General features: G+C 70.4%; 57 protein-coding genes, 1 tRNA gene and 1 other RNA gene (2 of these 59 cut by a window edge). 51 read left to right on the forward strand and 8 right to left on the reverse strand.

Going from position 1 to position 56594, the window contains the following annotated elements; all coding sequences use genetic code 11:
• The 3 genes from K7G59_RS08020 to K7G59_RS08030 form a co-directional block, all read left to right on the forward strand.
• On the forward strand, positions 1-931 hold the 3' portion of the coding sequence (locus tag K7G59_RS08020) for a serine/threonine-protein kinase (protein WP_225831607.1). 305 nt of this gene lie to the left of the window's left edge; only the last 931 of its 1236 coding nucleotides appear in the window; its start codon lies beyond the left edge, outside the window; it ends in the stop codon at positions 929-931.
• Positions 932-1000: 69 nt separating this feature from the next.
• Positions 1001-2107 carry a peptide chain release factor 2 gene (gene prfB, locus K7G59_RS08025; protein ID WP_225831608.1) on the forward strand — a complete coding sequence of 369 codons (1107 nt, stop codon included), beginning with the start codon at positions 1001-1003 and terminating at the stop codon, positions 2105-2107.
• A 308-nt stretch (positions 2108-2415) separates the two neighbouring features.
• A complete protein-coding gene (locus K7G59_RS08030) occupies positions 2416-3384 on the forward strand; it encodes a hypothetical protein (protein WP_225831610.1) in 969 nt (322 codons plus the stop codon).
• 102 nt (positions 3385-3486) lie between these two features.
• Here K7G59_RS08030 and K7G59_RS08035 read toward each other — a convergent pair whose 3' ends face one another.
• A complete protein-coding gene (locus tag K7G59_RS08035; protein ID WP_225831611.1) occupies positions 3487-3678 on the reverse strand; it encodes a hypothetical protein in 192 nt (63 codons plus the stop codon).
• Positions 3679-3911: 233 nt separating this feature from the next.
• On the opposite strand from K7G59_RS08035, the gene ftsE reads away from it, so the two are divergent.
• The 7 genes from ftsE to K7G59_RS08070 all read left to right on the forward strand — a co-directional run bounded on the left by ftsE (position 3912) and on the right by K7G59_RS08070 (position 10733).
• On the forward strand, positions 3912-4601 hold the full coding sequence (ftsE, locus tag K7G59_RS08040) for a cell division ATP-binding protein FtsE (RefSeq protein WP_031159396.1): 690 nt from the start codon (positions 3912-3914) through the stop codon (positions 4599-4601).
• Between the two features lie 52 nt (positions 4602-4653).
• On the forward strand, positions 4654-5571 hold the full coding sequence (gene ftsX / locus K7G59_RS08045) for a permease-like cell division protein FtsX (RefSeq protein WP_225831613.1): 918 nt from the start codon (positions 4654-4656) through the stop codon (positions 5569-5571).
• Positions 5572-5638: 67 nt separating this feature from the next.
• On the forward strand, positions 5639-6805 hold the full coding sequence (locus K7G59_RS08050; protein ID WP_225831615.1) for a S41 family peptidase: 1167 nt from the start codon (positions 5639-5641) through the stop codon (positions 6803-6805).
• Between the two features lie 68 nt (positions 6806-6873).
• Positions 6874-7353 carry an SsrA-binding protein SmpB gene (gene smpB / locus K7G59_RS08055; RefSeq protein ID WP_225831616.1) on the forward strand — a complete coding sequence of 160 codons (480 nt, stop codon included), beginning with the start codon at positions 6874-6876 and terminating at the stop codon, positions 7351-7353.
• 94 nt (positions 7354-7447) lie between these two features.
• Positions 7448-7816, forward strand: a transfer-messenger RNA (tmRNA) gene (ssrA, locus tag K7G59_RS08060).
• Positions 7817-8080: 264 nt separating this feature from the next.
• Positions 8081-9451: a NarK/NasA family nitrate transporter gene (locus K7G59_RS08065; protein ID WP_225831618.1), complete on the forward strand. Its 1371-nt coding sequence runs from the start codon at positions 8081-8083 to the stop codon at positions 9449-9451.
• A gap of 130 nt (positions 9452-9581) precedes the next feature.
• Positions 9582-10733 carry a uroporphyrinogen-III synthase gene (locus K7G59_RS08070; RefSeq protein WP_225831620.1) on the forward strand — a complete coding sequence of 384 codons (1152 nt, stop codon included), beginning with the start codon at positions 9582-9584 and terminating at the stop codon, positions 10731-10733.
• A 2-nt stretch (positions 10734-10735) separates the two neighbouring features.
• On the opposite strand, the gene K7G59_RS08075 is transcribed toward K7G59_RS08070, so the two are convergent.
• On the reverse strand, positions 10736-11212 hold the full coding sequence (locus K7G59_RS08075) for an ATP-binding protein (protein ID WP_225831622.1): 477 nt from the start codon (positions 11210-11212) through the stop codon (positions 10736-10738).
• Positions 11213-11430: 218 nt separating this feature from the next.
• Between K7G59_RS08075 and K7G59_RS08080 the strand changes: the two genes are divergently transcribed.
• From K7G59_RS08080 to K7G59_RS08130, 11 genes are all read left to right on the forward strand, one after another.
• On the forward strand, positions 11431-12285 hold the full coding sequence (locus K7G59_RS08080; protein WP_225831624.1) for a helix-turn-helix transcriptional regulator: 855 nt from the start codon (positions 11431-11433) through the stop codon (positions 12283-12285).
• A 9-nt stretch (positions 12286-12294) separates the two neighbouring features.
• Positions 12295-12486 (forward strand): DUF397 domain-containing protein, encoded by a 192-nt coding sequence (locus K7G59_RS08085; RefSeq protein ID WP_225831627.1) that lies wholly within the window; start codon positions 12295-12297, stop codon positions 12484-12486.
• A gap of 185 nt (positions 12487-12671) precedes the next feature.
• The gene (locus K7G59_RS08090; protein WP_225831628.1) at positions 12672-13130 is read left to right on the forward strand and encodes a hypothetical protein; all 459 of its coding nucleotides are present in this window, start codon (positions 12672-12674) and stop codon (positions 13128-13130) included.
• 2 nt (positions 13131-13132) lie between these two features.
• Positions 13133-15379, forward strand: coding sequence for a hypothetical protein (locus K7G59_RS08095; protein WP_225831630.1), 2247 nt, complete (start codon positions 13133-13135; stop codon positions 15377-15379).
• A gap of 136 nt (positions 15380-15515) precedes the next feature.
• A complete protein-coding gene (locus tag K7G59_RS08100; RefSeq protein ID WP_225831632.1) occupies positions 15516-16037 on the forward strand; it encodes a hypothetical protein in 522 nt (173 codons plus the stop codon).
• A gap of 103 nt (positions 16038-16140) precedes the next feature.
• Entirely contained in the window at positions 16141-16743 is a 603-nt protein-coding gene (locus tag K7G59_RS08105) for an ABATE domain-containing protein (RefSeq protein WP_225831634.1), read from the forward strand.
• A 186-nt stretch (positions 16744-16929) separates the two neighbouring features.
• Positions 16930-17514: a sigma-70 family RNA polymerase sigma factor gene (locus K7G59_RS08110; RefSeq protein WP_225831636.1), complete on the forward strand. Its 585-nt coding sequence runs from the start codon at positions 16930-16932 to the stop codon at positions 17512-17514.
• The gene (locus K7G59_RS08115; RefSeq protein ID WP_374114197.1) at positions 17514-18341 is read left to right on the forward strand and encodes an anti-sigma factor; all 828 of its coding nucleotides are present in this window, start codon (positions 17514-17516) and stop codon (positions 18339-18341) included. Before K7G59_RS08110 ends, K7G59_RS08115 begins: the two co-directional genes overlap by 1 nt.
• Positions 18342-18423: 82 nt before the next feature.
• Positions 18424-20727 carry a UvrD-helicase domain-containing protein gene (locus K7G59_RS08120; protein WP_225831640.1) on the forward strand — a complete coding sequence of 768 codons (2304 nt, stop codon included), beginning with the start codon at positions 18424-18426 and terminating at the stop codon, positions 20725-20727.
• Between the two features lie 365 nt (positions 20728-21092).
• A complete protein-coding gene (locus tag K7G59_RS08125) occupies positions 21093-22508 on the forward strand; it encodes an NAD-dependent malic enzyme (RefSeq protein ID WP_225831643.1) in 1416 nt (471 codons plus the stop codon).
• Positions 22509-22803: 295 nt separating this feature from the next.
• Positions 22804-23085 carry an HU family DNA-binding protein gene (locus K7G59_RS08130; RefSeq protein WP_225831645.1) on the forward strand — a complete coding sequence of 94 codons (282 nt, stop codon included), beginning with the start codon at positions 22804-22806 and terminating at the stop codon, positions 23083-23085.
• A 118-nt stretch (positions 23086-23203) separates the two neighbouring features.
• Here K7G59_RS08130 and murA read toward each other — a convergent pair whose 3' ends face one another.
• Positions 23204-24544 (reverse strand): UDP-N-acetylglucosamine 1-carboxyvinyltransferase, encoded by a 1341-nt coding sequence (murA, locus tag K7G59_RS08135; RefSeq protein ID WP_225831647.1) that lies wholly within the window; start codon positions 24542-24544, stop codon positions 23204-23206.
• 232 nt (positions 24545-24776) lie between these two features.
• On the opposite strand from murA, the gene K7G59_RS08140 reads away from it, so the two are divergent.
• The 8 genes from K7G59_RS08140 (at position 24777) to K7G59_RS08175 (ending at position 34129) form a co-directional block, all read left to right on the forward strand.
• The gene (locus K7G59_RS08140; protein WP_225831648.1) at positions 24777-25349 is read left to right on the forward strand and encodes a YqgE/AlgH family protein; all 573 of its coding nucleotides are present in this window, start codon (positions 24777-24779) and stop codon (positions 25347-25349) included.
• 29 nt (positions 25350-25378) lie between these two features.
• Complete coding sequence (locus K7G59_RS08145) at positions 25379-25663, forward strand: DUF3039 domain-containing protein (RefSeq protein ID WP_225831650.1); 285 nt, start codon at positions 25379-25381, stop codon at positions 25661-25663.
• A gap of 168 nt (positions 25664-25831) precedes the next feature.
• Positions 25832-27451: a beta-N-acetylhexosaminidase gene (locus K7G59_RS08150; protein WP_225831654.1), complete on the forward strand. Its 1620-nt coding sequence runs from the start codon at positions 25832-25834 to the stop codon at positions 27449-27451.
• A 251-nt stretch (positions 27452-27702) separates the two neighbouring features.
• The gene (locus K7G59_RS08155) at positions 27703-28596 is read left to right on the forward strand and encodes a xanthine dehydrogenase family protein subunit M (protein WP_225831657.1); all 894 of its coding nucleotides are present in this window, start codon (positions 27703-27705) and stop codon (positions 28594-28596) included.
• Positions 28593-30383 carry a 2Fe-2S iron-sulfur cluster-binding protein gene (locus K7G59_RS08160; RefSeq protein WP_225831658.1) on the forward strand — a complete coding sequence of 597 codons (1791 nt, stop codon included), beginning with the start codon at positions 28593-28595 and terminating at the stop codon, positions 30381-30383. The genes K7G59_RS08155 and K7G59_RS08160 overlap by 4 nt, the downstream gene beginning before the upstream one ends.
• Complete coding sequence (locus K7G59_RS08165) at positions 30380-32686, forward strand: molybdopterin cofactor-binding domain-containing protein (protein WP_225831660.1); 2307 nt, start codon at positions 30380-30382, stop codon at positions 32684-32686. Before K7G59_RS08160 ends, K7G59_RS08165 begins: the two co-directional genes overlap by 4 nt.
• A complete protein-coding gene (locus K7G59_RS08170; RefSeq protein ID WP_225831662.1) occupies positions 32683-32823 on the forward strand; it encodes a hypothetical protein in 141 nt (46 codons plus the stop codon). Before K7G59_RS08165 ends, K7G59_RS08170 begins: the two co-directional genes overlap by 4 nt.
• 142 nt (positions 32824-32965) lie before the next feature.
• Positions 32966-34129 carry an SUKH-4 family immunity protein gene (locus K7G59_RS08175; RefSeq protein WP_225831664.1) on the forward strand — a complete coding sequence of 388 codons (1164 nt, stop codon included), beginning with the start codon at positions 32966-32968 and terminating at the stop codon, positions 34127-34129.
• A gap of 314 nt (positions 34130-34443) precedes the next feature.
• Here K7G59_RS08175 and K7G59_RS08180 read toward each other — a convergent pair whose 3' ends face one another.
• Positions 34444-35109 carry a YdcF family protein gene (locus K7G59_RS08180; RefSeq protein ID WP_225831666.1) on the reverse strand — a complete coding sequence of 222 codons (666 nt, stop codon included), beginning with the start codon at positions 35107-35109 and terminating at the stop codon, positions 34444-34446.
• Positions 35110-35907, reverse strand: coding sequence for a GntR family transcriptional regulator (locus tag K7G59_RS08185; protein ID WP_225831669.1), 798 nt, complete (start codon positions 35905-35907; stop codon positions 35110-35112).
• 918 nt (positions 35908-36825) lie between these two features.
• On the opposite strand from K7G59_RS08185, the gene K7G59_RS08190 reads away from it, so the two are divergent.
• The 16 genes from K7G59_RS08190 (at position 36826) to K7G59_RS08265 (ending at position 48443) form a co-directional block, all read left to right on the forward strand.
• Positions 36826-37095: a DUF6284 family protein gene (locus tag K7G59_RS08190; protein ID WP_225831671.1), complete on the forward strand. Its 270-nt coding sequence runs from the start codon at positions 36826-36828 to the stop codon at positions 37093-37095.
• Complete coding sequence (locus tag K7G59_RS08195; protein ID WP_225831673.1) at positions 37092-37358, forward strand: hypothetical protein; 267 nt, start codon at positions 37092-37094, stop codon at positions 37356-37358. Before K7G59_RS08190 ends, K7G59_RS08195 begins: the two co-directional genes overlap by 4 nt.
• 56 nt (positions 37359-37414) lie before the next feature.
• Positions 37415-38488 (forward strand): conjugal transfer protein, encoded by a 1074-nt coding sequence (locus K7G59_RS08200; protein WP_225832238.1) that lies wholly within the window; start codon positions 37415-37417, stop codon positions 38486-38488.
• Positions 38488-38835 carry an RRQRL motif-containing zinc-binding protein gene (locus K7G59_RS08205; protein ID WP_225831676.1) on the forward strand — a complete coding sequence of 116 codons (348 nt, stop codon included), beginning with the start codon at positions 38488-38490 and terminating at the stop codon, positions 38833-38835. The genes K7G59_RS08200 and K7G59_RS08205 overlap by 1 nt, the downstream gene beginning before the upstream one ends.
• Before the next feature lies 1 nt (position 38836).
• A complete protein-coding gene (locus K7G59_RS08210) occupies positions 38837-39154 on the forward strand; it encodes a hypothetical protein (protein WP_225831679.1) in 318 nt (105 codons plus the stop codon).
• A complete protein-coding gene (locus K7G59_RS08215; RefSeq protein WP_225831681.1) occupies positions 39154-39324 on the forward strand; it encodes a pRL2-8 in 171 nt (56 codons plus the stop codon). The genes K7G59_RS08210 and K7G59_RS08215 overlap by 1 nt, the downstream gene beginning before the upstream one ends.
• A 141-nt stretch (positions 39325-39465) precedes the next feature.
• Positions 39466-41643 carry an FtsK/SpoIIIE domain-containing protein gene (locus K7G59_RS08220; RefSeq protein WP_225831684.1) on the forward strand — a complete coding sequence of 726 codons (2178 nt, stop codon included), beginning with the start codon at positions 39466-39468 and terminating at the stop codon, positions 41641-41643.
• 239 nt (positions 41644-41882) lie between these two features.
• A complete protein-coding gene (locus K7G59_RS08225; RefSeq protein WP_225831686.1) occupies positions 41883-42383 on the forward strand; it encodes a hypothetical protein in 501 nt (166 codons plus the stop codon).
• An 18-nt stretch (positions 42384-42401) separates the two neighbouring features.
• The gene (locus tag K7G59_RS08230; protein ID WP_225831688.1) at positions 42402-42677 is read left to right on the forward strand and encodes a hypothetical protein; all 276 of its coding nucleotides are present in this window, start codon (positions 42402-42404) and stop codon (positions 42675-42677) included.
• Between the two features lie 87 nt (positions 42678-42764).
• Positions 42765-43493 carry a DNA methylase gene (locus K7G59_RS08235; protein ID WP_225831690.1) on the forward strand — a complete coding sequence of 243 codons (729 nt, stop codon included), beginning with the start codon at positions 42765-42767 and terminating at the stop codon, positions 43491-43493.
• On the forward strand, positions 43490-44407 hold the full coding sequence (locus tag K7G59_RS08240; RefSeq protein WP_225831693.1) for a bifunctional DNA primase/polymerase: 918 nt from the start codon (positions 43490-43492) through the stop codon (positions 44405-44407). Before K7G59_RS08235 ends, K7G59_RS08240 begins: the two co-directional genes overlap by 4 nt.
• Before the next feature lie 86 nt (positions 44408-44493).
• On the forward strand, positions 44494-44832 hold the full coding sequence (locus tag K7G59_RS08245; RefSeq protein ID WP_225831696.1) for a hypothetical protein: 339 nt from the start codon (positions 44494-44496) through the stop codon (positions 44830-44832).
• Complete coding sequence (locus K7G59_RS08250) at positions 44829-45992, forward strand: DUF3631 domain-containing protein (protein ID WP_225831697.1); 1164 nt, start codon at positions 44829-44831, stop codon at positions 45990-45992. The genes K7G59_RS08245 and K7G59_RS08250 overlap by 4 nt, the downstream gene beginning before the upstream one ends.
• Positions 45993-46172: 180 nt before the next feature.
• Complete coding sequence (locus tag K7G59_RS08255) at positions 46173-46391, forward strand: helix-turn-helix domain-containing protein (RefSeq protein WP_225831699.1); 219 nt, start codon at positions 46173-46175, stop codon at positions 46389-46391.
• Between the two features lie 80 nt (positions 46392-46471).
• A complete protein-coding gene (locus K7G59_RS08260; protein ID WP_225831701.1) occupies positions 46472-47752 on the forward strand; it encodes a tyrosine-type recombinase/integrase in 1281 nt (426 codons plus the stop codon).
• 97 nt (positions 47753-47849) lie between these two features.
• Complete coding sequence (locus K7G59_RS08265; RefSeq protein ID WP_225831704.1) at positions 47850-48443, forward strand: hypothetical protein; 594 nt, start codon at positions 47850-47852, stop codon at positions 48441-48443.
• A 77-nt stretch (positions 48444-48520) separates the two neighbouring features.
• On the opposite strand, the gene K7G59_RS08270 is transcribed toward K7G59_RS08265, so the two are convergent.
• A tRNA-Cys gene (locus K7G59_RS08270) sits at positions 48521-48595 on the reverse strand.
• Between the two features lie 192 nt (positions 48596-48787).
• Between K7G59_RS08270 and K7G59_RS08275 the strand changes: the two genes are divergently transcribed.
• The 6 genes from K7G59_RS08275 to K7G59_RS08300 all read left to right on the forward strand — a co-directional run bounded on the left by K7G59_RS08275 (position 48788) and on the right by K7G59_RS08300 (position 54610).
• Positions 48788-50239 (forward strand): MFS transporter, encoded by a 1452-nt coding sequence (locus K7G59_RS08275; protein ID WP_225831706.1) that lies wholly within the window; start codon positions 48788-48790, stop codon positions 50237-50239.
• 22 nt (positions 50240-50261) lie between these two features.
• The gene (locus tag K7G59_RS08280; protein ID WP_225832241.1) at positions 50262-50459 is read left to right on the forward strand and encodes an Arc family DNA-binding protein; all 198 of its coding nucleotides are present in this window, start codon (positions 50262-50264) and stop codon (positions 50457-50459) included.
• A gap of 3 nt (positions 50460-50462) precedes the next feature.
• On the forward strand, positions 50463-50843 hold the full coding sequence (locus K7G59_RS08285; RefSeq protein WP_225831708.1) for a type II toxin-antitoxin system death-on-curing family toxin: 381 nt from the start codon (positions 50463-50465) through the stop codon (positions 50841-50843).
• 111 nt (positions 50844-50954) lie between these two features.
• Positions 50955-52745 (forward strand): DEAD/DEAH box helicase, encoded by a 1791-nt coding sequence (locus K7G59_RS08290; RefSeq protein ID WP_225831710.1) that lies wholly within the window; start codon positions 50955-50957, stop codon positions 52743-52745.
• 302 nt (positions 52746-53047) lie between these two features.
• A complete protein-coding gene (locus K7G59_RS08295) occupies positions 53048-53689 on the forward strand; it encodes an IclR family transcriptional regulator (protein WP_225831713.1) in 642 nt (213 codons plus the stop codon).
• A gap of 129 nt (positions 53690-53818) precedes the next feature.
• Complete coding sequence (locus K7G59_RS08300; protein WP_225831715.1) at positions 53819-54610, forward strand: S16 family serine protease; 792 nt, start codon at positions 53819-53821, stop codon at positions 54608-54610.
• A 147-nt stretch (positions 54611-54757) separates the two neighbouring features.
• On the opposite strand, the gene K7G59_RS08305 is transcribed toward K7G59_RS08300, so the two are convergent.
• Positions 54758-55729 carry a glycine betaine ABC transporter substrate-binding protein gene (locus K7G59_RS08305; protein ID WP_225831717.1) on the reverse strand — a complete coding sequence of 324 codons (972 nt, stop codon included), beginning with the start codon at positions 55727-55729 and terminating at the stop codon, positions 54758-54760.
• Positions 55726-56594: the 3' portion of an ABC transporter permease gene (locus tag K7G59_RS08310; protein ID WP_225831719.1), read on the reverse strand. 202 nt of this gene lie beyond the right edge of the window; only the last 869 of its 1071 coding nucleotides appear in the window; the start codon falls outside the window, past its right edge — the gene reads right to left on this strand; it ends in the stop codon at positions 55726-55728. The genes K7G59_RS08305 and K7G59_RS08310 overlap by 4 nt, the downstream gene beginning before the upstream one ends.

Raw genomic sequence — 56594 nt, forward strand, 5'->3', positions numbered from 1 at the left:
CGCCCCCGAGGCGGCCGTGGCGATCGTCGCCGACGTCGCCGACGGGCTGGCGGCGGCCCACGCCGCCGGGGTCGTCCACCGCGACGTCAAGCCCGAGAACGTGCTGCTCGACATGCAGGGACCGCTCGGACCGGGCGGTGCACACCCCGCGCTGCTGACGGACTTCGGCGTCGCCAAGCTGATCGACTCGCCGAAGCGGACCCGCGCCACGAAGATCATCGGCACGCCCGACTACCTGGCCCCGGAGATCGTGGAGGGCCTGCCGCCGCGGGCCGCCGTGGACATCTACGCCCTGGCCACGGTCCTCTACGAGCTGCTCGCCGGCTTCACCCCCTTCGGCGGCGGCCACCCCGGCGCGGTGCTGCGCCGCCATGTCACCGAGACCGTCGTACCGCTGCCGGGCATCCCCGATGAGCTGTGGCAGCTGATCGTGCAGTGCCTGGCCAAGGCCCCGGCCTCCCGGCTGCGTGCCTCGGAGCTGGCGGCGCGGCTGCGTGAGCAGCTGCCCCTGCTGGCCGGGATGCCCCCGCTGGACGTGGACGAGCCGGACGCGGAGACCTCCGAGGACGCGGCGCAGGAGGCTCCGCAGCCGTCGGCTCCCGCCGGGGGCGAGCCGGTACGGCGGCGCGGCGCGGTGTCCCTCGTCCCCGGCGCCAAGCCGGACTCCAACCGGGACACGCACACCTCGATGAGGGTGCCGGCGGCGGACGAGCTGGCCGGCGGGGCCCACGGCACGGCCCGCGCGCCCCGCGCCTCCGGCGCGCCCCGGCCGGGGTCGGCGCGGCACCGGGCGGCGGTACGCCGGCGGCGGCTGACGCTCGGGGTGGCCGGGGTGGCCGTGGCGGCGGTCGTGGGCGTCGGCGCCTGGTGGGTCTCCGCCTCCGGCGACGACCAGCCGTCCCCGAACACTCACAGCACGTCGACGCCCTGAGCTGCCCCGCATCCGCCCGTTCAAACATGACCGGCCTTCGATGCCCGGCGGAGCCGTTACGCTGGATGCGTGGCAGTCGTCGATGTATCCGAAGAGCTGAAGTCCCTCTCCTCGACCATGGAGTCGATCGAGGCCGTCCTGGACCTCGATGCGATGAGGGCAGATGTCGCCGTGCTCGAGGAGCAGGCGGCGGCGCCGTCCCTGTGGGACAACCCGGACGAGGCGCAGAAGATCACCAGCAAGCTCTCCCACCTCCAGGCGGAGGTGCGGAAGGCGGAGGCACTGCGCGGCCGGATCGACGATCTCGCCGTGCTCTTCGAGATGGCCGAGGAGGAGGACGACCCGGACACCCGTGCCGAGGCCGAGTCCGAGCTGGCCTCTGTGCGCAAGGCGCTGGACGAGATGGAGGTCCGGACGCTGCTCAGCGGTGAGTACGACTCCCGTGAGGCGCTCGTGAACATCCGCGCCGAGGCCGGTGGCGTCGACGCCGCCGACTTCGCCGAGAAGCTCCAGCGCATGTACCTGCGCTGGGCCGAGCAGCGCGGCTACAAGACCGAGCTGATCGAGACGTCGTACGCCGAAGAGGCCGGCATCAAGTCGACCACCTTCTCCGTCCAGGCGCCGTACGCCTACGGCACCCTCTCCGTCGAGCAGGGCACCCACCGCCTCGTGCGCATCTCGCCCTACGACAACCAGGGGCGCCGGCAGACCTCGTTCGCCGGTGTCGAGGTGCTCCCCGTCGTCGAGCAGTCCGACCACGTCGAGATCGACGAGTCCGAGCTGCGGATCGACGTCTACCGGTCCTCCGGTCCCGGTGGCCAGGGCGTCAACACGACCGACTCCGCGGTCCGCATCACCCACCTGCCCACCGGCATCGTGGTCTCCTGTCAGAACGAGCGGTCGCAGATCCAGAACAAGGCCACCGCGATGAACGTCCTCCAGGCCAAGCTGCTGGAGCGGCGCCGGCAGGAGGAGCAGGCCAAGATGGACGCCCTCAAGGGCGACGGCGGCAACTCCTGGGGCAACCAGATGCGTTCGTACGTGCTGCACCCCTACCAGATGGTCAAGGACCTGCGCACCGAGTACGAGGTGGGCAACCCGGAGGCCGTGTTCAACGGCGAGATCGACGGGTTCCTGGAGGCCGGTATTCGCTGGCGCAAGCAGCAGGAGAAGTAACTTTGTCGACATGACAACTGCCGCCCCAGAGGCGGCAGTTGTCGTTTGTCCGGGTTTTGCATCACAGTCACAGGCTCCAATTCCCCCGTAAACGTCGTCCTTTCGGGCATTGTGCGCACAACGGCCTTGACGTTGCTTTGAAAAATCGGAAGGGTAAAGCGTGGCATGCGTGTCTCTGGGGCGCATGTGGACCGGGGGAAATGGGATGTCTCGGACATGAACTCCGACTTCGTCAGCTACCTCCGTCGATCACGGCCGGCCCCGACGCACCGCCTCATTGACGAACAGCTACTGGGGGTAGCAACCACATGACGAAGAAGACGCGGATCCGGGTCGCGCGGATTGCCGCCGGCGCCGTGATCGCGGCCGGTGCGTCGCTGACCGCCGCGGGTGCGGCTTCCGCCCTGGACGTCGACGTCCAGGCGGGCCCGATCACCATCGGCGCGAGCACCGGCGACGGCGACGGCGGCGGGGACAACGGCGGCACCGACGGCGGCTGCCCGATCGCAGTCTGCACCGATGGCGGTACCGGCGACAACGGCGGTACTGGCGACAACGGTGGTACCGGTGACAACGGTGGCACTGGCGACAACGGTGGCACTGGCGACAACGGTGGTACCGGTGACAACGGTGGCACTGGCGACAACGGTGGTACCGGTGACAACGGTGGTACCGGTGACAACGGTGGCACTGGCGACAACGGTGGTACTGGCGACAACGGTGGTACTGGCGACAACGGTGGTACTGGCGACAACGGTGGCACTGGCGACAACGGCGGTACTGGCGACAACGGTGGTACCGGTGACAACGGCGGTACTGGCGACAACGGTGGTACCGGTGACAACGGTGGTACCGGTGACAACGGTGGCACTGGCGACAACGGTGGCACTGGCGACAACGGTGGTACCGGTGACAACGGTGGTACCGGCGACAACGGCGGCACTGGCGACAACGGTGGTACCGGGGACAACGGCGGCACCGGTGACAACGGCGGTACCGGCACCTCCGGAAGCGGCGACAACGGCGGCTCCACCACCGGCGGGAACAACACCACCCCCGACGGCGGCAACAACAACGCCTCCCAGGAGGAGGGCACCTCGGCCCTCACCGACACGGGCTCGGACACCTCGGCGCAGGGCGGCGACAAGCAGCTCGCCGAGACCGGTGCCGGCCAGACGGCGTTCCTGCTCGTCGGCGCCGCGACGATGATCGCCGGCGGTATCGGCTTCCGTCTCCTGCCGCGCCTGGTGGGCGGCCGGGGCGGCGCTGCGGCCTGACGGCCGCCTGAGCGCACCTGGCCGTAGCCGTACGGTCAGCGCACGCACACCGAAGGGCCCGGAGCTTCGCGCTCCGGGCCCTTTCGCCGCCTCACGGCTCTCTTACACGGTCTGATGCGCCAGCAGCGCCACCGCGGCGATCAGGACCGCGAGCAGGGCGATCAGCGCCATCGGGTTCAGCCCCGCGAAGAAGCCCTCCTGCTGCAGTCGCTCGCGGTTGGCGCGGCACACCGGGCACCGGCCCTCGCTCACGGGCGCAGCACAGTTCGCGCACACCAACCGGTCGTACGTCACGCGCTCGCCCTCCTTGCACCGGCCATCACACACAACAACGCGTCGAGGAACGAAAACGTTCCCCTTCCACTGTGCCAGGTTCCCCCGTGAGAAGCGCGGGCGTCGAGAGAAGGGCAGCAGCAGGTGCGTACAAAAACGCACAAGTCTCGCCCAACGGCATCCGGACCCTGCACTCCCACACCCGGTTCGCGTATGGTCACGCTCATCTACCCCCGGCGACGCGTGGTGCATCCGTGATCCGATTCGACAATGTCTCCAAGGTCTACCCCAAGCAGACCCGCCCCGCTCTGAGAGATGTCTCTCTGGAAGTGGAGAAGGGCGAGTTCGTCTTCCTCGTGGGGTCCTCCGGCTCCGGAAAGTCCACCTTCCTGCGGCTCGTCCTCCGCGAGGAGCGGTGCAGCCACGGTCAGGTGCACGTGCTGGGCAAGGACCTCGCGCGCCTCTCCAACTGGAAGGTGCCGCAGATGCGCCGCCAGCTGGGGACGGTCTTCCAGGACTTCCGGCTCCTGCCGAACAAGACGGTCGCGGAGAACGTGGCCTTCGCGCAGGAGGTCATCGGCAAGTCGCGCGGCGAGATCCGCAAGTCCGTGCCGCAGGTGCTCGACCTCGTCGGGCTCGGCGGCAAGGAGGACCGGATGCCGGGCGAGCTGTCCGGTGGTGAGCAGCAGCGCGTGGCCATCGCGCGGGCCTTCGTCAACCGCCCCAAGCTGCTCATCGCCGACGAGCCCACCGGCAACCTCGACCCGCAGACCTCCGTCGGCATCATGAAGCTGCTCGACCGCATCAACCGGACGGGCACCACCGTCATCATGGCGACGCACGACCAGAACATCGTGGACCAGATGCGCAAGCGCGTCATCGAGCTGGAAAAGGGCCGCCTCGTCCGCGACCAGGCCCGCGGTGTCTACGGCTACCAGCACTGACGCCGTGACCCGCCGCCCGACGATCGTCCACGGAAAGGCTTAACCCGACGCCATGCGCGCCCAGTTCGTCCTGTCGGAGATCGGTGTCGGTCTCCGCCGCAATCTGACGATGACCTTCGCCGTCATCGTCTCCGTAGCCCTGTCCCTTGCCCTCTTCGGCGGTTCGCTGCTGATGAGCGACCAGGTGAGCACCATGAAGGGCTACTGGTACGACAAGGTCAACGTCTCGATCTTCCTGTGCAACAAGAGCGACGCCCAGTCGGATCCGCACTGCGTCAAGGGCGCGGTCACCGAGGACCAGAAGAAGCAGATCCTCGCCGACCTGAAGAAGATGCCGGTCGTCCAGAAGGTGACGTACGAGTCCCAGGACGAGGCGTACAAGCACTACAAGGAGCAGTTCGGCAACTCCCCGCTGGCCGGCTCCCTGACGCCGGACCAGATGCAGGAGTCGTACCGGATCAAGCTGAAGGACCCGGAGAAGTACCAGGTCATCGCGACCGCCTTCAACGGGCGTGACGGAGTGCAGTCGGTGCAGGACCAGAAGGGCATCCTGGACAACCTCTTCGGGCTGCTGAACCTGATGAACCGGGCGGCGCTCGGCGTGATGGCGCTGATGCTGGTCGTGGCGCTGCTGCTGATCGTCAACACCGTGCGCGTCTCGGCGTTCAGCCGTCGGCGCGAAACCGGGATCATGCGCCTGGTCGGTGCCTCGGGCTTCTACATCCAGGCGCCCTTCATCATGGAGGCAGCGGTCGCGGGCATCATCGGCGGCGGCCTCGCCTGCGTGTTCCTGGTGGTCGGCCGGTACTTCACCATCGACCACGGCATGGCCCTGTCCACCAAGCTCACCCTCATCAACTTCGTGGGCTGGGACGCGGTGTTCACCAAGCTTCCGCTGATCCTCGCCACCAGCGTGCTGATGCCCGCACTTGCCGCGTTCTTCGCCCTGCGCAAGTACCTGAAGGTGTGACGCATACCAAGAGGGCCGTACGGGCAACCGCCCGTACGGCCCTTCGTGTTGTCCTAGACTCACCGCCATGTCAGGCCGTGACCCGTTCTGTCAGCCCCGTCGCATCCGCCGCGGGGCCGCCCTGACATTCGTCTTCGCCGGGGTACTGGTCGCCGGTGCCGCCACCGGCTCCTTCCCGGAACCGGGGCAGCCGGCCCGCAGGCCCGTCCCCGGCCCGGCACCCGCCGCCACGCACCAGGACGTGCAGGAGGCCGCCGCCCATGCCATGGCCGACGGCACGTCCCCCATGGAGGCGGCCGAGCGGGCCGTCAGCCGCAGCGGCGACCGCTGGGCCGCCGTCTACTCCGAGGGCGAGTACCAGGAGTTCCAGGAGGCCCTCGACGGCCGGTACACCGGCGTCGGCCTGTGGGCGCGGCGCGAGCGCGACGGCCGTATCGAGGTGACCCGGGTGCAGTCCGGCTCGCCCGCCGCCGACGCCGGCATCCGCACGGGCGACCGGCTGCGCAGCGTCGACGGCTCCAGGGTCGACGGGCGCCCGGTCACCGAGGTGGTCTCGCTGCTGCGCGGCGACGCCCAGGACGCGCCTGCCGGTACGACGGTCACGCTCGGCCTGGAGCGCGGCAGGCGCACCTGGACCGAGACGCTGCACCGGGCGAGACTGTCCACCGACTCCGTGACCGTCCGCAGGCTCCCCGGCGGGGTCACCGTCATCAGGATCGCCGCGTTCACCAGGGGCTCCGGCCACGCCGTCCACGCCGCCGTGCGGCGGGCCCCGGCCGGCGGCGGAATCGTGCTCGACCTGCGCGGGAACTCGGGCGGCCTGGTCACCGAGGCGGTGGACACCGCCTCCGCCTTCCTCGACGGCGGCCTGGTCGCCACCTACGACGTCGACGGCGTCCAGCGCGCCCTGCACGCCGCGCCCGGTGGCGACACCGACCGGCCGCTGGTCGCGGTGGTCGACGGCGGCACCATGAGCGCGGCCGAGATGCTCACCGGCGCCCTGCAGGACCGGGGCCGCGCGATAGTGATCGGCTCCCGCACCTTCGGCAAGGGCTCCATCCAGATGCCGACGGACCTGCCCGGCGGCTCGGTGGCCGAGCTGACCGTGGGCCACTACCGCACGCCCTCCGGGCACGCGGTCGACGGCCGGGGCATCACCCCCGACCTGGAGGCGGGCCCGCGGGCGCTGAAACGGGCGGAGACGGTCCTGACGGGTCTGGGCGACCCGTCGTAGCGATCGAGGGCACTCCCCTAAATGGGCTTTCCCCGCACCCCCTCCATGGTGCGAAAATGGTCGGCACTATGGCTAAGGAAAAAGGGCGCAAGCTGATCGCGCAGAACAAGAAGGCGCGGCACGACTACCACATCCTCGACACCTACGAGGCCGGTCTGGTCCTCATGGGCACCGAGGTGAAGTCGCTGCGCCAGGGACGGGCCTCGCTCGTGGACGGCTTCGTCCAGCTCGACGGTCACGAGGCGTGGCTGCACAACGTCCACGTGCCCGAGTACAGCCAGGGCACCTGGACCAACCACAGCGCCCGCCGCAAGCGCAAGCTCCTCCTGCACCGCGCGGAGATCGACAAGCTGGAGTCCAAGTCCCAGGAGACGGGTCACACGATCGTGCCCCTCGCGCTGTACTTCAAGGACGGCCGCGCCAAGGTCGAGATCGCACTGGCGAGGGGCAAGAAGGAGTACGACAAGCGTCAGACGCTGCGCGAGAAGCAGGACCGGCGCGAGGCGGACCGGGCGATGTCGGCGGCCCGCAGGCGCCAGCGCGCCTGACGCAGGGAATACGCTGGCATCGGTGTGCGTTGGTCACGTACGATGGCACCAACACCGGACGTCGAGCCCGGTGTGCACATTGAGAAATCAACATGGGGATGATCGGTTTCGACAGCGGCTGTCGAAGCAGGGGAAGCGTGTCGAGGAAGCGGCCATGATCTCGTAAACCACAGGCCGAAAAAAATAATCGCCAACACCAAGCGCGATTCCTTCGCCCTCGCTGCCTAAGTAGCGACTTGCGAAGTGTCAGCCCGGGGCTGTTCCCGACCCGGATCCTGGCATCAGCTAGGGAACTAAACCTTGATCCCGGTCACGGGGTGAAGAGGGAAACCAAACAGTGACTGAGCCCGTCGGCGACTTGTTCGCGTGATCGCCGGGGCTGAGAAAATCACAGCGGACTGCACACGGAGAAGCCCTGGTTCCGCACCGTTGGACGCGGGTTCGATTCCCGCCATCTCCACTCATCCCATGTGGGCAAAGACCCCTTGGCCTGCGAAGAAATTCGCCAGGGCAGGGGGTCTTGTCATGTCGCGGGAGCGCGGCGGGGCCGGTAGCGCGGTCAGTATCCGGACGCCCCGGGGGGCGCCTCACCGGGCCTTCGCCCGGCAAGTGAGAGCAACGTTCCCTTCCGGTCACCCGCAGCCACAGCACGGAAACGCTCTCTGCCTACTTTCGAGTCGCGTCACACACGATGGCAGACCGAGTACCCCGGCTAACCGGAGGCATCATGACAGCCCCAGCCCCAACCCGTCGTACCGGCCGCTGGATCGAGCAGTGGGACCCGGAGGACGAGGGCTTCTGGCAGGCGACCGGGGAGCGGGTCGCTCGCCGCAACCTGTGGTTCTCCGTGCTCTCCGAGCACATCGGCTTCTCGGTCTGGGCCATGTGGTCCGTGCTCGTCCTGTTCATGGGACCCGAGTACGGGCTCACCCCGGCCGACAAGTTCCTGCTCACCTCCGTGGTCACGCTGGTCGGCGCCGCCGTCCGCGTCCCCTACACCTTCGCCGTCGCGGTCTTCGGCGGGCGGAACTGGACGGTCATCTCCGCCGCTCTGCTGCTCGTGCCGACCATCGCCGCGTTCGTGGTGATGAAGCCGGGCACCTCCTTCTCCACCTTCCTGTGGATCGGACTGTTCGCCGGGATCGGCGGGGGCAACTTCGCCTCCTCCATGACCAACATCAACGCCTTCTTCCCGCTGCGGAAGAAGGGGTGGGCGCTCGGACTGAACGCCGGCGGCGGCAACATCGGGGTGGCCGTCATCCAGCTCGTCACCCTCGCCGTCATCGGCGCGAACGGCGGCCCGCGCGTCCTGCTCGGGATCTACATCCCGCTGATCCTCGTCGCCGCCACCCTCGCCGCGCTCTTCATGGACAACCTCTCCGCCGTGAAGAACGACACCGGAGCCGCGAAGGACGCCGCCAAGGACGCCCACACCTGGATCATGTCCTTCCTCTACATCGGCACCTTCGGCTCGTTCATCGGCTACAGCTTCGCCTTCGGGCAGGTGCTCACCAACCAGTTCGGGCGGACCCCGCTCCAGGCCGCGTACCTCACCTTCGTCGGCCCGCTGCTCGGTTCCCTGATCCGCCCGCTCGGCGGCTGGCTCGCCGACCGCTACGGCGGGGCCCGGATCAGCCTCTACAACTACGTCGCCATGGCAGCCGCCACCGCCGTCCTGGTCGTCGCCAGCATGCGCAAGTCGCTCCCCCTCTTCGTCACCGTCTTCGTCATCCTGTTCGTGCTCAGCGGGCTCGGCAACGGATCGACGTACAAGATGATCCCCGGCATCTTCCAGGCCAAGGCGGTCGCCAAGGGGCTCGCGGGCGAGGAAGCCGCGCGCTACGGCCGGCGGCTGTCCGGAGCCTCCATGGGCCTCATCGGCGCCGTGGGCGCGCTCGGCGGCGTCGGCATCAACCTCGCCTTCCGGCAGTCCTTCCTCTCCTACGGCTCCGGCACCGGCGCCTTCGTGGCCTTCCTCGCCTTCTACGCTGCGTGCTTCGTGGTCACCTGGGCCGTATACCTTCGCCGCTCGCCCAGCCGGTCCGAGGCCACGGCTGCCGCAGAGGCGAACGCCCAGCTCAGCTACGCCGAGGTATGACGTAACACCGGCGACACGAAGCCGAACCGAGCCTGTCACGAGCCGTTGACAGGCTCGATCGGCGTGCGGGTGCCGCTACTCGCATCCAGTACGACGACTCGAACGCGGGACGAGAGCCATGTACGAAGCCATGTCCGCAGTACAACAGCGAACGGAACAAAGGCCCCTGGCGGGGTTCACCGTCGGCGTGACCGCCGCACGCCGCGCCGACGAGCTGGGCGCCCTGCTCCAGCGGCGCGGCGCGACAGTCGTGTACGCACCCGCCCTGCGCATCGTGCCGCTCGCCGACGACGGCGAGTTGCTCGCCGCGACCAAGGGGATCATCGACCAGGTGCCCGACGTGGTCGTGGCCACCACCGCCATCGGCTTCCGTGGCTGGATCGAGGCGGCCGACGGGTGGGGACTCGGCGAGCCGCTGGTCGCGCGGCTGCGCGGGGTGGAACTGCTCGCCCGCGGCCCCAAGGTGAAGGGTGCCGTACGGGCCGCCGGGCTGACGGAGGGTTGGTCGCCGTCGAGCGACTCGATGGCGGAGGTGCTCGACCGGCTGCTGGAGGAGGGCGTCGACGGGCGGCGCATCGCCGTACAGCTGCACGGGGAGCCCCTGCCCGGATTCGTGGAATCGCTCACCGCGGGCGGTGCGGAGGTCGTCCCGGTACCGGTCTACCGCTGGCGCCCACCGGAGGACCTCGGCCCGGTCGACCGCCTGCTGGACTCGGCCGTCTCCCGCGGCCTGGACGCCCTCACCTTCACCAGCGCACCGGCCGCGGCCTCCTTGCTCTCCCGGGCGGAGGAACGGGGTCTGCTGCCCGAACTCCTCACGGCACTCTCCCACGACGTGGTGCCCGCGTGCGTGGGCCCGGTCACCGCGGTGCCCCTGCAGGCGCTGGGCGTGGACACGGTCCAGCCCCAGCGCTTCCGCCTGGGCCCCCTCGTGCAGCTCCTCTGCCAGGAACTCCCGTCCCGCGCAAGGGCGTTGCCGGTCGCCGGGCATCAGGTGGAGATCAGGGGCCACGCGGTCCTGGTGGACGGCGAGCTGCGCCCGGTGCCACCGGCCGGCATGTCCCTCCTGCGGGCCCTCTCCCGCCGCCCCGGCTGGGTGGTCGCCCGCGCCGACCTCCTACGGGCCCTGCCGGGCGCCGGCCGCGACGAACACGCGGTGGAGACGGCGATGGCCCGGCTGCGTACGGCCCTGGGGGCGCCGAAGCTGATCCAGACGGTGGTCAAGCGGGGGTACCGGCTGGCGCTGGACCCGACGGCGGACGCGAAGTACGCGGACGTGTGACGTCACGCTGCCGCGCGCTGCGCCGGGTCCCTCTGCCTCCCACTCACCTCGAACCACAGCAGCTTCCCGGCGCCGCGGTCGAGGGGGCCGTCCCCGAGGCGGAAGCCGCCCCAGCAGTCGGCGTATGCCTGCACGAGGTGCAGCCCGCGCCCGTGCTCGGCTTGCTCCGGAGCGAGCGGAACCCGGTCCCAGGGCGGCTCCCCGAAAGGGGCGGGGATGCGCGGATGACTGTCCCAGACCCCGACCCGAAGCCGACCGCCCGCGAGCGCGGTGAGCCGCAGGGAGGCGGGGCCGTCGGTGTGCTGGTAGGCGTTGGTGACCAGCTCGGACGTCAACAGCTCGACGGCCTCGAGAACGTCGCCTCTGCCGTGACTGCTGAGCGCCGCCCGTACGGTCATACGTGCGACGCGTGCCGCGCGGGGATCATGGGGCAGGCGAAGGGCGTACACCCAGGTGTCGGGCGGGGATACGGTGCCCATGGAAACCTCCAGCGGGAGATGAGGGGCTGCGACTGGTGACTCCGCCCTGCGGTGGCTCTGCCTCGAGGTGCGCTTCCGGCTTACGGACGGGGCGTGTCAGGGGTACGGCTCTACGGTAGAGCGGTTCGGGAGATACATCTCTCAAACCGGGGAGATGTGCCAGTAGTTACCCCGTGTGGGTGACCGGAGAGCCGCGTATCAGCCTGGAAGGACCTGCCTTGCCGCCGACCAACAATCCCACCCTGCGTCAACGCCGTCTCGGCGCCGAGCTGCGTAAACTCCGTGAGCGGTCCGGTCTTACGGTCACGCAGGCCGCCGCATTGCTGGGCGTCAACCAGGGGCGTGTCAGCATGATCGAAACAGGCCGCAGCTCCCTGAGTGCCGACCGGGTCCGGGCGCTGGCATCCGCGTACGACTGCTCGGACGCGGCCGTGGTGGACGCCTTGGCGGCGATGACCGGGCGCCGCACGCGCGGCTGGTGGGAGGAGTACCGCGAACACCTCCCGGCCGCGCTCGTCGACCTGGCCGAACTCGAGCATCACGCAACGGGGTTGCGGGTGGCCCTCGCCATGCACATTCCCGCACTGCTGCAGACCACGGACCATGCCCGCGCCCTCTTCCGGGCCGTGGTGCCGCCCATGCGGCAGTACGAGATCGAGCACCGCCTCACACACCGTGTGAAACGGCAGGCGATCCTCCACCGGGAGGATCCACCGCCGTATGCGGCGATCATCCACGAGTCGGCTCTTCGCATTCGGTTCGGCAGCTCCGACGTCAGGCGTGGGCAGCTCGAGCATCTCCTCGACATGGGCCGGCTTCCGAACGTCACCGTCCAGGTGATCCCGTTCGACGCGGAGTACTACCCGAGCACAGGTCAGTCCTTCGACTACGTCGAGGGCCCGGTTCCGCAGCTCGACACGGTCCAGCTCGACACCCACCACGGAGGCTGCGGATTCCTCGACGCGGAGGCACAGTTGAGCAAGTACCGTGCTGTGCTGGATCACATGGAGTCCTGCGCACTCGGCCCCGCCGAGTCGTGTGACTTCATCGAGAGCCTCATCCGGGACATCTGAGAGAGCGACGTGCACACACTCCACTGGCAGAAATCCACCTACAGCGGCGACAGCTCGAACTGCGTCGAGATGGCTCCCACCGCCACCGCGATCCACATCCGCGACTCGAAGAACACCACTCGCCCCCACGTCACCGTCACGCCCTCCGCCTGGGCGGAGTTCCTCTCGTACGCGGCTCTCGGAACACGGCCGCGTGGCTGACGAGGGTCGGGCTGGAAAATGTCTCGATCGGATCTGAGTGCACGCGGGCACGGACGACCCTGAGTCACGTCGTGTCAGGGCCCGAAACCGGTCGATGCGATCTTGGTCGCGGGGACGATACCTTGACCGAGCGAAGGCGCCCGAAGGCCACGGATGCATGTGAACGCAGGGGAAGGTAGTCGCACATGGCTTGGGACGAGTGGGAGCAGCTCAAGGCCGAAGCGGCATCACGGCAGTCGGCCCGGATGCAACTCAACAGCATCCCGGCGGAGCCGGGCGGCGGCGGCACGGGCGCGTACGGCGATCTCAAGGTCCACGACAAGGACCTCGCCGCCGTGGGGAACGCGGCCCGCGAGTTGCACAAGGACTTCGGTGACGTCAGCGACAGAGCCCGGCTTTCGTCCATGAGTGTCGTGGACAGCATGAAGAAGAGCGACGGCTTCCAGCTGGGCGAGGCCATGGACCATGTCGCAGTGCACTGGGTGGACCAGGCGCAGTCGCTTCTTGACGCCACGGCCCACATCGCCAACCACCTCCATGTCACGCAGAGCATCCACGCCAAGGACGAGGTCTACATCGCCGGCACGATCAGCAGCATCGCGACGCTGGACCAGGGCTTCGACGAGAGGACCACGGGCAAGTAGCCATGGATCTCGACGCACTCCGCCACCTCGACTTCTCCAAGCTCGACGACGCGATCGACCGCTGGGAGAAGATGACGAAGGACCTGAAGAAGCTTGCTGAGGACGCTCGTGACAACCTGAAGAAGAAGGCTGACGCGGCGAACTGGACAGGTATCAACGCCAGCGTCACCCGCGAGTTCGTCGACAAGACGGCCGGTGAGTTCGATGACGCCTACACCCAGGCCGACACCATCACGCGGATCATCAAAGACACCCGTGGCGAACTGAACACATGCAAGCAGCAGTTGAACTCCCTGATCGAGTCGGCGCCGAACATGACGGTGGTGGACACCGGGAACGGATCGTTCGACGTCATTTCCAACCCCACGACCGACCCGGAGGCAGCCAAGGCCGACGCTGCCGGTCTACGGGACCGGATCGAGCCGATCCTCAGGAACGCCAGTGAGAGCGACAGCACCGCCGCCAAGGCGTTACGCCTGATCGTCGACCACGCGCAGTACGGTTTCTCCGACGCCCATTACAAGAACCGCGACGAGGCCGCCGACGCGATCAAGGCTGCCGAGCAAGCGGCCAAGACCGTACGCAAAAACCCCCACGACGTCTCCACCACGGAGTTGGCCGCGCTCAACGCCGACCTGGCGAAGTACCGGAACGACCCACTCTTCGCCGAAGAGTTCGCTGTCGACGCCGGGCCGAAGAAGGTGATGACCTTCTATGCCGGCATCGCCGATCCCTACGGCATCACCTACGATCCCGAACGCGGGGCAGAGGCGAAGCAGCTTCAGAAGAACCTGGGCATCACCCTCGGCACCGCGACCCTCTCCGACAGCGCGAACATGCGCAGCTGGGAGAAGCAGGTCATCAGCATGGGGCCGAATGAACTCGGCACCGACGACGCGAACGACCCGCGCGGCTTCGCGGTCATGAGCAACCTCATGCGTTTCGGCAACTACGACGACCAGTTCCTCAACGACTACGGCGACAAGCTCATCGCCTTCGACAAGGAACACAACGTCAAGGGCCTGAACCCGTGGATCAACAACTGGAACCAGGGCGACCTCAACTACTGGGACAAGAACGACCGGGGCCGTGATCCGATGACCGGCTTCCTCCAGGCGCTGGGGCACAACCCGGACGCGTCGACGCAGTTCTTCGCCCAGCCTGACGGCACCGGCGTCGCGGTCGACAAGGACTCCGAGGTGAACCCGCACCTCAAGTACCTGACTCAGGACCGCATCTGGCTTGCCGACCCCACGTCCGAGGGCGACGGCAAGGCCGTGGCAGGGCGTACCGCGCTCGGCCATGCCCTGGAGGCAGCGACCATCGGCTATCCGTACGACGCCGATGCCAAGGACATGCAGGCCGGGGATCGCCGTACGGCTGCAACGGCCGGCGTCATGGAACAGATCGCCTACATCTACGGCAGCGAAGACGGGCCGAAGCTGCTCCACGACCAGCCGGAAATGGCGGCCAGTCTGGGCAAGATGGGCGGCGCCTACATCGACGACATCGACTACAGCCTTTCCGGTCTCGGTGACCATGCTCGAGACGCCGGCGACTTCCCTGCCAGGTATCCCGGGCGTGCGGACTTCACCAACCAGGGCGCCATCAATTTCCTCAGCGTCATGGGGCAGAACGAGACGTCGCACAAGGTGCTCACGGCGGCGCAGCACATGTACACGCTGAGCCTCCTCGACGCTCATCCCCCGACGACTCAGGCCAACTACGACCATGGTGTGGACGCCCTGACCATGGAGGCCGAAGCGCGCGGAATCCTGGACCACTCACGGGTGCAACAGGCAGCCGCCGACTACGGTGCCGCGTCGGAAGACGCCAACAAGTCCTTGGGGCGGTCTGCGGACTGGTGGAAACTGGGCGCCGGAGCGGTCGTCGGCGGAGGCATCGCCGCTATTCCTCTTCCCGGCTCCACCGCGGCAGCCCTCGTCGTCGCCCCGATCGCTGCGGATACGGCTGGCGAGGCGCTGAACACGTTCATCGGGCACGAGATCGACAAGGGTGTGGACGGCGCCGAGCAGGACCCGACCCAGAAGGCGCAGCTCACGAGTCAGGAATTCTACCGGAATGGTGCAAACGATCTGGGGAAGAGTTACGACCATTACTTCGACGGTTCCAAGAAAGCCGGAGGAGATGCCGACCATCGTCAGGCCGTTCAGCAGATCAAGGGAGCGTATAACGCCACCGGTTCGAACGAGGATGATTTTCGTGGTCGCGCCCCATACAAGGACTAGGTCAAATACGCGTGTCTGGGCGGTTGGAGTGCTGGCGGGAGTGTTGCTGGCATCCGCTTGCTCTGGTGAGGGAGCGAAGAGACCCTCTGGTGTGCCGGCTGCGCGACTCTGCGACAAGTCGTTCGACGTGCATGCGGTGGCGGCACTCGAAGAGATCTCCGGAGTTGACAGGTTCGAAGAGTTGGGTGGGGAGAACGACTTCGGGGAGCCGAACTCCTTCTCCCTCTCACGTGCTCGCAGGTACCTGGATACGGACGGCTCGCAACGGACGCAGTGCTCCATCTACAAGAGCCCGGACAAGAACGGGCATCCTCTCCTTCAGATTGATTTCACAAAGGAGAAATACGAACCAACGCGTGAAAGCCTTGGGGATGCTTCCAGGGCGAAGGACCACGTCTTCTATCCACTTGGTGCTCTCGCTTACACGGCAGGAGGGAACACCACCTCCATTGACTTCCTGTGTCGCGAAGTGAAGGGAACAGGTTCCATGCCCTACGTCAACGTCTCAATGTACAGCGCCGTGGATCAAATCCGCCTCGGCGGCACAGGAAAAGAACGCATGACCATCCTCAACTCGGTCGCGCGAAAGTTCGCCAAAGAGCTCGGCTGTCTCTCCGAAGCGCACCTCCCGGAGACGATTCCCAGCCCGTCCGCCTGACAGGGTCGGCACGAGGGGTTCCGGCAGCCCGCAGGGCCAGGCACTGTGAAACGGAGCGACGGAACAGTCCCTGCACGGTTCCTGCCTAGGCGGTGACAGGCACATGGCACTGGGTACGGTCACGCCCCCGTACGAGCTGCGGTTCGACGCCGGGCGGATCTGTCTGGATCTTCTCGCCACCACGCATCCGATGGAACGGCTCGATACCGTCGAGGCGTTGTGTGCCTGGATCGTCGGCACCGGGCTGGTGCCGGCCGGTACGACGCTGGGGCGCGTCGACGTCTCCTGGCTTGCGGGATTCCGGGAACTGCGCTGCTGCGTCGGCCAGTTGGTGCGGAACGGGAGTGTTCCGAGTGCCGGGGACACACCCGCGTACGAGGGTGCGCTCTCCCGGCTCAACGACGTCGCGCGTGCCGTACCGCCCGCGCCCCGCGCCGTGCGCGGCACAGACGGCGCGCTGGTACGGGAGTTGGCCGCACCCGTCGAGTGCGCCGCGCTGCTCGCCGTCCTCGCACGGGACGCCGTCGAGCTGCTCACCGATCCTGTCGCGCGGGCGGCCGTCCGGGAGTGCGAGGGGAACAACTGTCCCCTCGTCTACCTCGACACGTCCCGCGGGCGCCGGCGCCGCTGGTGCTCCAGCGAGGTGTGCGGGAACCGTGAGCGGGTCGCCCGGCACCGGCGCCGGGCAGCCCTCGCGCGGGCCTGACGTCGCGCCCGCCTCAACGTGCCGCACAGGTGAACGGCGCGTGGCGACAATGTGCGCACATGTCCTGCTCGCGCCCCCGGCCAGCGGAAAGCCGGCAGGAAACTGTCACTCCGCTTTGAACACCACCCCGTCTCGCTCCGTACGGGTGGGCGAGCGACCGACTGGGGGAACCCCCGGACACCGGAGGTGGGCGTGCGCAAAGATGCGGCCGTGGCCAGAGAACGCGGATCGAGGGCCCGACATCGCATGCCCTCCCAGCCCTCCGAGCCGGACGAAGAGCTGATGCGTGCCCTGTACCGGGAGCACGCGGGGCCCCTGCTCGCCTGCGTCCTGCGGCTGGTCGCCGGTGATCGGCAGCGTGCCGAGGACGTCGTACAGGAAACGCTCATCCGTGCCTGGAAGAACGCCGGTCAGCTCAACCGGGCGACCGGATCGGTACGCCCCTGGCTGGTGACGGTCGCGCGCCGCATCGTCATCGACGGCCACCGCAGCCGGCAGGCCCGGCCGCAGGAGGTCGATCCGTCGCCGCTGGAGGTCATCCCCGCGGAGGACGAGATCGACAAGGCGCTGTGGCTGATGACGCTGTCGGACGCGCTCGACGACCTGACCCCGGCCCACCGGGAGGTGCTCGTCGAGACGTACTTCAAAGGGCGTACCGTCAACGAGGCGGCTCAGACGCTCGGTATACCGAGCGGCACGGTCCGTTCCCGGGTGTTCTACGCCCTGCGGTCGATGAAGCTGGCACTGGAGGAGCGGGGGGTGACGGCGTGATGAGCGGCTACGGGGGGAACCACGGATCTGGCACGGGCGGTACGGGTATGTCTGGTCCCATGAACCCGGGTCAGGGACCTTCGGTGCCCGGCGAGCACGAGGCCGTCGGCGCCTACGTCCTCGGGATCCTCGACGACGCCGAGGCAACCGCTTTCGAGGCCCACCTCGCCGGCTGCGACTGGTGTGCCCAGCAACTGGACGAGCTGGCCGGGATGGAGCCGATGCTGGCCGCGCTCGCGGACGTGCCGGGCTCCAGGAGCAGCCCGTCGATCGGCGAGTCCCTGTCGGCCAGGCCCAGCCCGCGCCTGGCGGAGCGGCTCGTCGACGAGGTCGCCGGCCTGCGGGCCCGCAAGCGCCGGCGCGGCCTCTACCTGGTCGCCGCCGCTGCGGCGCTGATCGTCGGCGGCCCGCTCGCCGTGCTCGCCGCGGGCGGCGGCTCGGACAACGGCGGCATGCAGGCCATGGGTCCGGCCCAGGCCGCCTTCCAGACCATGTCCGACAAGAAGACGGCCACGGATCCGACGACCCGCGTCACCGCGACCGTCGCCACGGAGAAGAAGGACTGGGGCACCCACGCGGTGCTGGAGCTGAAGAACGTCACCGGCCCCGAGCGGTGCTCGCTCGTCGCCGTCGGCAAGAACGGCGAACGCGAGACGGTGACCTCCTGGGCCGTCCCGGGCTGGGGCTACGGCCTCCCGAACGCCAAGGACGAGGAGGCGAAGAAACCCCTCTACGTCCACGGCGGCGCCGCCTTCAGCCCCAACCAGATCGACCATTTCGAGGTCATGACCTTCGACGGCAAGAAGCTCGTGCAGGTGGGGGAGTGACGGCGGGATAGCGGTGCCGTAGCTTCCGCGGGTCCCCTTCGCGTACGGTTGACGGCTGCCCAGCACGTCAGAAGGGGGCCCGGTGGCCGCTCAGGTTCAGCAGTCCGCGGTCGGATCGGTACGCGACGCACACGAGTCCGTGCGCGACCGAGAGATCGGCGTCGAACAGGAACACCTGGACCGGGTGTACCGGCGGCTCGAGGAGAAGATCCACGAGGCCGAGTTCGTGATGAACGACGCGGTCAAGCGCGGCCAGGTCGGCACGCCCGGCGCGCTCGCCGAACGCGACGCGCAGGTCTTCCGGGCCGGTGTCCACCTCAACCGGCTCAACAACGAGTTCGAGGACTTCCTGTTCGGGCGGATCGACCTGCTCCTCGGCAAGGACGGGAAGAAGGGGCCCGACGGGGCCTACACGGCGGTGGAGCCGGCCGAGGGCGCCGTGCGCGAGGACAACACCGCCGACATCGCCGAAACCCTGCACATCGGGCGTATCGGCGTCCTCGACGAGGACTACGCGCCCCTGGTCATCGACTGGCGGGCCCCCGCAGCCGCGCCCTTCTACCGGGCCACCCCAGTGGACCCGGGACGGGTGGTGCGGCGCCGGGTCATCCGGTCGAAGGGGCGTCGCGTGCTCGGGGTCGAGGACGATCTCATGCGGCCCGAGCTGACGGCCTACCTCGACGGCCGCGAGCTGCCCGCCATCGGCGACGGCGCCCTGATGGCCGCCCTCGGCCAGGCCCGCAGCCACACCATGCGCGACATCGTCTCCTCCATCCAGGCCGAACAGGACCTGGTGATCCGCGCCCCCGCCGCCTCCGTCACGTACGTGGAGGGCGGTCCGGGCACCGGGAAGACGGCCGTCGCGCTGCACCGGGCGGCCTACCTGCTCTACCAGGACCGCAGACGCTACGCGGGCGGCATCCTGATCGTCTCGCCGACCCCGCTGCTGGTGGCCTACACCGAGGGCGTGCTGCCCTCCCTCGGCGAGGAGGGCCAGGTCGCGATCCGTGCGATCGGCTCCCTGGTCGACGGCGTCGAGGCCACGCTCTACGACTCCCCGGCCGTGGCCCGCGCCAAGGGCTCGCACCGGATGCTGAAGGTGCTGCGCAAGGCAGCCCGGGGCGCCCTGGAGCTGAAGGACTGCCCCGAGCGGCTGCGGGTCGTCGCCTTCGGGCGCCGCCTGGAGCTGGAGGCGGCGGAACTGGACCGCATCCGCCGCAACGCCCTCGGCGGCACCGCACCCGTGAACCTGCTGCGCCCGCGCGCCCGCAAGCTGCTGCTGGACGCCCTGTGGGCCAAGTCCGGCGCCGCCGGCCGGCACACCGACCCGGAGCTGGCCGCCGAGCTGCGCTCCTCCTTCGACGAGGACGTCAGCACCGAGGACAGCTTCCTGGCGTTCCTCGAGTCCTGGTGGCCCGAGCTGACCCCGAAGGGCGTGCTGGCCGCCATGGCCGACGACAGGCGGCTCGGCCGCTGGGCCCGCCGGGTCCTCAACCCCGGCGAGGTCCGCAAGGTCGCCCGCGCGCTGAAGCGGGACGGGTACACCGTGCACGACATCGCCATGCTGGACGAACTCCAGGCGATCCTCGGCGCCCCGGCCCGCCCGAAGAAGAAGCGCGAGCTGGACCCGCTGGACCTGCTCACCGGCCTGGACGAGCTGATGCCGGTGCGCGAGGAGACGCAGCGCGAGCGCGCCGAGCGGCTCGCGCAGGAGCGCACCGAGTACGCGCACGTCATCGTGGACGAGGCGCAGGACCTCACGCCGATGCAGTGGCGCATGGTCGGCCGCCGCGGCCGGCACGCCACCTGGACGGTGGTCGGCGACCCGGCCCAGTCCTCCTGGTCCGACCCGGACGAGGCCGCCGAGGCCCGTGAGGAGGCCCTCGGCACCCGGCCGCGGCGCCGCTTCCAGCTCACCGTGAACTACCGCAACCCGGCCGAGATCGCCGAGCTGGCCGCCCGGGTCCTCGCCCTGGCCATGCCCGGCTCCGAGGCGCCGTCCGCCGTACGCTCCACCGGGGTCGAGCCCCGCTTCACGGTCGTCGGGGAGGTGCTGGGGGACACCGTGCGCGCGGAGGCCGAGCGGCTGCTCGGCCTGGTCGACGGCACGGTCGGCGTGGTGGTCGCGATGCACCGGCGCGAGGAGGCCCGGCGCTGGCTGGCCGGGCTCGGCGACCGGGTGGTGGCGCTCGGCAGCCTGGAGGCCAAGGGTCTGGAGTACGACGCCACGGTCGTCGTCTCCCCGGCGGAGATCGCCGACGAGTCCCCGGCCGGGCTGCGCGTGCTCTACGTGGCGCTGACCCGGGCCACCCAGCAGCTGACGCTGGTGGCGGGCGAGCGGGACGAGCCGGACGCGGCCGGGGTGCCCGACCTGCTCCGGGACTGATTTCCGGAGAACCTCCCGCACGGGAATGGCTGACGCGCGCTGGTTTGTTAGCCTGGGTGTGGCACCGGCCCGATCCAAGCCCCCGGGCCCAACCTTTGTCCCTGCGAGGGACCACTTGCCGCGAGGCGAGCATGGCGGGTCGGTGTCACAAGCGTTGAGAGGCCCACGTCACGGGTGTGACGTGGGCCTCTTCCTTTGCCTGATCGTTTCTCGTATGGTGAAATTTGGTTTCCGGAATCGCGCATCTCTTCGCACGGCTCGTGAACAAAACGTCCGCAACGCTGGGCGACTACCGCGTACTGAGCGGTAGGTGCGACGATCGGACGGCACAATTCGCGACACGGTGAAAGCAGAGGAAGTCGGCCATGGCAACGGCGCCCAGCGTCTCCTACTCGATGACCATCCGGCTGGAGGTGCCCGCGAGCGGAACCGCCGTCTCGCAGCTGACCACCGCCGTGGAGTCCTCCGGAGGCTCGGTGACCGGCCTCGACGTCACCGCGTCCGGCCATGAGAAGCTCCGCATCGACGTCACCATCGCGGCCACCTCCACGGCACACGCCGAGGAGATCGTCGAGAAGCTGCGCGGTATCGAGGGCGTCGTCCTCGGCAAGGTCTCCGACCGTACGTTCCTGATGCACCTCGGCGGCAAGATCGAGATGCAGTCCAAACATCCCATCCGCAACCGTGACGACCTGTCCATGGTCTACACGCCGGGTGTGGCCCGTGTCTGCATGGCCATCGCCGAGAACCCCGAGGACGCCCGCCGCCTCACCATCAAGCGCAACTCCGTTGCGGTCGTGACGGACGGCTCCGCCGTGCTGGGCCTGGGCAACATCGGCCCCAAGGCCGCGCTGCCCGTCATGGAGGGCAAGGCGGCCCTCTTCAAGCGCTTCGCCGGCATCGACGCCTGGCCGCTCTGCCTGGACACCCAGGACACCGACGCGATCGTGGAGATCGTCAAGGCGATCGCCCCGGGCTTCGCCGGCATCAACCTCGAGGACATCTCCGCGCCGCGCTGCTTCGAGATCGAGGCCCGGCTGCGCGAGGCCCTCGACATCCCCGTCTTCCACGACGACCAGCACGGCACCGCGATCGTCGTCCTCGCCTCCCTGACCAACGCCCTGCGCGTCACCGGCAAGGCGATCGAGAACATCCGCGTCGTGATGTCCGGCGCCGGGGCGGCCGGCACGGCCATCCTCAAGCTGCTGCTCGCGGCGGGTGTGAAGAACGCCGTCGTCGCTGACATCCACGGCGTCGTGCACGCCGGCCGCGAGGACCTGGTGAACGCCCCGGCCGACTCCCCGCTGCGCTGGATCGCCGACAACACCAACCTCGAGGGCCTGAGCGGCACCCTCAAGGAGGCCGTGCGCGGTGCCGACGTCTTCATCGGCGTCTCCGCCCCGAACGTTCTCGACGGCGACGACGTGGCCGCCATGGCCGACGGTGCGATCGTGTTCGCGCTCGCGAACCCCGACCCCGAGGTCGACCCGGCAATCGCCCGTCAGACGGCGGCCGTTGTGGCCACCGGCCGCTCCGACTTCCCGAACCAGATCAACAACGTGCTGGTCTTCCCGGGCGTCTTCCGCGGGCTGCTGGACGCGCAGTCCCGCACGGTCAACACCAAGATGATGCTGGCCGCCGCGAAGGCCCTGGCCGAGGTGGTGACCGAGGACGAGCTGAACCCGAACTACATCATTCCGAGCGTCTTCAACGACAAGGTCGCAGGCGCCGTCGCCGGCGCGGTCCGCGAGGCCGCCAAGGCGGCCGGCGAGACGGTCTGAACCGTCGCGCACCACACGGTGCAGGGGCTGTGAGCATCGCCACGGGCGGCCCCCGCACCGGCGCGTCGCGGAACCGCCCGGTGCCGGGCGCGCTCTAGGGTGACGGCCGAGCAGGCGCTTTTCGTGTGACTCCCCAGGGTGTTCTCACGACTCCTACGGGTGCCGGATTGGCTTTCCCGCCGCAGGTAGGGGCAGGATGCGTCCCTGGGCGCGAGCGCATCGGCATCGCAGTGCCTACTTTGCGGCACCGCCGCGTGGCACACCCCAACGGCAAGAAAAACACGGGAGTAACAACATGAACCGCAGTGAGCTGGTGGCCGCGCTGGCCGACCGTGCCGAGGTGACCCGCAAGGACGCCGACGCCGTGCTGGCCGCTTTCGCCGAGGTCGTCGGCGACGTCGTCTCCAAGGGCGACGAGAAGGTCACCATCCCTGGCTTCCTGACCTTCGAGCGCACCCACCGTGCCGCTCGCACCGCGCGCAACCCGCAGACCGGTGAGCCCATCGACATCCCGGCCGGTTACAGCGTGAAGGTCTCCGCGGGCTCCAAGCTCAAGGAAGCCGCCAAGGGCAAGTGACCTTGCCGTTCGTGCGCCAGGGACGGCGCACGAGGCGCTCTGAAGCGCGCTGACGCCAACGGGGCGGCCACTCCTTCACCGGAGGGCCGCCCCATCGTCGTACGGGCTTGCAGAGCCGTTAACCGAGCGCCCCGCCCGGCAGTTCCACCTTCGCTCCCAGTTCCACGAGCTTTTCCATGAAGTTCTCGTAGCCGCGGTTGATCAGCTCGATGCCGTGGACGCGCGAGGTGCCCTCGGCCGCGAGGGCGGCGATGAGGTAGGAGAAGCCGCCGCGCAGGTCGGGGATGACCAGGTCGGCGCCCTGCAGTCTCGTCGGGCCGGAGACGACCGCCGAGTGCAGGAAGTTGCGCTGGCCGAAGCGGCAGTCGGAGCCGCCCAGGCACTCGCGGTAGAGCTGGATGTGCGCGCCCATCTGGTTCAGCGCCGAGGTGAAGCCGAGACGGGACTCGTAGACCGTCTCGTGGATGATCGACAGGCCCGTGGCCTGGGTGAGGGCCACCACCAGCGGCTGCTGCCAGTCCGTCTGGAAGCCGGGGTGCACGTCCGTCTCCAGCGCGATGGACTTCAGCCGGCCCCCGGGGTGCCAGAAGCGGATGCCCTCGTCGTCGATCTCGAAGGCGCCGCCCACCTTCCGGTAGGTGTTCAGGAACGTCATCATCGAGCGCTGCTGGGCGCCGCGGACGTAGATGTTTCCGTTGGTCGCCAGCGCCGCCGACGCCCAGGACGCGGCCTCCAGGCGGTCGGAGAGGGCGCGGTGGGTGTAGCCACCGAGCTTGTCCACACCGGTGATGCGGATCGTGCGATCGGTGTCCATCGCGATGATCGCGCCCATTTTCTGCAGGACGCAGATCAGGTCCTCGATCTCGGGCTCGACGGCAGCGTTGGACAACTCCGTGACGCCCTCGGCCAGTACGGCCGTCAGCAGCACCTGCTCGGTCGCGCCGACAGAGGGGTACGGCAGCCGGATCTTCGTGCCGCGCAGGCCCTTGGGTGCCTCGAGGTACTGGCCGTCGGCCCGCTTCTCGATGGTCGCGCCGAACTGCCGCAGCACGTCGAAGTGGAAGTCGATGGGCCGGCCGCCGATGTCACAGCCACCCAGGCCCGGGATGAACGCGTGGCCCAGACGGTGCAGCAGGGGGCCGCAGAAAAGGATCGGGATACGGCTGGAACCCGCATGGGCATCGATGTCAGCGACGTTCGCACTTTCCACGTGCGTCGGGTCGAGCACCAGCTCGCCGGGCTCCTCGCCCGGACGCACCGTCACCCCGTGCAGCTGGAGCAGGCCGCGCACGACACGCACGTCACGGATGTCCGGAACGTTGCGCAGTCTGCTCGGCGCGCTGCCGAGCAGGGCGGCGACCATGGCCTTCGGTACGAGGTTCTTCGCACCGCGGACACGGATCTCGCCCTCCAGCGGGGTTCCGCCGTGGACAAGCAGGACATCGTCGTTGACGGTCATGAATCTCGCGTTCCGATGAGTGGGACAGGGGCCGGCCGATCACTCTTGGCGGGGGCCGGAGAGACAGCGTAATCGCCTATGACCCTCCGTCCGTAAGTCCGAGTGCGACCCAGCCAAGTCAAGGCTCCGTCACAACACGAACGGTTTCCCGCCGGGCACATGGGGTCACCGGGTGGCGGACGAACACCGATGGGCTCCCCACACGGGGGCAAGATGCGGGATCATGTCAGGCATGACCGAGGTGTCCTCGCTCACAGGGCGGCTGCTCGTGGCCACCCCCGCCCTGGCGGACCCGAACTTCGACCGTGCGGTCGTGCTCCTTCTCGACCACGACGAGGAGGGCTCCCTCGGCGTCGTCCTCAACCGGCCCACCCCGGTCGACGTGGGCGACATCCTGGAAGGCTGGGCCGACCTCGCGGGCGAGCCCGGCGTCGTGTTCCAGGGCGGCCCGGTCTCGCTGGACTCCGCACTCGGCGTCGCGGTCATCCCGGGCGGCGCCGGCGGTGACAGCGCCCCGCTCGGCTGGCGCCGGGTGCACGGCGCGATCGGCCTGGTCGACCTGGAGGCCCCGCCGGAACTGCTCGCCCCGGCCGTCGGCTCCCTGCGCATCTTCGCCGGTTACGCGGGCTGGGGCCCCGGCCAGCTGGAGGACGAGCTGGCGGAGGGCGCCTGGTACGTGGTGGAGTCGGAACCGGGGGACGTCTCCTCTCCGACCCCGGAGAGACTCTGGCGCGAGGTGCTGCGCCGCCAGCGCAGCGAACTGGCGATGGTGGCCACGTACCCGGACGACCCGTCGCTCAACTGATGCCGGGGAGAGTCAGTACCCTTGGCGATATGAGCACTCTTGAGCCCGAGCGCGGGACTGGTACCGGGACCCTCGTAGAGCCGACGCCGCAGGTGTCCCACGGCGACGGTGACCACGAGCGCTTCGCCCACTACGTCCAGAAGGACAAGATCATGGCGAGCGCCCTGGACGGCACGCCCGTCGTGGCGCTGTGCGGCAAGGTGTGGGTGCCGGGCCGTGACCCGAAGAAGTACCCCGTGTGCCCGATGTGCAAGGAGATCTACGAATCCATGGGCAGCGGCGGTGACGAGGGCAAGGACGGCGGCAAGAAGTAGGCCTCCGGCCGGTGCGCGTTTGCATGTGCGCCTGATGCGGGCCTGACCCGCCCGGCGTGTACGAGCCCCCGGGACGCGGTTCACGCGTCCCGGGGTTCTTCGTGTGCTCCGGGCCCGAAGTGGTCGAGACCTCTTGTCGGTATGTCCCGGGCTCCCTAACCTCCGGGCATGGTGGATCTCATTCCGGCTCCGGCGCACTGTTCTGTGAACGCCGCCGGCCGCACGAGGCTCGACCGGGGCACGGCGCTGCAGGCGCGGCCCGGCACCGAAGGTGTCGCCCGCTGGCTGCGCGCCACGGTCGGCGCGGCGACCGGCCTGCCGTTCCCGGAGGCGGCGGGCGAAGGCGACAACCGCATCGTGCTCAGCGTCGAGCCCGGACTGCCCCCGGAGGGCTACCGGCTGCTCAACGACGAAGGGCCCTGCCGCATTCAGGGAGGCAGTGCGGCCGGTGTCTTCTGGGGCGCGCAGACCTTCCGGCAGTTACTGGGCGCCGACGCCTTCCGCCGGGCGCCGGTGCGGCCGGGGCGGAACTGGGACCTCCCGCGGATCACCGTGGAGGACGCGCCCCGTTTCGGCTGGCGCGGGCTGCTGCTCGACGTCGCCCGGCACTTCATGCCCAAGGACGGCGTGCTGCGCTACCTGGATCTGATGGCCGCGCACAAACTCAACGTCTTCCACCTCCATCTGACGGACGATCAGGGCTGGCGGATCGAGATCGGCCGGTATCCGAAGCTGACCGAGGTCGCCTCCTGGCGGGCGCGGACGAAATTCGGCCACCGGGCCTCACCGCTGTGGGAGGAGAAGCCGCACGGCGGTTACTACACCCAGGACGACATCCGCGAGATCGTCGCCTACGCCGCCGAACGGCACATCACCGTCGTCCCGGAGATCGACGTACCGGGCCACTCGCAGGCCGCGATCGCCGCGTACCCGGAACTCGGCAACACCGACGTCATCGACACCACCGCCCTCACCGTCTGGGACAACTGGGGAATCTCCGCCAACGTACTGGCGCCCACCGACGCCGCCCTGCGGTTCTACGAGGGGGTGTTGGAGGAGGTCCTGGAGCTGTTCCCCGGAGAGTTCGTGCACATCGGCGGCGACGAGTGCCGCAAGGAGCAGTGGCGGGAGTCGCCGGCCGCGAAGGCCCGTATCGCGGATCTCGGCCTCGCCGACGAGGATGCGCTGCAGTCGTGGTTCATCGGCCACTTCGACCGGTGGCTGTCCGCGCGCGGGCGCCGGCTCATCGGCTGGGACGAGATCCTGGAGGGCGGGCTCGCGCCGGGCGCGGCGGTCTCCTCCTGGCGCGGCTACGGCGGCGGCATCGCGGCGGCGAGGGCCGGGCACGACGTCGTCATGTGCCCGCAGCAGCACGTCTACCTGGACCACCGGCAGGCTCCGGGCGAGGACGAGCCCGTGCCGATCGGCTTCGTGCGCACCCTGGAGGACGTCTACCGGTTCGAGCCCGTCCCGCCCCAGCTGACCGCCGGGGAGGCCCGGCACGTGCTCGGCACCCAGGCCAACGTGTGGACCGAGGTGCTGGAGGACGCCGCGCGCGTGGACTACCAGGCCTTCCCCAGGCTCGCGGCCTTCGCCGAGGTCGCCTGGAGCCGGCTGCCAGCCCCGGCGGAACGGGACTTCGCCGGGTTCGAACGCCGCATGGACGCCCACTACGGGCGACTTGACGCCCTGGGGGTCGCATACCGGCCACCCGCCGGACCCCGGCCCTGGCAGCGGCGACCCGGAGTGCCCGGCCGCCCGATCGAGGGACCGCCACCGAACAGATGACCGTCGAGGAACGGATAGAACAGATAATGGAAAAACCCCGGCAGTATCACCGAAGAGTGGCAATTCACGCTCACTGGTGATGCCGTGCAAAAACGGACTATCCCCCCGATGAGATGGGCGAATGCCTCCTAGCGGACCCCCGCGTTCGGGCGTCGCGAAGATGTGCCAGAGTTGCCACGTCCGCCCTGTCAGCACGTACCGTACGGCAGCACAGGCGGGACCAGGTGGGGCATCGGGAAGGGGCAGCCGGTTTGACCACGCACGCACCGCAGGCGGCGCAGGCCGTCACCCTGCCCACGACATTGGACGAGGCGGTGGCGGCCCTCACCGCCGTGCCCACCGCCGTCCCCGTGGCGGGCGGCACCGACCTCATGGCCGCCGTGAACTCCGGCCAGCTCAGGCCCGCCGCCCTGGTGGGCCTCGGGCGGATCAGCGAGATCCGCGGCTGGCAGTACCAGGACGGCCACGCGCTGCTCGGCGCGGGCCTCACCCACGCACGCATGGGCCGCCCCGACTTCGCGGCCCTCATCCCGGCGCTCGCCGCCGCCGCGCGCGCCGCGGGCCCGCCGCACATCCGCAACGCCGGCACCCTGGGCGGCAACATCGCCACGGCTGCCCCCACGGGGGACGCGCTGCCGGTGCTGGCCGCCCTGGAGGCGACCGTGATCATCGCGGGTCCGGGCGGAGCCCGCCGGGAGATCCCGGTGTCGCACCTGCTGGCCGGCGTGGAGATGCTGCACGGCGGCGAACTCATCGGCTACGTGCGCGTGCCGCTGCTGCACGCCCCGCAGGTCTTCCTGAAGGCGACCGGACGCACCGGTCCGGGCCGCGCGCTGGCCTCCGTGGCCCTCGTCCTCGACCCCGCCCGGCGCGGCGTGCGCTGCGCCGTCGGGGCCATAGCGCCGATGCCGCTCAGGCCCCTGGAGGCCGAGCAGTGGGTCGCGCAGCTCATCGACTGGGACAACGACCGCGCGCTCGTCCCGGAGGCCCTGAACGCCTTCGGCGAGTACGTCGCCGCGGCCTGCGTCCCCGACGCGGCACCGGAGCCGGACGGCTCCGTGCCGCCGCTTCCGCCCGCCGTACTGCACCTGCGGCGCACCGTCGCCGCGCTGGCCCGACGAGCACTGGGGAGGGCACTGTCGTGACCGACGACCAGCACGGAGAGGGCACGCCCCACGGCGGCGGGCGCTGGGACCCGCTGCCCCAGGGCGACTACGACGACGGCGCCACCGCCTTCGTCAAGCTCCCCGAGGGCGGCATCGACGCCCTGCTGTCCGGCGACAGCCCCCTTGCGGCACCCGGACACGGCTATGTGCCGCCGGCCATCACGACGGCGCCCGCCGACGGCTCCGCCGGTGCCTGGCCCGTGCCCGAGAGCGCCCAGTGGCCCGACCCGAACGCCGTCCCCCAGGAGCCGGTCACCGACGACCGGTTCACCTACCACCCCGGCGCCACCCAGCAGTGGACGTTCGAGGAGCCCGCGGCCCCGCCCGCGTCCGGCCACGACGTCACCGGCCAGTGGTCCATCCCGGTCGCGGGCGGTGACCTGCCCGACGAGTCGGGCGAGTTCACCACGGCCGCGCTGGTCGAGCAGTGGGGCGGCCCCCCGCCCGCCACCCTCCCCGGCGGCGCGCCCGCGCCCTGGGCGACGGACGGCGCGGGCCAGGCGTGGGACCGGCAGCAGGTACCCGCGCAGACCGCCGAGCCGTCCCTCGCACAGGGCGTCGAGACCCCCGCGCACGGCACCCCGGCGCCCGAGGGTCACGCACCTGCCGAGCCGTTCACCGAGCCGTTCACCGAGCCGTTCGACGAGCCGTTCACCGAGCCGTTCACGGAGGAAACCGGCGAGCACGCGCCCGAGGCGGCCCCCGAACGGCCCGCCGACGGCCCCACGCACCCCGAGGCGCCCGCCGCCCCCGCAACCGTGCCGGAGACCGTTCCGGAGACCGTGGAAACGCCGGAGGCAGCCGCCCCCGCCGCGCCCGACGCCCCGGCCGGCGCACCGGATACGCCGGACGTTCCGGCCGCCCAGGAGGCGCCGGGCACGGCCGGCACGCCGGAGACCTCCGCGCCCGCGCAGGAACCCGGGACACCGGCGGCGTCCCCGTCGGCCGACGTGTCCGGGCAACCGGCCGCGGACGCCCCGGAGCAGGACACCTCGCAGCAGGACGCCCCCCACCAGGACGCCGCCCCGGCGGAGCCCGCCCCGCAGCAGGACGCCGCGCCGCAGGAGCCCGAAGAGCCCGCCGCCGCGCCCCTCCTGCCGCACGACGACCACCCCCTCGCCTCGTACGTCCTGCGCGTCAACGGCACCGACCGGCCCGTCACCGACGCCTGGATCGGCGAGTCGCTGCTGTACGTCCTGCGCGAGCGGCTCGGCCTCGCGGGCGCCAAGGACGGCTGCTCGCAGGGCGAGTGCGGGGCCTGCAACGTGCAGGTCGACGGCCGGCTGGTGGCCTCCTGCCTGGTCCCGGCGGCCACCGCGGCCGGCAGCGAGGTACGTACCGTCGAAGGCCTGGCCGTCGACGGGCAGCCCTCCGACGTGCAGCGCGCGCTCGCCCGGTGCGGTGCCGTCCAATGCGGCTTCTGCGTGCCGGGCATGGCGATGACCGTGCACGACCTGCTGGAGGGCAACCCCGCCCCGACCGAGCTGGAGACCCGGCAGGCCCTGTGCGGCAACCTGTGCCGCTGCTCCGGCTACCGCGGCGTCGTCCAGGCCGTCCAGGAGGTCGTCGCCGAACGCGAGGCGCACACCGCCGCGGACTCCGCGACGGACGGCGGCGAGCCACGCATCCCGCACCAGGCGGGCCCCGGCTCCGGGGGCGTCAACCCGTCGGCGTTCGAGGCACCGGGGGTCTTCGACAGCCCCGGCACCTTCGGTGCACCGGCACCGCACGACCAGCACTACGGCCAGGACGGAGGCCAGGCGTGAGCAACGAAGCCGCCGCGACGACCACCGCGGATCCCGTTCCCGCCGCCGAGCCGCCGCCGCACGGCCTCGGCGCCTGCCTGCCGCACGCCGACGCCCGCGCCAAGACCGAGGGCACCTTCCCGTACGCGGCCGACCTGTGGGCCGAGGGCCTGCTGTGGGCGGCCGTGCTGCGCTCCCCGCACGCCCACGCGCGCATCGTGTCCGTCGACACCACCCACGCGACCGAGATGCCCGGCGTACGGGCCGTCGTCACCCACGAGGACGTGCCCGGCACCCCCCGCCACGGCCGGGGCGTCCCCGACCGCCCCGTGTTCGCCTCCGAGGTGGTACGGCACCACGGCGAGCCCATCGCGGCGGTCGCGGCCGACCACCCCGACACCGCGCGGATGGCAGCCGCCGCGATCATCGTCGAGTACGAGGTACTCGACCCGGTCACCGACCCTGAGCACGCCTTCGAGGCCGAACCGCTGCACCCGGACGGCAACCTGATCCGGCACATCCCGCTGCGCCACGGCGACCCGGAGGCGGTCGGCGAGGTCGTGGTCGAGGGCCTGTACCGCATCGGCCGACAGGACCCGGCCCCCATCGGCGCCGAGGCCGGCCTCGCGGTGCCGCGGCCCGACGGCGGCGTGGAGCTGTACCTGGCCTCCACCGACCCGCACACCGACCGCAACACCGCCGCGGCCTGCTACGGACTGTCCCCCGACCAGGTGAAGATCGTCGTCACCGGGGTGCCCGGCGCCACCGCCGACCGCGAGGACCAGGGCTTCCAGCTCCCGCTCGGCCTGCTCGCCCTGAAGACCGGCTGCCCGGTGAAGCTCACGGCCACGCGCGAGGAGTCCTTCCTCGGCCATGCCCACCGCCACCCCACCCTGCTGCGCTACCGCCACCACGCCGACGCCGAGGGCAGGCTGGTGAAGGTGGAGGCGCAGATCCTGCTGGACGCGGGCGCGTACGCCGACACCTCCTCCGAGGCCCTGGCCGCCGCCGTCTCCTTCGCGTGCGGCCCTTACGTCGTCCCGAACGCCTTCATCGAGGGCTGGGCCGTGCGCACCAACAACCCGCCCTCCGGGCACGTGCGCGGCGAGGGCGCCATGCAGGTGTGCGCCGCCTACGAGGCACAGATGGACAAGCTCGCGAAGAAGTTCGGCCTGGACCCGGCCGAACTGCGCCTGCGCAACGCGCTCGCCACCGGCGACGTGCTGCCCATCGGCCAGACGGTGACCTGCCCGGCGCCGGTGGCCGAACTCCTCCAGGCGGTAAGGGACTTCCCGCTGCCCGCACTGCCCAAGGACACGCCGGAGGAGGAGTGGCTGCTGCCCGGCGGCCCCGAGGGCGCGGGCGAGCCGGGTGCGGTGCGCCGGGGGGTCGGCTACGGCCTGGGCATGGTGCACATGCTCGGCGCGGAGGGCGCCGACGAGGTGTCCACGGCGACCGTGAAGGTCCACGACGGCGTCGCGACCGTGCTGTGCGCGGCCGTGGAGACAGGCCAGGGCTTCACCACGCTGGCCCGGCAGATCGTGCAGGAGACGCTCGGTGTCGAAGAGGTCCACGTGGCCCCGGTCGACACCGACCAGCCCCCGGCCGGCGCGGGCTGCCGCGGCCGGCACACCTGGGTGTCGGGCGGCGCGGTGGAACGGGCGGCCAAGATGGTCCGCACGCAACTGCTCCAGCCCCTGGCGCACAAGTTCGGCATGTCCACCGAGCTGCTCCAGATCACCGACGGCAAGATCACCTCGTACGACGGAGTGCTGTCGACGACCGTCAGCGAGGCGATGGAGGGCAAGGAGCTGTGGGCCACGGCCCAGTGCCGCCCGCACCCCACCGAGCCGCTGAACGACTCCGGCCAGGGCGACGCCTTCGTGGGCCTCGCCTTCTGCGCGGTCCGCGCGGTGGTGGACGTGGACGTGGAGCTGGGATCCGTCCGGGTGGTGGAGCTGGCGGTCGCCCAGGACGTGGGCCGGATCCTCAACCCGGCGCAGCTCGCGGCCAGGATCGAGGCGGGTCTCACCCAGGGCGTGGGCATCGCCCTCACCGAGAACCTGCGCACCCCGCGCGGGCTGATCCGCCACCCCGACCTGACCGGATACGCCCTCCCGACCGCTCTGGACACGCCGGACATCCGGATCGTGAAACTGGTCGAGGAACGGGACGTGGTCGCCCCCTTCGGCGCCAAGTCGGTCAGCGCGGTACCGGTGGTGACGGCCCCCGCGGCGATCGCCTCGGCCGTCCGCGCGGCCACCGGCCGGCCGGTCAACCGCCTGCCGATCCGCCCGCAGGCCGCGGTGGTGACGGACCGGTGAGCGACCAGCCCGCCCCGCGCACCCCCGAGGAGCCGCGCTACGAGCCGCCGCCGGCCCCGGGCAAGCTGCTGTTGTGGATCCTGCTGTTCGTCGTGGCGGCACTGGCGGTTGTCCTGGGCGGCATCTACTTCACCTGAACTGGTGACGCCTGGGAACGGAACGCGGCCCGGTCGTCTGACGTCTTCCCTCGTGGAGGGCGTTGTCAGTGGGGCGGCGTAGTGTTCCGGGCAGTGGGGGACGGCCGTTCCCGACGCACCAGGATCGGATCGCGGGGGAGCGATGAGCACGACCGACGCCGGGGTTCCGGCGATCACGCTGACCGAGGCGGAGCTGGGGCGCTACGTCACACACGCCCCGACCCGCGGCCTGCTCACCGGTCCCGGACTGCCCGCCGACACCGGCCTGTTGACGTTCTCCCCGCTGCGTACGAACGGCCTGCGCACCCTCGCCGACGCCACCGACGGCCCCCTGCACCTGGCGGAGGAGCTGCGAGACCGCCTGGTGATCGGCGAACTGCTCAACCCGGCCGGCATGGAGCGCGAGTCGATCCTGCTCGACGGTGACACCGGCGAGCTGACGACGGCCTACCTCCTCGACCCGTCCGCACCCCGCCCCTTCGCGCCCTCCCTGGCCACGCTGCTGCGCTTCGCCGCGGTCACCGAGGAACTGGCGGGCCTGCGTGGCCGTTTCACCGCCCTGGCGGGCCAGTACGGCCCCAGGACGGCGACCGAGGCGTCCCGGCTCCTCCTCGCGCTCTTCGAGGAGGGCACGGACGGCGACGTTCCGGCGTACTGGAAGGCCGCGGCGCTGATCCGCCCGCTCGCCCTCGTCGTCGGCCCCGGCACGGCCCGCGGCCTCACCCTGGACGTCCCCGCCCGCCTCCTGGACCAGGAGTTCGGCCACGGCCGCGTCGTCCGCTACGAGGAGGTGGACTTCCCGGCCACGCTCACGCACGAGCCGACCCGCCGCTTCCTGCGCGAGACCGGTCTGCCGGAGGCGGCGGTCCTCTTCCACACGGACACGGACGTGCCGCTGCCGACCCTTCGGGAGTACGTCACCGACGAGCGCACGGGCGACGCCTTCCCGCCGATCGAACTCCCCGCCCACGCGGACCACCTGATCCGCCTCGGCCACCTGGTCGAGGACAACAGCCTGGTGATCGACGGCAGAACGGGCGCGGTCCTGACGTTCAGCGAGCCGGAGGCGGCCCTCTACCCCCTCAACACCGACGTCTCCACCCTCGCCTTCACGCTCTGGCTGCTGCACCACGAGCGCACCATCGACGAACACCTCGGCAACGAACTGAGCACCGAGGCCTACGACCAGCTCGCCGCCGCGATGATCGACACCCTGTCCGCCGTCGACCCCACCGGCACGGCCCACGACTCCGAGTGGCACTACTGGACCGAACTCTTCCAGGACGAGGCGGGCGGGGTCCTTTAAAACCCCGCGGGGTCCCTGTGCACCCGCTCGCCTCGCCGGAGCGGACAGCCGGGCCGGCCGAGGGACGCCCGGCCGCTCCAACTGCTCCAGTAGCTCGCGTGTGCGGCCCGGACCCGAGGGGGGACCACTGGAGGCCATGGCGGGAATCGAACCCGCGTAACTCGCTTTGCAGGTTTGTCCGCGTGGGTCAGGGGCTGATCCGGTGCAGTTCATCCTCGTTCAGCGCAGTACCTCCGAGCGGGGCGCGTACCTCCGTGAACGAGTACGGACGCGACTGAATGAGACGGAAACTGAGACGGATACGCCACGTCCCATCAGGCGTGGCGAGTCGGCTCCGGTACGAGTCGGCTCGTGAACCCGGCGCCACAGAGACGCTCGTACGCTGCCTTGATGTCCTCCGGGATCTCTTGCTCGATCATGAATCCCTGCTGGGGGTAGATCATGAGTCGCTGCTGAGCGCCGACCAGCATGTCGATGACAAGACGCGGGTCCCCGATCGAGTCGACGTAATCGCGAAAGGCCATGGGAGGCGACGCGCTCACCCACTCGACGGTGGGCCACAGCTTGCGGGCTGTCGCGTACGCGCGCCGTTCCTCGTAGGGCTTGCTGACCAGGAGAACGGATGAGACAGGCACCTGCTGCTCTTCGAGAAGCGCACGAGAGAAGCGGATGTTCTCGCCCGTGTTCCGGGCCTTCGGCTCGACAAGGATGGCGGCAGCCGGGACCCCCAGCTCGATGGCGCGCTCACGGTAGTGCTGAGCCTCGCCGCGCGGCATTCGCTCTCGCGTCGTTCGGCTGGTCGCCCCAGTGAAGACGATGAGCGGCGCCATGCCTCGGTGGTAGAGATCTGCGGTGGTGTCGGCCACCTGAAGGTCATGGCTGCCGAGACCGATGGCTACGGAGCAGGGGCGAGGCTCGTGTCCCATCTGCTGGAAGTCCCAGAGTCGCTGCGCGTCTGCCCATGCCTGAGCCGAGAACACTTACTCACCTTCCGTCTTCGCCGAGTCGGGCACCTTGAAGTCATACGACCACGCGAAGCGCGTCGCCGCGTGCACTCCGATGGCGAACTCAACCACGGTCCCGTCCGCCGTGTATGTGGTGCGGTGCAGCTCCACCACCCACTCACCTGGTGAGAGCTGGAGAAGTTGGGCTTCCTCAGCCGTGGGTACGCGGGCGAACAGTTCCTCCGTCATGTGGTCGATCTCGTACCCGGCGTCGTAGAGGACGCGGAAGCCGCCGCCACGGCCGGCGGGTCCCGGAGTCGGGTCGACGATGCGGGTCCCCTCGACGTGTTCGGGCCGGTAGTAGCTGGTCAGGGTGTGGGTCGGCTGAGTGCCTTCCTTCACCAGGCGAGCCCGCGCGTACACGTCGGCTCCCTCGGGCAAGCCGTGCGCGGCGGCCACGACCGCCGGCGCCTTGACGCGACTGACTGTCTGGGTCTGCTCGTTCCGGTCGTACTTCCGTCCGGACGCCACGCGGTCCGCGATGAAGGCGACCTCATCACCGTCCCGCCACTTGGCCTTGTCGTAGCGCGCGATGCCCAAGCGCTTGAGCGGCGTCTTGTGACGCACAACGGTGCCGTGTCCGCGGGTCATCGTGACCAGACCTTCGGCCTCCAGGGCCTTGTATGCGCGGTGGACGGTCTCCTTGGATCCCTCACCCGCCTCTACGAGGTCGCGGATCTGCGGTAGCTGCTCGCCGGGGGCAGGATCGCCGTTCTTGATCTGCTCGGCGAACCGGTCGGCCAGTTCCCGCCACTTTGGCGCTTTCGGTGCCACGCCGAACTCCTCTCGACGGCTTCAAGTGAAGCACACAGTCCTAGGACAGTTGACAGTCCTAGGACTGCCATGCATTCTCATTCCAGGCCGCCCGTAGTCCTAGGACAGCGAGCAAAAGGGCTCTCTTTGGGTTTCCTTCGATGCCTAGTCGGTTCGGGATTGCTCGTGCGGTTGGGGCCCCGAGCTGGTCGTTTTTTGAGAACTGCATAGGTGGGCCCCGTCTCCCCGAGTCGAAAAGGCGGATCGCGCGGCATCGAGCTGCGCCCCCTGACCCTGCAATGTCCGGGGAGGTCGGCGTGAGTCGACGACATAAGACGGTGCTGCCGGACGGACCGGTCGGCAGCACCGCATGACCTGTTCCAGTCCGCCCCTGGTCCGCTGCGCTTCGGGCGTTGCGGCCGGCTGCCTCTCCCGCCCGTACGGCTCGCCTTGCTTGGCGCTGGACGGGCGGGGGTGCGGGGAGCCGGAATCCACCGACTCCGATACGAGAGCGGCCCCCGGGTGGCACCCCGGAGGCCGCGTACAGGCACCTGTAGTGGAGGCACCTGTGGTGACGAGTCTGACAGACGCGGAGCGCGATGAGCTGTCGCGGAAGAACTCCGAGGCGAACAAGCGCAGCGAGGACAACGCCCGTGGGCGGGGCGGACGGTGACGGGCGCCACCGAGCACGAGAAGACGAAACCGCCGCTGCCTGTCCGTCCGCCTCGCCCGCATCCGCATGCGGCGTGAGCGGACGCTGAAATCAACCGCCCTGATGGTCGTACGCCGGGTTCGACTCCCGGCGGGGGCACTCCGGCCGCTGCTCTTGCGGCCGTGCCGCGCACCGCGCGGCTTCACCCACAACGGCGTGCGGCTCCCGGGCTGCCTCCCGGGAGCCGCTGTTCGGGCCGTTTCACCTGCAAGGGAGACCACGACCCAATGAGCCACATCGTCACTGTTCAGGACGCTGTTACCGCGTTCGCTGACTTCATGGAGCCGACGAGTGCGGAGCTGAACGCGATCGAGCAGGAGATGCCGCTGATCCTGGCGGACGTCGACCTGCTCGACGCGCAGATCACCACCCTGGACCGCGTCCCGACCGAGCTGGACGCCCGCCGGATCCGCAGGGCCCGCCGCCGGGTCCTGGTCGAGCGGCGTGCCCTGGCCAACCAGACCGCTGGCATGACGCTGTCGGGGGGTGCGGCATGAGCCCCGACACCCGTGAGTTCCTGGCCGCGGTTCTGGACGCTATCGACATTCCCGCACCGGCCACCTTCGGCGACCGCGAAGCGTTCGCGCGACTGCTGGCAGACCGCGTGCTGGACGCGGTCGTTGCCCTGACCGGCGCCTTGGGCGAGCCGCCGGACGCCGACTGGGGGCTTGGCTGGCACACCGATTACCTGCGTAGGCAGCTCGCGAAGAACCCGCCGACCACCTACCGCCACCACGGCGCGAGCGGGGGTACGGCGTGAACCGCAAGGAACTGACCACCCCGCAGCGCGTCGTCCTGGGGGCCGCGTTCGTCATCATGGCCGCCGTCGGCGGTATCGGCGGGTACGGCACGTTCAGCAACATCGGCCACGCCTACGGAACCGGCACCGCGCTCGGCGCGGTCGCCGCCGGCGAGGGAGCCACCGCCGTTCTCGGCCTGGTTCTGCTCGGTCTGACCATGCTGGGGCAGTCCTCACCCCGAATCGTGCGTCTCGGGCTGTGGGCGCTGCCCGCCGCAGCATCGGTCATGGCCGCGATGGCCGGCCCGGACGCCGGCCGTACCGTGATCTATGCGGTGACACCGATGGGCATGTGTGTCTCGGCTGAGGGCATGGCGTTCCTGGCCCGGCGGATCGTCGTCCACACCGACGGCCGTGACGCCGAAGCCGAGGCCCGCGCGGCGGCCGTGGTGCGGCAGCTGGCCTTTCACCGGGCCGTGGCCGCCAACCACCCCAGCGACTGGGTGAAGAGGTGGGCGGAGCGGAAGTCGTGGCGGCTGGCCCGCAGGGTCGGCACCGGCGACCACACGTTGGGAACGCGGCTGCTCGATGTGCAGCGGGATCGGGTCACGGCGGGCGCGGATGCCGCGCTGGCGGGCATGTTCACCACCCCGACCGATCCGCTGGCGCTGCCGTCAATCGGCCCGATCGGCCCGGCGACCCCCGTGAGCGCGAATGCGGAGGAATCCACCGAGACCAAGAGGATTCGGTCGACGGCTGACCAGGTGGAATCGACCCCGGTCACGATCACTCTGACGCGTCTCCCGGTCCCCGATCCGATCCCGGCGGACGCGGGTAAGTCGGGCTGGCCGCTCAAGCCGATCCCCGCGCTCACGGCCCCGGTCGAGTCGACCCCGGCCCCGATCACCGTGCGCCGGTCGGTGGCGGCAGAGTCGACCCGGCCGCGTCGGGCGACGTATCGAGTCCCGGATGCCGCGAAGGCGCCCCGGACCCGGCGGACTGCGGAACAGCTCCTGGCCGAGGCGCGGACGCTGACGGCCGAATGGCCGCAGATCCACATCACGGCGGAGGGGATTCGCAGGGAGATGCACGTCTCCCCGACCAACGCGCGCATGCTGCGTGACGCGCTGCTCGCCGAGCGGGCCGCGTGATGGGGGCGCTGCCGGTGTTCCGGTGGCGCCTGGCCCCGGACGGCTACGCCACCCGCCGCCAACTCAGGGCGCAGGGTCTGCGGCCCGGTGGTCAGCCGGTGGCCGCTCAGCTCGAACGCCCGCGCCGCCGCCGGCCTGCGCTGGTCGCCTACCTCTACCGCGTCGACCTGGCCAAGCCGGTACGGCCGATGACCCCGGCCCGGCGGGCGGCGCTGGCCAAGGCCAACGCCGCCCGCCGTATCTGCCCGCAGTGCCGCCGTGACGCCGGCTACGTCATCCCCGTCTCGCTCGGCACTTGCGTGCCCTGCGCCTACCCCGAACCCCTCGAACCGGTGAGGAGTGCCTGACATGGGCAAGCCCGACACCCGACGCCTGGACAAGGCGATCCAGCAGAACGAACGCAAGCTGCAGGCGGTCCGCAACCGCGAGATGTGGCCGCTGGACAGCCGTGAGCGCCGCGCCGTGCTGGGCGCGGTCGTGTCCGGCACGCGCAGCCTGCACCGGGGCAACGGCACCGCCCGCGCGGACCGGCAGATGGACACCGCCTGGCAGTCCGCCGAGACCCGGCTGATCGCGGAGATCACCGCACTGAAGACCGAGCGGCAGCGGATCGTGAACGAGGCCGCCGCCGACCGGGCCGCCAAGAAGTCCTCGGGGTGGTGGTGATGGCCGCGCAGCAGACGCCGCCGGGTGAGTGCCCGCAGTGCTGGCAGCACGCCCACGACCAGCGCGTACACCGCCACCTCGGGCCGCGCGAGGACTGCCCGCAGTGCGTGGACCACATGGTCAACGGCTGCCCCTACCTCGTGCCCAAGAAGGAATCCCGCTGGTGGTGACCGTGCGCACCGCCCGCGCCGGCGCCTGATCCGCGCCGCGCTGCTTGCCCGCTCGGGGTGGCCGTCCCTGCACGGACCCGGCCGCCCCGGGCGCTCTCCCAAACTCCGGCCCCGATCGGGGCAGTCAGGAGACCTTCCGTCATGACCGAACTCGCCACGGAAATCACGACTGTGGGAACTGTCCACGACCTCGACCAGCACCGGGCCGCCCGCACCGACGCGGCGTCGGTCAGCCTCGTCAAGCAGCCCACGATGCCCGCCGCGGCCGGCCCGGCCGCCCCGGTTGCGGTTGAGGCCGTCGACCGGGCCGACAACCCCCTGGCCGACTGGCTCACCGTTCCGGACGCGCCGGTACTGCCCGCGTGGGCCCGCTCACGCGCGTCCGTCCTGGCCAACGTCCGCGCGTTCGGCCGGCTCACCTGGTGGCACACCCGCTACCGCGGCTTGCGCACCCCCAAGTACCTGTTCAAGGCCGTGCTGTTGGCCGCGCGGGGTTTCTACCGGGCCGTGGCCGGACTGTGGCCGACGCTGTCCGCGCAGGACCACACCGCGACCGTGAAGGCGCTGCGGGCGCAGGTCAAGGCCCGGCCCGAGGACGTCGACCTGGCCGCCCGGCTGCAGGCCGCGCACTACGCCCGCACCCAGACCAGGCGCTGGCGGTTCGGTGCCGCCGCGGTCGCGGTCGGCGCGGCGGCCGTCGGGATGGCGCTGGCCCCGCCCGTGCTGCAGGCAGGGGTTACGGCCGCGGTCGTCGCGCCCCTGGCCTACCTGGGTCGCGGCAAGGAGGCCCGGCTGTTGGACCAGGCTGCGCCGCCGCTGCGGGTGGACATGTCCGCGCAGCAGCTCAACGACGCGCTGCGGGCCGCCGGCCTCCTCAAAAGCGGCGGTGGCAAGGACGACAAGGACCTTCCGAAGGTGCACTGCACGATGGGTCCGGTCCGGGACGGCCGCGGCTGGGCAGTGATCTTCGACCTTCCCCGCGGGGGCGGCAAGACCGCATCCGATGTGCTGGCCAAGCGTGAAGTGATCGCGCAGGAACTCGGGGTGGACGAGATTCAGGTCATCATGTCCCGGGTCCGTGCGGCCAAGGGCGGCAACGCCGGACGCGTCTCCATGTGGGTTGCCGACGACGACCCCTACCTGGGCACGCCGAACCCGTCCCCGCTGGAGAAGGCCGAGAAGTTCTCCATCTGGGACGCGGTGCCGTTCGGGCAGGACGCCCGCGGCAACCGCATCGACGTGCCCGTCATCTGGCAGTCGATGTTCTTCGGCGGCCTGCCCCGCCGGGGTAAGACGTTCACGCAGCGGCTGCTGACCGCGGCCGGTCTGCTGGACGCCTACGTGCGGCACTACGTCGCGGACGGCAAGGGCGGCGCCGACTGGATGCCTATGAAGGCCGTCGCTCACCGCCTGGTCATGGGCGCCGAGGACGACGCGATCGAAGCACTCAAGGCCATGCTGCAAGAGCTGCTGGCGGAGATGGAACGCCGCTTCGCGCTGCTGCGGGACCTGCCCACGTCGGTGTGCCCGGAGGGCAAGCTGACCCCGGACATCATGGTCAGGTACAACCTGCCGGTCATCTTCGTCACCATCGACGAGCTGCAGGAGTACTTCACCGCGATGGAGCGCGAGGACCGCGAGCAGGTCATCAACGACCTGTGCCGCATCGCCCGCCGCGGCCCCGCCGCCGGGTTCATCTCCAACTTCGCCTCCCAGCGCCCCGACGCCGAGTCGGTGCCGGCGAAGCTGCGGGAGATCATCACCATCCGCTACTCCACCCAGGTCGTCGACCGCACCAGCTCCGACATGGTGCTGGGCAAGGGCAAAGCCGCCCAGGGCGCGGACGCCTCCGTGCTGTCCGAGGACCACAAGGGCGTCGGCGTCCTGGTCACCGGCCCGGCCTCCTACGTGACCGTGCGCGCCGACTACCTCGACGGGCCCGCGTTCGCCGCGCTGTGCCGCAAGGGCCGCGCCCTGCGGGAGGCCGCCGGACAGCTCACCGGTGACGCAGCCGGCGACGTCACCGCCGCCGCCGACGCGGCCGGGCTGACCGTGCCCGCGATCGTCTCCGACGCGCTGGAGGTCATGCGGCACTCCCCGCGCATGTTCACCACCGACCTCCTCGCCGGACTCGTCAACCTCGACGAGGACGTCTACGGCGACTTCAACGCCGAACGCCTCGCCTCCGAACTCGAGGCCGCCGGCGTGAAGCGGACCAGCAAGCAGGTAAAGATCAGCGGCGCGAACGGAGCCGGCTACCAGCGCCGCGACATCGAGGCCGCCGTGCCCGCCGAGATCCTCCTCAGCACCGGCAGGTAAAGCCCCTCCCCTCTACCCCACCCCCGGCCAACGCCCCCTCCGCCCGGCATCCGGCGGCCTTCCGCGACCGCTACCGAGTAGAGGGGGCTCTTTACCCCGGTAGAGGGGGAGGTAGAGGCCCCTGACCTGCAAGGTAAGGCCGGTAAAGGGGGCCACGCACCCCCTGCCCGGACCCCTCTCACAGCCCCCGACAGGCGGTGTCCCCGCCTGCCCAGCCGAGCCCCGGAAGGGACTTCCGCATGTACCCCGACACCACCCCCAGCACCGCCCCCACGACGGCCGGGATGAGCGACGACCAGGCCGCGGCCGAAGCAGCCCGGATCATCGCCGACGCCTACCGGCCCGCCCCCGAGACGCCGACCGCCTACCGCGACACCAGCCCCCTGCCCACCTACGGCGACACGCCCCCGGTCCTCCAGCCGGACCGCCGCATCGTCCCCGCCTGGGCCGCCGGCACCGCCGTCGCCGGGATCGGCGTCGGCGCCGCGTGCGTCGGCGTCGGATGCGGCGTCTGGCTCGCCTGCCAGGGATTCGCCGCCATCTCCCTCACGTCCGTCCTGTTCGTCACCCTGCCCATCGCCGCCGTGGCCGCCGTCGCCGCAGCCGTCGGCTCCGCCCTGCGCTCCCTCAAGGACGTCCACACCGAGCACCACCACCACTACACCGGCCCGGTCCGACAGGAGAACACCACCACCCACACCCGCGGAGTCTTCGCCCGCACCCACAACGAACACCACTGACCAAGGAGACCGACCACTGTGATGCGACTCCGCTTTCAGGTCATCGGCTGGTCCCGTCGGGCGCTGGCCCTGACCGATACTCCCCGTCCGGACTGCCCCGACTGCGAGGGTTTCGGCGGCATCGAGCGCGACTACGGCGACTACGACACCGGCGAGTACGCCGGCACCGAGTCGTACCCATGCGACTGCTGGACCGAGTGGCGCAGGGTCCTGCTCCCGCTCCCACGCCTTCCCCGGCTGCTGCGCCGCCGCGTCGCCCAACGCGACCCGTGGATCGACGAACCGCCCTTCTAGCTACGCCAAGGGCGGCCCCCTTCCGCCAAGAACGCGGGGCCGCCCTTGTCACCCAGCACTGTCAAAGAGAACTGGAGATCTCCCAGCATGACTCAACCAACCGACATCCGGCGAGACGGCGAGCGACCGTTACTGCTGGATCTGTTCTCGTGCGCCGGCGGAGCCGCCATGGGCTACCTGCGCGCCGGCTTCCGCGTGCGCGGCTGCGACATCGCGGACCGGCCCAACTACCCGTTCCCGTACCACCGGGGCGACGCGCTCGCCCACCTCGCCCGGCTGATCGCGACGGGTGAGATCGAGCGGTTCGCGTTCGTCCACGCCTCTCCGCCCTGTCAGGCCAAGTGCTCGTTGACCATCGGCACCAACCGGTCCAAGGGGTGGGGCGGCACGCATGAAGACCTCGTGGCCCCCACCCGCGCCCTGCTCGACCGGACGGGGCTGCCGTACGTGATCGAGCAGCCCAACGGGCGGGCAGAGATCCGCAAAGACCTGACCCTGTGCGGGGAGATGTTCGGTCTCGGGGTCATCCGGCACCGCAACTTCGAGTTGGGCGGCTGGACGGCCCCGCAGCCGGTCCACGTGCGCCACCGGGGGCGGGTACGCGGCTACCGCCACGGCGAGTTCCACGAGGGCCCTTACGTCGCCCCGTACGGCAACGGCGGCGGCAAGCCGACCGTCCCGGAGCTGCAGGCCGCGATGGGTATCACGTGGACGAACGTGCGTGAGGAACTGACTGAGGCCATTCCTCCCGCCTACAGCGAGTACATCGGCCGCGCCTTCCGGGCCTCCCGCACAGCGCGGGGGGTGGCGGCGTGACCGGTGTCCTGAGCGCGTCCCTGGAGTGCCTGCCGCTGCTCGCCTCCGCCCTCACGGCGGCCGAACGCGGCTGGCCGGTCATCCCGCTCCACCCCGGCAGCAAGCGCCCGGCAGGACACGCCGAACGCGCCTGCCCCGGCACCGGGCGCTGCTCTGGCGGGCACCGCACCCCGGAGGACCGGGCCACCACCGACCCCGCCCTGATCCACGCCGCGTGGGCGCACAGGCCCTACAACGTCGGTATCGCCACCGGCCCGGCCGGACTGCTCGTCATCGACCTGGACCCGGTCAAGACGGAAGAGCCAGAAGGAGCGCCTGACGGCGCCACTTCCTTGCAAGCGCTCTGCGAGCGCGCCGGGCAGGCGCTCCCCGACACCTATCGGGTGCGGACCGCCCGCGGTGAACACCTCTACTTCACCGCCCCCACGGGGGTGCGGCTGAAGTGCAGCGCGAACCGTCTCGGACCGCACATCGACACCCGCGCCTGGGGCGGCTACGTGGTCGCCCCCGGCAGCACCACCCCCGACGGCACCTACGAGGTCGCCCACGACGCGCCCGTGGCCGAACTGCCCGCATGGCTCACCGCGTTGCTCACAGAGCCGGACAGGCCCACTCCGATGCCCGTGCGGGTCCACGACGGCACCCGTGCCGCCAGGGTGGCGCTGGAACGCGAGTGCGCCGTCATCGCCTCCGCGACCGAGGGTGGGCCGAACGGGCGGAACAACACCCTGCACCGCAGCGCCTGCAAGGTGGGGCGGTTCGTGGCCTGGGGCGACATCCCCCGGCACGTGGTGGAGGAGGCAATCCAGGGGGCGGGGGAGGCGACGGGACTGCCGCCGGCCGAGTGCCGCACCACCATCCGCAGCGCCCTGGACTGGGTCATCACCCACGCCACACCACGGGAGGCAGCATGACGGCCCCCACTCCCCCCGCCCTGGACTGCCTAACCAGCACCCCGAACAGCCCGCAAGCCGCTCCACAGCCTGCGGGCACGGCGGCCATGGGCGAGCCGAAAGGCGCCGCCCGTCAGGGCGTCACTGCTCTTCGTTCTGAGCGGTTCCGGAGCAACGAGGCACGCCACACCGCGCAAGACCCGACGCCCGAGCGGCCCGGTATCCGCATCTACGCCCCACCGGTCTACCGCCACCACTACGACGGCGCCCGCTGGACCAAGCGCCACGGCGACACACCCACCGCCGCCTACGCCTGCCCCTGCGGACAGACCCGCACCGCCACCGGCCCCCGCGCCGTGGCCGCACTGATTGCCGACTACGACGCCCACAAGTCCGGCTGCCCGCAGGCTTCCACGACGACCCAGGAACGGAGGGCCGCCGCATGACCCCCACGCCCATCGACGGGGCCACGCTGCTCGACGAGGTGGAAGCCTTCCACCGCCGCTTCAACGTCTTCCCCACCGACGCCGCCTACGTCGCGGTCGCGCTGTGGGACGCTCACGCGCACCTGCTCGACTGCTTCGACTCCACCCCCCGTCTCGCCTTCCTGTCCCCGGAGCCGGGCTCGGGGAAGTCGCGTGCGTTGGAGATCGTGGAAACGCTCGTGCCGCATCCGATGGTCGCGGTCAACGCCTCCGCCGCCGCCCTCTTCCGGGCCGTGTCCGGAGTCGACGGTCGGCCCACGATCCTCTTCGACGAGATCGACACCATCTTCGGCCCCAAGGCTGGAGACAACGAAGACCTGCGCGGCTTCCTCAACGCAGGGCATCGCCGTACCGGCGTCACCTACCGGTGCATCGGGGACGGTGGCAACCAGACCGTTCAGGCGTTCCCCTCGTACTGCGCGGTCGCGGTCGCCGGGCTCGGCTCACTGCCGGACACGATCCTGACCCGCTCCGTCGTCATCCGCATGCGCCGGCGGGCACGCAACGAACGCGTGGAACCCTTCCGCGCCCGCATCCACGAGGCAGAAGGCCACAAGCTCCGTGACCGGCTCGCCGAATGGGCGGAACGAGCACGCGGCTTCGTGCTCGGAGCCTGGCCCGAGATGCCCGACGGCGTCACCGACCGCCCCGCCGATGTGTGGGAGCCGCTGCTGGCCATCGCGGACGCCGTCGGCGGACAGTGGCCCGAGCGGGCCCGCGAAGCATGCGTGACCCTCGTCAGGGCCGCGCAGACCACCGACAAACACAGCCTCGGAATCCGGCTGTTGACCGACCTGCGCGACCATGTCCTGATCGGCGTGGACAAGCTGCCCACCATCGCCATCCTCGACCGGCTCAACGCCCTCGACGACGCCCCGTGGGCCGACCTCGACGGCAAGCCGCTCGACAACCGGCGCCTGGCCCGGATGCTCGGCGAGTACATGACCGCCGACAACACCCCCATCCGATCCCGCAACATCCGCACCGCCGGCGGAGTCCTCAAAGGCTTCCACGCGGAGGATCTGACGGACGCGTGGGCGCGCTACTGCCCGCCCCCTCCCCAGGACTCCGCTACAGCCGCTACACCGCTACAGCCCAGCTCAGAGCCCCTGAATCTGTAGCGGCATCGAAGCATGTAGCGGCTACGCCTCCTGCCCCGTAGCGCATGCGTAGCCGCTACACGCCGCCCCTCCGCTACAAAAACACCCCCGCTGACCTGCGATGTAGCGCTGTAGCGGATGTAGCGGACTTCCCAGAAGGGGGCCGAGAGCCCCGAACTCTCACGTAGGAAGGTCACCCCGATGAGTACCACCGCGCCGTCCACCGTCGACGACCCGACGCTGGTTCTCCTGACCGTCGAGGAAGCCGCCCGCCGCCTCCAGATCGGCCGGACCACCTGCTACCGGCTCATCCGCACCGGAGAGCTGGAATCCATCCCGGTCGGCAATCTGCGCCGCATCCCGGCCGACGCTCCCGCGGCCTACGTCGCCCGGCGTCGCGCTCAGCAGCGCGCCGCCTAACCACGCCCACCGGGCCGCCTCCCCGATACGGGGTGGCGGCCCGGTCGTTTCCGCCCCGCCCAACCCGAAGGAGTCCGCCCGTGGCGGAAGACAAGAAGCGCACCCGACAGCCAAACGGTCGCAGCTCCATCTACCTGGGAAATGATGGCAAATGGCACGGTCGTGTCACCGTCGGCGTCCGCGACGACGGCACGCCGGACCGCCGCCACGTCGAACGCAAGACCAAAACCGAAGTGGCGGATGCTGTCCGAGAGCTGGAGAAACAGCGCGACACCAAGACAGTGAAGAAGCCCGGCAAGGCGTGGACAGTCAAGGGGTGGCTGACGCACTGGGTTGAGAACGTCGCACCCCTCGCCGTCAACGACAACACGATGGTTGGGTACGGCGTCGCGGTCCGGAAGCATCTCATCCCCGGCTTGGGCGCCCATCGTCTCGACAGGCTCAAGCCCGAGCACATCGAGGCGTTCTACGCCAAGATGCAGGCCAACGGCAGTAGGCCCGCGACCGCTCACCAGGTGCACCGAACGTTCCGAACCGCTCTCAACGAGGCCGTACGGCGCGGTCATCTCGGCAAGAACCCGGTTCAGTTGGCTAAGGCCCCGAAGACGGGGGAGTACGAGGTGGAGCCCTACAGCGTCCAAGAGGTACAGCGATTGCTGAAGGCCGCTGACCAGCATCGCAACTCCGCACGGTGGGCTGTCGCGCTCGCCCTCGGACTGCGCCAAGGGGAGGTGCTGGGCCTGAAGTGGGATGACGTGGACCTTGAGGGTGGGTTCCTCGTTGTCCGTCGCAGTCGCCACCGGCCGCAGTACGCCCACGGGTGCGCGGAGCCTTGCGGACGCAAGGCCGCCGGGTACTGCCCGCAGAGGCGACGAACCAACCCGGAGTTGTCCACCACCAAGTCGCGTGCCGGCCGCCGTGCGGTCGGTCTCCCCGAACAGCTCGTTGACCTACTCCGTGGCCACCTCAAGGCACAGGAAGGGGAGCGGGCAGCGGCCGGTAAGCACTGGGAGGAGAACTATCTGGTCTTCCCGGATGAACACGGCCGTAGCCCGTCCCATCGTCGAGACTGGGCTGAGTGGAAGGCACTGCTGACTGAGGCGAAGGTGCGTGATGGCCGGCTGCACGACGCGCGCCACACAGCCGCCACGGTCCTGCTCATCCTCGGTGTCCCCGAGCGGGCCGTCATGGGCCTCATGGGGTGGTCGACCACAGCCATGGCCGCCCGCTATCAGCACATGGTGGACGCCGTGCGGACGGACATCGCGAAACAGGTGGACGACCTGATCTGGAAGCCCGAGACGGGCCGACCGGACGACGATGACGATGGAACCGCTGGGAAGCTCGTGCGGGCTGGTTAGGGGCGGCTGCGGGCCTCATTTCCTCGTTATGAGAGGTGCGGACCAACTTGCACGAAACTCGTGCGCCTCCCGTCTCCGGCCGCGACATCCTGGCGTCATGGACGAAGGACTTGTGGCGTTAGTAACGGCGGGTATCGGACTGGTCGGGGCGCTTGGCGGCGCAGCGATGGGCGGACTGGCTGCGGTCCGTGGGGCGCGTATGGGGGCGGAGACTACGGCGCGCGCGACGATCGAACAGGCACGGAGCCAGGAGCGTGCTCAGCACGACCACTGGTTGCGGGACGAAAGGAAGCGTGCGGCGGTCCTCATGCTTGAGGCGTACGACAGGTTCACTATTGCCGCATCCCAAGTCACGCGCATGTTCGACCTGGAGATCGAGGCATCAGCCGACGTCTGGAGTGCCTATAACGCGAGCATGAACGAGATTCGGGGGGCCTACTTCCCCCTCCGTCTCCTCGGACCCGCTCGGGTGCATCAGGCGGCACGTGAGCTGTGGCAGTTGATCGAGGAGTACCACGAAGGGATTCAGGAGTGGGCCGACGGCATCATGACGGCGACGGACGAAACTAGGGCTGAGTGGCGGGCTCGCGAGGAGCAGCAGAGGTACACACTCGGACATGCACACAGCGACCTGATCGATGCTGTGAGCGAGTCGTTGCAAGGCAATGATGCCGTCCCACGCCCTAACTGAGACGGCAACTGAGACGGAGTGCCAAAAGGGCGGCACCTTTCCGAGGTGCCGCCCTTCCCTTTTGCCTGGTCAGGCACTGGAGGCCATGGCGGGAATCGAACCCGCGTAACTCGCTTTGCAGGCGAGTCCCTGAACCACTCGGGCACACGGCCGTGTTCTCGGAAATGAACGTACGGGCCCAGGGGAGAGGTGTTCAAGGAAGCGGCGGGTGCCGCCACAAGGCTGCAATGCGGCGTTCATGAAAGCGGCGGCCAGGACGGGCGTGCGGTGTACGACCATGGTCGTACCGGCAGCACGACCATCGCCAGGGGTCAAACCAGGTCGTGGACCTTACGCTGGCGACCATGACCACCCTGGGATCCCGCGACGCAGCCGTCGTGGACGCCGAGAGAGACGACGACAGCGTGCTGAGCCGGTCCTACCGGGCGCTCAGTGTCGGGATCGTCTCCGTAGTGTTCCTCATCGCCTTCGAGGCCACCGCCGTCGGCACCGCGATGCCGGTCGCGGCCCGGGAACTGGACGGCGTGGCGCTGTACGCGTTCGCCTTCTCGGGATACTTCACCACCAGCCTCTTCGGCATGGTCCTGGCCGGCCAGTGGTCGGACCGGCGCGGCCCGCTCGCTGCGCTGACCTGGGGCATCGGCGCCTTCGCGGCGGGTCTGGTGGTGGCCGGGACCGCACAGGCGATGTGGGTGTTCATCCTCGGCCGGGCCGTGCAGGGATTCGGCGGCGGGCTGGTCATCGTCGCCCTGTACGTCGTCGTCGGCCGCGCCTACCCGGAGCGGCTCAGGCCCGCCGTCCTGGCCGCCTTCGCCGCGGGCTGGGTGGTGCCGTCCATCGTCGGCCCCCTCGCCTCCGGTGCCGTGACCGAGCGGCTGGGCTGGCGCTGGGTGTTCCTCGGCATCCCGGTCCTCGTCGTGTTCCCGCTCGCTCTCGCCCTGCCGCAGATACGGCGCAGGGCGGCGGGACCCGTCGACGCCCAGGCGGGTGCCGCCGCCTTCGACCGGCGCCGGATCCGGCTGGCCCTGGCCATCTCGCTGGGCGCGGGCCTCCTGCAGTACGCGGCCCAGGACGTGCGCCCCCTCTCCCTGCTCCCCGGCCTGGCCGGCGCCGCCCTCATCGTGCCCGCCGTCCTCGGCCTGCTCCCGCGCGGCACCTACCGGGCGGCGCGCGGCCTGCCCTCGGTCGTGCTGCTGCGCGGGCTGGCCGCCGGGTCCTTCATCGCCGCCGAGTCCTTCGTGCCGCTGATGCTGGTCACCCAGCGGGGCCTGACGCCCACGCTGGCCGGTTTCTCGCTGGCCGCGGGCGGCGGCACCTGGGCGCTGGGCTCGTGGGTCCAGTCCCGGCCGCGCTTCGAGCGGTACCGGGAGCGGCTGATGACCTGCGGGATGGTGCTGGTCGCCGCCGCGATCGCCGCCGCGCCCAGCGTGCTCTGGCATGCCGTGCCCGTCTGGACCCTGGCCGTCGCCTGGGGCTTCGGCTGCTTCGGGATGGGCCTGGTGATCTCCTCCGCCAGCGTCCTGCTGCTGCAGCTCTCCGCCCCCGAGGAGGCCGGCGCCAACTCCGCATCCCTCCAGATCTCCGACGCCCTGTCCAACGTCGTCCTCCTCGCGGCGGCCGGCGCGGCCTTCGCGACGCTGGGCGGCGGCAGCACGGCGACCACCACCGCCGACGGCACCCGTCCGGTCGCCTTCGCCGCGGTCTTCCTGCCGATGGCGGGGGTGGCTCTGGTGGGGGCCTGGGTGACGCGGAGGCTGAGGACGGTGACTCAATCCGGTACCACCGTGGCCCCATAGACGGTACCGTCGTGGTATGGCTATGAACCTTCGTCTGCGGGACGACCAGCAGGAGGCACTCAGGCAGCGCGCCGAGGAGGAGGGGCGCAGCATGCACGCCATAGTGCTTCAGGCGATCGACCGGTATCTGGAGCAGGAGGCGGACCGGACCACGGTGCGGCGCCTCGGGGCGAAGTACGCGGCGGCGCACGCCGACCTGCTTCGGAGGCTGGGGGAGTAGCGGATGAAGTACCTCACGGTCCAGGAGGTCCTGGACCTGGCCGAGCTGGCGTGCGGGCAGGAGGTCGCCGTCCGTGATCTGGGCCTGCTCAGCTCGGCCGTACACCGCCCGCAGACGCAGATGTTCGGTGTCGCGGCGTACACCGACCTGTTCGAGAAGGCCGCAGCACTGCTGCATTCGCTGGCCGTCAATCATCCCCTGGTGGACGGCAACAAGCGCATGGCGTGGATGTCCACCGCTGTCTTTCTCGACTTCGACGGTGCGGAGATGGTCGGCGTCGACCAGGACGAGGCCTACAAGCTTGTCATCGAGGTGGCGTCGGGCGACCTGGACGATGCGGGGCTGATCGCCCGGCGGCTGAGGGCGTTGCACGAGGCGATGTGAACTGGGTCCCACCCACGGGCGGCGCGGCCCCGTTCGCGCGTTGACGTGGGCGGGGCGCCGGTAGGGTGGCCCGGTTGTCGTACGTAGCCGAGCCGCCCGAACCCGGAGACCGTGACTACCACCGCCACTTCCTCCCACCACCTTTCCCCCGCCTTCCCCGGCCGTGCCCCCTGGGGTACCGCCAGCAAGCTGCGTGCCTGGCAGCAGGGGGCGATGGAGAAGTACGTCCAGGAACAGCCGCGTGATTTCCTCGCCGTCGCCACGCCCGGCGCCGGCAAGACGACCTTCGCGCTGACGCTCGCCTCCTGGCTGCTGCATCACCACGTCGTGCAGCAGGTGACCGTGGTCGCACCGACCGAGCACCTGAAGAAGCAGTGGGCTGAGGCCGCGGCCCGGATAGGCATCAAGCTCGACCCCGAGTACAGCGCGGGCCCGCTCGGCAGGGAGTACGACGGGGTCGCCGTGACATACGCCGGTGTCGGCGTGCGCCCCATGCTGCACCGCAACCGCGTCGAGCAGCGCAAGACGCTCGTCATCCTCGACGAGATCCACCACGCCGGCGACTCCAAGTCGTGGGGCGAGGCGTGTCTCGAGGCCTTCGAGCCCGCGACCCGGCGCCTCGCGCTCACCGGTACGCCGTTCCGGTCCGACACCAACCCGATCCCCTTCGTGACGTACGAGGAGGGGCCGGACGGGATCCGGCGGTCCGCCGCCGACTACACCTACGGCTACGGCAACGCCCTCGCCGACCACGTCGTGCGGCCGGTCATCTTCCTCTCCTACAGCGGCAACATGCGCTGGCGCACCAAGGCCGGTGACGAGATCGCCGCCAAGCTCGGCGAGCCGATGACCAAGGACGCGATCAGCCAGGCCTGGCGCACCGCGCTCGATCCGCGCGGCGAATGGATGCCGAGCGTGCTGCGCGCCGCCGACCAGCGGCTGACCGAGGTCAGGAAGGCCATCCCGGACGCGGGCGCGCTCGTCATCGCCTCCGACCAGGACTCCGCCCGTGCCTACGCCAAGCTCATCCGGGAGATCACGGGCACCAAGGCCACGCTCGTGCTGTCCGACGACACCGGCGCCTCGAAGAGGATCGACGACTTCAGCGGCAACAACGACCGCTGGATGGTCGCGGTGCGCATGGTGTCCGAAGGTGTCGACGTGCCCCGGCTGGCGGTCGGGGTGTACGCCACCACCATCTCCACCCCCCTCTTCTTCGCGCAGGCCGTCGGGCGCTTCGTACGGTCCCGTCGGCGTGGCGAGACCGCCTCCGTGTTCCTGCCGACCGTCCCCGACCTGCTGACCTTCGCCAACGAGATGGAGAAGGAACGCGACCACGCCCTCGACAAGCCGAGGAAGGAGGGCGAGGAGGACCCGTACGCCGAATCCGAGAAGGAGATGGAGGAGGCGAACAAGCAGCAGGACGAGGACACCGGCGAGCAGGACATGCTGCCCTTCGAGGCGCTGGAGTCCGACGCCGTCTTCGACCGGGTGCTGTACGACGGTGCCGAGTTCGGCATGCAGGCCCACCCGGGCAGCGAGGAGGAGCAGGACTACCTCGGCATCCCCGGACTCCTCGAACCCGAGCAGGTGCAGTTGCTGCTGCAGAAGCGGCAGGCCCGGCAGATCGCGCACAGCCGCAAGAAGCCCGACGCCGAGGCGGACCTGCTGGAGCTGCCCGCCGAGCGGCGGCCCGTGGTCAGCCACAAGGAGATGATGGAGCTGCGCAAGCAGCTCAACACCATGGTGAGCGCCTACGTCCACCAGAGCGGCAAACCGCACGGGGTCATCCACACCGAGCTGCGCCGGGTGTGCGGCGGACCGCCGAGCGCGGAGGCGACGGCGGGACAGCTGCGACAGCGCATCGCCAAGGTGCAGGAGTGGGCGACCCGCATGAGGTGAGCCCCGGCAGGCGCATGAGGCGAGCTTCCGACCGGTGTGCGTATCCGGACGAATGCAGGCAGGCCGGATCTGGCCTTGCCCGGATTCTGGACGAAGTCTTCCGCTGAGCGAACCCCCTTCGCTACTGTCCCGCTACGCACGCCCCGTGGCAGCGCCGCCGCGGAGCGCAGCCGTGAAGCGACACGACCCGGAGCCGCCGGGCCGTTCTGGCGATCGGCGGCCTCTGAGGCGCGTCGCCGTCGGGACTCGGTGACGTTTCCGCGCTCGGGGGAGCCGACCTCACCACCAAAGGAGTGGGCGTCGTGACCGCGGAGACCTCTCAGACGCTCGACCGGGGACTGCGTGTCCTCAAGCTGCTGGCCGATACCGACCACGGCCTGACCGTCACCGAGCTTTCCACCAAACTGGGCGTGAACCGGACTGTGGTGTACCGGTTGCTCGCCACGCTGGAACAGCACGCGCTCGTACGACGTGACCTGGGCGGGCGAGCCCGGGTCGGACTCGGGGTGCTGCGGCTCGGCCGGCAGGTGCATCCGCTGGTACGCGAGGCGGCGCTGCCGGCGCTGCGCTCACTCGCCGAGGACATCGGGGCGACGGCGCATCTGACCCTGGTCGACGGCACGGAGGCGCTGGCCGTTGCGGTGGTCGAGCCGACCTGGACCGACTACCACGTGGCCTACCGGGCCGGGTTCCGGCATCCGCTGGACCGGGGTGCTGCGGGCAGGGCGATCCTCGCGGCCCGGCAGTCCCCGTCGGCCGACCCCGGGTACACGCTGACGCACGGCGAGCTGGAGGCGGGCGCGAGCGGGGCTGCGGCGCCGTTGGTCGGGGTGACCGGGGTCGAGGGCAGTGTGGGTGTGGTGATGCTGGCCGACTCGGTGCCGGAACGGGTGGGGTCGCGGGTGGTGGAGGCCGCCAGGGAAGTCGCCGAGGCGCTGCGCTGACACCGGTCCCGGCCCGACGCGGGCGGGCGACCGCCACAGCACCCGCGGGCCCCCGGCACCCGTGGGCCCCCGGCACCCGCAGCCGGGCCGCGGTCCGCGGTCTTCGTACGGTGTCGTTAGATTGATCCCGTGCTCTCACGTCTCACACGCCTCCAGGCCGTCGTCGTCTGTGCCACGCCCGTCGTGGCGCTGCTTGCCGCGGCGGTGTTCGCGCCGCTGCCGTTCTCGGTGGCACAGCCCGGGATGACGGCGAACGTGCTCGGGCGGAACAAGGGCGCGGCGGTGATCACCGTCTCGGGGGCGCCGGTGCGGCGCACCAGCGGGCAGTTGCGGATGACGACCATCGAGGCGACCGGCCCGGACGCCCGGGTCTCGCTCGGGGACGTGATCGACGGCTGGTTCCGCACCGACCGTGCCGTGATGCCGCGTGACTCGGTCTACCCGAGCGGCAACAGCGTGAAGGAGATCGAGAAGCACAACGCCGAGCAGATGCGGCAGTCCCAGGACGCCGCGACCGCGGCCGCGCTGAAGTACCTGGGCCTGAGCCCCGCCAAGGTGAAGGTCTCGCTCAGGCTCGCCGACGTGGGCGGGCCGAGCGCCGGGCTGCTGTTCACCCTGGGGATCATCGACAAGCTGGACGGCGACGGCAGCGGCGGCGACCTGACCGGTGGCCGCACCGTCGCCGGTACGGGGACGATCGACGCCGCCGGGAAGGTCGGCGCGGTCGGCGGGGTCGCCCTCAAGACGCAGGCCGCCCGGCGGGACGGGGCGACGGTCTTCCTCGTCCCGAAGGCCGAGTGCGCCGATGCCAAGGCCGAACTGCCCAAGGGGCTGCGGCTGGTGCCGGTCACCACGCTGAAGGGCGCGGTGAGCTCCCTGGTGGCGCTGGAGAAGGGGAAGGGCTCGGTACCGAGCTGCTAGGCGAGCGCCTGGGCCGGCTCCTTCAGCGAACGGGCGTCCAGCTCGCGGACCTTGTACTGCTGCGGATCCTCCGCCATGCGTACCGCGGAGGACTTCGCGTCGGCCGCGGTCTTCCCGGTCTTCTCGCGGCGCCTGCCTCACGAACCCCTACCTCACGAACCCCTGCTCCCTCATCCACTCCAGCGCCACCTGGTGCGGGTCCCGCCCGTCGACGTCGACCTCGGCGTTCAGCGTCTGCGCCACCGTGTTGTCCAGCCGCGCGGAGACCGGCGCCAGCACCCGCGCGATGGCCGGCCACCTCTTCAGGGTCTTCGCGTTGATCTCGGGGGCCGCGGTGTAGTCGGGGAAGAACTTCCTGTCGTCGGCCATCACCGCAAGGTGCATCGACCTGATGCGTCCGTCGGTGGTGAACACCTCCCCGAAGGTGCAACCACCCTTGCGGACCTGCGTGTAGATGATCCCGGTGTCCATCTGCGTGACGTTCCCCGCCGGCATGCGCATCCCGTACGCCTTCTGCAGGCCGGGCAGTCCGTCGGCCCGGTTGGCGAACTCACCCTCCACGCACAGCGTGACGGCGCCCGGGCGGCGGCCGGCCAGCGCGGCGACGTCCGACAGCGTCCTCGTGCCGTACTTCCTGAAGTTCGCCCGGTTCGTCGCGAGGGCGTAGGTGTTGTCGAGGCGGGACGGCGGCAGCCAGGCCAGCCCGTTCCTCGCGTCGGCCGCGCGCACCGCCTCCCACTGCCGCCGCGGGTCGGGGACGGGCCTGCTGTTGCCCTGGTAGGTGATCCAGGCGGTGCCCGTGTACTCGTACATGGCGTCCGCGTCCCCGTTCCTGACCGCCTCCCGCGGCCCGATGGAACCCTGGATCCCGGTGCGGTCGACGACGTCCGCGCCGGCCGCCTGGAAGGCGATGCCCGCCATCGCGCCGAGGATCAGGTTCTCCGTGAACGACTTGGACGTCACCGTCAGGTGTGCGCCCTTCAGCGGCCGGCCCGCGCCGATCGTGCCGGGCTCGACGGCGTCGACCATGGGGGAGCCGCTGCTCAGGCCACAGCCGGACGGTACGACCAGCAGCGCGGACAGCAGCAGGCAGGTCCGCAGACAGGCAGGGCGTCTCATGCGCCCGCCTCCAGCCCCCGGGGACGCAGCAGCACCTCCGCCAGCGAGGCCAGCCAGTCGACCAGCAGCGCGAGCGCGACGGTGAGCACCGAACCCAGCACCAGCACCGGCATGCGCTGGTTGGTGATGCCCGTGGTGATCAGCACGCCCAGGCCGCCGCCTCCGCCGAAGGACGCCAGAGCGGCCGTACCGACGTTGAGGACCAGGGCGGTGCGCACGCCCGCGAGGATCAGCGGTACCGCGAGCGGCAGTTCGACCCGGGTGAGCACCCCGAGCGGGGACATACCGATGCCGTGGGCCGCCTCGAGCAGAGTGGGGTCGTTGGCCTTCAGTCCCGCCATGGTGTTGGACAGCACCGGCAGGACGGCGTAGGCCACGATGCCGGTCAGGGCGGCCTTCGTACCCGTGCCGAGCCAGATCACCAGCAGGGCCAGCAGACCGATCGCCGGCGTCGCCTGGCCCGCGTTGGCGAGCGCCATCGCCACCGGGGCGGCCCGGCACAACGCCCTGCGGGTGAGCAGGACGCCCAGCGGGACGGCGATGACCAGCACGAAGAAGGTGGAGATCAACGTCAGCTGCACGTGCTGCCACAGCGCCTCGGAGACCTGGCCGCCCGACAGCGCGTTCCGGGAGATCGTGTCCAGCTGTGCCCGCCGGAACCACAGCCAGGTGGCGAGCAGGACGGCGACCAGGAACGCGGGCAGGAAGGTCAACCGCTGCCAGGTCAGCCGACGCACGGGCGGACGCTGCTCCGGCGGCGAGGCCTCCCGCTCCGAGAGCCTCTCGCCCCCACGACGGGAAACCGGTCCCTCGCCCCGGTCGGTGCGGAGGGGTCTCCCGCCTGGGTCGGCGTGGAGTGGGCTCT

Origin of the sequence: Streptomyces sp. NK08204, assembly GCF_020400585.1 — a bacterium.
GTDB lineage: Bacteria > Actinomycetota > Actinomycetes > Streptomycetales > Streptomycetaceae > Streptomyces.

Bases quoted from the DNA above. Each gene is read 5' to 3' on its own strand.
- K7G59_RS08030 (WP_225831610.1), top strand. From the start codon at position 2,416: ATGACGAAGAAGACGCGGATCCGGGTCGCGCGGATTGCCGCCGGCGCC.
- ftsX (WP_225831613.1), top strand. From the start codon at position 4,654: ATGCGCGCCCAGTTCGTCCTGTCGGAGATCGGTGTCGGTCTCCGCCGC.
- K7G59_RS08050 (WP_225831615.1), top strand. From the start codon at position 5,639: ATGTCAGGCCGTGACCCGTTCTGTCAGCCCCGTCGCATCCGCCGCGGG.
- smpB (WP_225831616.1), top strand. From the start codon at position 6,874: ATGGCTAAGGAAAAAGGGCGCAAGCTGATCGCGCAGAACAAGAAGGCG.
- K7G59_RS08065 (WP_225831618.1), top strand. From the start codon at position 8,081: ATGACAGCCCCAGCCCCAACCCGTCGTACCGGCCGCTGGATCGAGCAG.
- K7G59_RS08070 (WP_225831620.1), top strand. From the start codon at position 9,582: ATGTCCGCAGTACAACAGCGAACGGAACAAAGGCCCCTGGCGGGGTTC.
- K7G59_RS08075 (WP_225831622.1), bottom strand. From the start codon at position 11,212: ATGGGCACCGTATCCCCGCCCGACACCTGGGTGTACGCCCTTCGCCTG.
- K7G59_RS08090 (WP_225831628.1), top strand. From the start codon at position 12,672: ATGGCTTGGGACGAGTGGGAGCAGCTCAAGGCCGAAGCGGCATCACGG.
- K7G59_RS08095 (WP_225831630.1), top strand. From the start codon at position 13,133: ATGGATCTCGACGCACTCCGCCACCTCGACTTCTCCAAGCTCGACGAC.
- K7G59_RS08105 (WP_225831634.1), top strand. From the start codon at position 16,141: ATGGCACTGGGTACGGTCACGCCCCCGTACGAGCTGCGGTTCGACGCC.
- K7G59_RS08115 (WP_374114197.1), top strand. From the start codon at position 17,514: ATGAGCGGCTACGGGGGGAACCACGGATCTGGCACGGGCGGTACGGGT.
- K7G59_RS08125 (WP_225831643.1), top strand. From the start codon at position 21,093: ATGGCAACGGCGCCCAGCGTCTCCTACTCGATGACCATCCGGCTGGAG.
- K7G59_RS08130 (WP_225831645.1), top strand. From the start codon at position 22,804: ATGAACCGCAGTGAGCTGGTGGCCGCGCTGGCCGACCGTGCCGAGGTG.
- murA (WP_225831647.1), bottom strand. From the start codon at position 24,544: ATGACCGTCAACGACGATGTCCTGCTTGTCCACGGCGGAACCCCGCTG.
- K7G59_RS08140 (WP_225831648.1), top strand. From the start codon at position 24,777: ATGACCGAGGTGTCCTCGCTCACAGGGCGGCTGCTCGTGGCCACCCCC.
- K7G59_RS08145 (WP_225831650.1), top strand. From the start codon at position 25,379: ATGAGCACTCTTGAGCCCGAGCGCGGGACTGGTACCGGGACCCTCGTA.
- K7G59_RS08150 (WP_225831654.1), top strand. From the start codon at position 25,832: ATGGTGGATCTCATTCCGGCTCCGGCGCACTGTTCTGTGAACGCCGCC.
- K7G59_RS08175 (WP_225831664.1), top strand. From the start codon at position 32,966: ATGAGCACGACCGACGCCGGGGTTCCGGCGATCACGCTGACCGAGGCG.
- K7G59_RS08190 (WP_225831671.1), top strand. From the start codon at position 36,826: ATGAGCCACATCGTCACTGTTCAGGACGCTGTTACCGCGTTCGCTGAC.
- K7G59_RS08195 (WP_225831673.1), top strand. From the start codon at position 37,092: ATGAGCCCCGACACCCGTGAGTTCCTGGCCGCGGTTCTGGACGCTATC.
- K7G59_RS08200 (WP_225832238.1), top strand. From the start codon at position 37,415: ATGGCCGCCGTCGGCGGTATCGGCGGGTACGGCACGTTCAGCAACATC.
- K7G59_RS08205 (WP_225831676.1), top strand. From the start codon at position 38,488: ATGGGGGCGCTGCCGGTGTTCCGGTGGCGCCTGGCCCCGGACGGCTAC.
- K7G59_RS08210 (WP_225831679.1), top strand. From the start codon at position 38,837: ATGGGCAAGCCCGACACCCGACGCCTGGACAAGGCGATCCAGCAGAAC.
- K7G59_RS08215 (WP_225831681.1), top strand. From the start codon at position 39,154: ATGGCCGCGCAGCAGACGCCGCCGGGTGAGTGCCCGCAGTGCTGGCAG.
- K7G59_RS08220 (WP_225831684.1), top strand. From the start codon at position 39,466: ATGACCGAACTCGCCACGGAAATCACGACTGTGGGAACTGTCCACGAC.
- K7G59_RS08225 (WP_225831686.1), top strand. From the start codon at position 41,883: ATGTACCCCGACACCACCCCCAGCACCGCCCCCACGACGGCCGGGATG.
- K7G59_RS08235 (WP_225831690.1), top strand. From the start codon at position 42,765: ATGACTCAACCAACCGACATCCGGCGAGACGGCGAGCGACCGTTACTG.
- K7G59_RS08245 (WP_225831696.1), top strand. From the start codon at position 44,494: ATGGGCGAGCCGAAAGGCGCCGCCCGTCAGGGCGTCACTGCTCTTCGT.
- K7G59_RS08250 (WP_225831697.1), top strand. From the start codon at position 44,829: ATGACCCCCACGCCCATCGACGGGGCCACGCTGCTCGACGAGGTGGAA.
- K7G59_RS08255 (WP_225831699.1), top strand. From the start codon at position 46,173: ATGAGTACCACCGCGCCGTCCACCGTCGACGACCCGACGCTGGTTCTC.
- K7G59_RS08265 (WP_225831704.1), top strand. From the start codon at position 47,850: ATGGACGAAGGACTTGTGGCGTTAGTAACGGCGGGTATCGGACTGGTC.
- K7G59_RS08275 (WP_225831706.1), top strand. From the start codon at position 48,788: ATGACCACCCTGGGATCCCGCGACGCAGCCGTCGTGGACGCCGAGAGA.
- K7G59_RS08280 (WP_225832241.1), top strand. From the start codon at position 50,262: ATGAACCTTCGTCTGCGGGACGACCAGCAGGAGGCACTCAGGCAGCGC.
- K7G59_RS08285 (WP_225831708.1), top strand. From the start codon at position 50,463: ATGAAGTACCTCACGGTCCAGGAGGTCCTGGACCTGGCCGAGCTGGCG.
- K7G59_RS08305 (WP_225831717.1), bottom strand. From the start codon at position 55,729: ATGAGACGCCCTGCCTGTCTGCGGACCTGCCTGCTGCTGTCCGCGCTG.